This is a genomic window from Nocardioides sp. Z35_8 (assembly GCF_059621125.1).
The window spans coordinates 2,086,231-2,141,908 of record NZ_JCAQIE010000001.1 but is presented as its reverse complement, the minus strand read 5'-3'; the positions used below and the strand labels follow the sequence as shown (position 1 = coordinate 2,141,908).

Sequence of the window (55,678 nt, the reverse complement as noted above, 5' to 3'; positions counted from 1 at the left end):
CTGCTTCTTCCTGCCACCCGAGGCCCCCTACGCGCCCCCGTTCGAGGACGAGGCCGTGCGTGGGCTGCCCCGTTCCCAGCGGCCGCGGCCGCGCCGCATCACGGTGCGCGCATGGGACGGCGCGCGTCGCGAGCTCACGCTCGACATCGCCGCCCACGGCGACGTCGGGCACGCGGGCCGGTGGGCGACCCACGCCCGGCCCGGCAACCGGCTGCAGCTGCGCGGCCCGGCGGGCGGCTACCACCCCCATCCCGACGCCGGCTCCTACCTGCTGGTGGGCGACGAGAGCGCCCTGCCGGCGATCGCCGCGTGCGCCGAGGCCGTGCCCGAGGGTCGGCCCGTGACGGCCGTGCTCGAGGTCGAGGACGCCGCCGGTGAGGTGCCGCTCCACTCCCCCGGTGTGCTCCACGTCCGGTGGGTCCACCGCACCGGTCACGCCGACCCCGAGGGCCTGCTCGCCGACGCGGTGCGCGCCCTGCCTCCAGCACCGGGGCCGGTGAGCGCCTTCGTGCACGGCGAGGCGGGCGCGACGCGGGCCGTGCGGCGGGTGCTCCTGGGCGAGGGCGTCGTCGACGAGCAGATGCTCTCCTGCTCGCCCTACTGGCGGCGCGGGCTCGACGACGAGCAGTGGCGCGCGGTCAAGGCAGACTGGGTGCGGGCGCTCGCCGCGGAGGACGTCACCGCCTGAGCGGTGGCCGGAGGCCCGCCCGCCGCACGCAGGGCGTACGCCCGCCCTCAGGCGAGCGACAGGAAGAGCTTCTCCATCTTCTTCACGTCGATGTCGTCGGCGCCGCCGTCGCCGTTGAGCAGGCACTGCTGCAGGCCGTTGGCCACGATGGCGAAGCCCGCGCGGTCCAGCGCCTTGGAGACCGCAGCGAGCTGGGTGACGACGTCCTCGCAGTCGCGCCCCTCCTCGAGGAGGCGGAGGACGCCCGCGAGCTGGCCCTGTGCGCGCTTGATCCGGTTGATGACCGGCTTCATCGAGGTGGGGTCGAGCTCCATCGGTTCTCCTGGGTGCGAGGGTCGGGGCGCTGGGTGCGGCAGCGCCGCCCGGCGTCGGCCGCGATACCCCCCATCGTATGCCGGGGCGCGGGCACCTCCACGGCGCCCGTCGCGCACGTAGCGTCGATCGTCTCGACCGTCGGCTCGTCCCGGCAGCGACGCCGTATGGTGATGGTGAACGCATCAGGCGAGAACGGCCGCGAGGGAGCGAGCGTATGAGCCAGGTAGAGCCGCCGCGGATCGCGGCGCTGCTGGCCCAGGCGGCCACGAGCATCACAGCCGCCCGCACCACCCACGACATGGTCGAGGCGATCGTCGCCGCCGCACCGGACGCCGTGCCGGGCTTCGACCACGCCAGCGTGACCATCCGGGGCAAGGACGGGCAGAACGAGACCTACGCCGCCTCCAGCAACGTGGTGGAGAAGCTCGACCTCATCCAGTACGACTGCGGTGAAGGACCGTGCCTGGACGCCCTGGTCGACGGGGGCACGGTCATCTCGGACCACATGCGACATGAGCACCGTTGGCCCAGCTTCGTACCCCGCGCCCTCGAGGCCGGGGTCACGGCCCAGATGGGGATCGGGCTGCACGAGGTCGACAGCGCCGGCGGCGCCGTGCTCAACCTCTGCAGCACCACCGGTGATGGCATCGGCCCCGAGTCGCGAGACCTCGCCCAGCTCTTCGCGCTCTATGCCGCCACCGCCCTGGGAGGGCGACACAACGAGGAGCACCTCACCACCGCCCTGTCCAGCCGGAAGGTGATCGGACAGGCCGTCGGCATCCTCATGGAGCGCTACCGGATCAACGAGTCGAATGCCTTCGACTACCTGGTACGCGTCTCCTCCACCGCCAACGTCAAGCTCCGCGACGTCGCCGCGGAGGTCGTGACGCAGAGCGACACCCGCTACACGACCGACCCACCGCACTGAGCGGGGCCAGCGCGGCCCAGGCGCGAGTCGAGTGCTGGAGGCGTCGTCGTCCGCGCGAGGGCCGGCACTCGACGCCGGCAGCGGCCGGCCGGGACGCCCGCTCGGGACCTCCCCCGCACGACTCGTGACCCGGATGCGTTGACACCGTGCCGTTCGGAGCGGACCGTGGGCACACATGGAGGTCGTCGTCCTCGGCGCGGGTCCGGCCGGGCTGCTGGCCGGCGCTGCGCTCGCGGAGCGCAGGCACGTGGTCACCGCGGTGGACCGCGACCCCGGTCCGCCGCGGACGGCACGTGGCGGCGCCGAGGCGTCATGCAGTTCGAGCGCGCTCACGGCTTCCGCCCGCAGGTGGCCGAGACACCGGAAGGGCGCACCGTCACCATCGGCAGCCGTTCCCGTCGTTCAGTCCTCGAACGCGCCCTGCGCATCGCCGCCGCGGACACGCCCGCGTTGCGCCTGCGCCTCGGGCACGTCGACCGGCTCCTGGTCGAGGACGGGCGCGTCACCGGTGCGGTCGTGGACCGGGTGCCGCTGACAGCCGACCTGGTGGTGGACGCCCCCGCCCGCTCGAGCCGGATCGACAGGACGACCGATCCCGAGCTGGAGGGTCTCTGCGGCCTGGCGTACGTCGACCGCACCTACCAGCTGCTGCCGGGGGGCCGAGCCAGGTCCGATGGACAACCCGCTCGGCGCCTTCAGCGGGTATGACGGCTACCAGGTCCTGCTGTTCCTGCACGAGGCCGGACACTTCTCGGTGCTCTTCGGCTGCCCGATGGCCGACGACGGGCTGAAGCCACTCCGGCTCGACGCCGTCTTCGACGCTGCCTGTCGCGCCGTCCCCGCACTCGCCCGCTGGACCGACCCGGAGCGGGCGCGACCGATCAGCCCGGTGATGGTGGGCGGCGCCCTGCGCAACGTGTACCGGCCCCAGCGGCGGATCGCCGGGCTCGCATCGGTGGGTGACGTCGTGGCCACCACGACACCCACCCGCGGCCGCGGCATCGCGATGGCGTTCACCCAGATCGACAACCTCCTCCGCCTGCTCGACGACGGCGCGGATCCGGCGTCGCTCGCCGACCCGTTCGGTGCCTGGTGCGACGAGCAGATCCGCCCCTGGGTCGAGGACCACATCGCCATCGACACCGATGCCGTGGCGCGCTGGCAGGGCGCCGAGCTCGACCTGGCCCGGCCGTTGACGACCGAGCGGATCCGCGAGGCCGCCCAGGCGGACCCCCGGATCGGCGAGTACGCCGGACCGTACTTCTCGATGACCGCGCTCCCCAGCTGCCCCACGCCGGCCGAGCCCCTGGCGCGGGCGGTCTACGAGACCGGCTGGCGGGCGCCGTACGCCGCCGGCCCCAGCCGGGACGAGCTGGTCGCCATGATCGAGGAGACCCGAGCGCGCCTGGACCGAGGGAAGTGAGCGGGGGGATCCGGATCCCCGGGGAAGCGACAAGGCCTGATCCGCATCGCTGCAGATCAGGCCTCGTCCTTTGTAGCGGGGGCAGGATTTGAACCTGCGACCTCTGGGTTATGAGCCCAGCGAGCTACCGAGCTGCTCCACCCCGCGTCGGTGAACAGAACCTTACAGGGGTGGTCGGGCGGAGCCCAAATCGGGGTCAGCGTGCCGCTCGGACCGCCTCCTCGATGAGCGCGCGACCCTCGTCCATGAGGCGTGCCCAGCGCACGGTGTCGCCGTTGCGCTGCGCCTCGTCGGCCCGGGAGAACTTGTCCTCGGCCTGCTCCAGCAGCTCGCGGACCGTGGACGGGGTGCCGGGCTCCGTGGTCGGCTGCTCACCCGGCGACTCCGACGGCTCCTCGGTCGGCTCCTCCGTGGGGTCCTCCGTGGGGTCCTCCGTCGGGTCGGTCGTCTCGTCCTCCGAGGCGTCGGAGGTCAGGGCGTCCTCGATCGCGTCGACGAGCGTGGTGCCGATGCCGACCCTGTTCTCGTAGGAGACGAGCACGAACCGCAGGATCGGGAAGTTGGACTCACCGTCACGGCGCGTGTAGACCGGCTGCACGTACATGAACGTGTCGTCGATCGGCAGCGTGAGCAGGTTGCCCGGCACCCGGTCGGCGTCACCGGTCGTGTAGGGCAGCAGCGCCTGGCTGATGTCCTCGTTGGTGGCGAACGTGTTGGCGATCTGCAGCGGCCCGCCCGTGGGCTCGTTGGGCAGCTGCAGCACCCTGACCTTGCCGTAGTCGTCGCTCGTCGCGTCGCTGTTGACCGACAGGTAGGCGGCGAGGTTGTTCTCCTTGCGCCGCGGCACGTAGACCGAGGTCAGCGACCAGGTCTCGCCGTCGCCGGTGTCGGCGAAGAGGCGGTAGGGCGGCTGCAGCCGGGTGGTGCGCTGCGGGTCGCTCGGCACCTCCCAACGGCTGGAGCCCTCGAACCACGCCGACGCGGACGTCTCGTGGTAGCGCTGGAACTGGAAGCGCTGGGCCTTGAACAGGTCCTCGGGGTAGCGCAGGTGCTCGCGCAGCGAGTCGGGGATGTCGTCCTTGGGCTGCACGACGTCGGGGAAGACCGCCTCCCACGCCTGCAGGATCGGGTCCGCCTCGTCCCACTCGTAGAGCGACACGGTGCCGTCGTAGGCGTCGACGGTGGCCTTGACCGAGTTGCGCAGGTAGTTGATCTCGTCGGTCGGCAGGGTCTGGAACCCGGTGTTCTCCTGCAGCGAGTCGTCGGTCATCTCCTCGAGCGACTCCCGCTGCGACAGCGGGTACTTGTCGGTGACCGTGTAGCCGTCGAGGATCCACAGGATCCGCCCGTCGACCACCGCCGGGTAGGGGTCGGAGTCGACGGTCAGCCACGGCGCGACCTTCTCCACCATGCGGCGCGGGTTGCGGTCGTAGAGGATCTTGGAGTTCTCGTGCACGCGGCTCGACAGCAGCAGGTTGGGCTCGCTGAAGCGCACCGCGTAGAGCAGCTGGTTGACGATGTTGCCGATCGGCACGCCCGCCTTGCCGTCATAGGTCGTCGCGACGTCCTCGTCGGTGCGCTCGCCGCGCGGCAGGTCGAACTCCACCGGCTTCCCGTCGGGGTTGAGCCCGACGATGCTGTAGGTCGGGCTCTGCTCGCCGAAGTAGACGCGGGTCTCGTAGCCCTCGTCGCCGGCGAGCCTGGTGAGTGCGTCCTCGTCGGCCTCCTGGCCCTCGGCCCACTGGATGCCGGTCTGCTGGACCGAGTCATCCTCCGGGCGCTGGTTGGCGTACGCGGCGATCACGCCGTTGCCGTGGGTGTAGGCGGTGTGCAGGTTGGACCAGTTCTGGTCGCCCTCGGCGAGGCCGCTCTGGTCGAGCTCGCGCACGCCGAGCACGACGGCGCGGTCCTTGCCGTCGATCTCGTAGCGGTCGACGTCGAGCACGTTGGGCACCGAGTAGTAGGCGCGCACCTGCTGCTGCTGCTCGAAGATCTCGCTGACGATCTGGGGGTCGACCAGCGGGATGCCGGCGGTCATGCCGTCGAGCTCCTCGAGCCGGCCGTCGGTGGCCACACCGGTGCCGGCGACGTTGCGGACCTCGATCTGGTCGAGCTGGTAGGCGGCGCGGGTCGCGTCGATGTTGGCCTTGATGTAGGGGCCCTCGCGGTCCGGCACGTTGGGGTTGACGCGGATCGCCTGGACCACCGTCGGCACGATCAGGCCGAGGATGATCGCGGACAGGGCGAACAACGCGACACCGACCGACGGCAGCAGCCAGGTGCGTCGCCAGATGTTGGCGAGGAACAGCAGCGCGCAGACGATCGCGATGCCGGCGAGGATCTCCTTGGCCGGCAGGACTGCCTTGTCGTCGGTGTAGCCCATGCCGGTGAAGATCGAGCCCGAGTTGGTGACGAGGTCGAAGCGGTCGAGCCAGTAGTCCACGGCCTTGGCGAGCACGAACAGCGCGAGAAGCGCGGAGACCTGGATCTGCGCGGCACTGGTCAGCCGCTCACCGGGGCGGGCGGAGAGCCGGATGCCGCCGAAGAGGTAGTTGGTCAGCAGCGAGGCGATCAGGCCGACGACGGCAGCGGCCATCACGAAGTCGACGAGGTAGTGCCAGAACGGCAGCTGGAAGACGTAGAACCCGACGTCCTTGTTGAAGTAGGGGTCGGTGGTGCCGAACTGCTCGCCGTGGCGCCACAGCGAGAAGCTGCGCCACTGGCCGGAGGCCGACGCGCCCGCGAAGAGCCCCATCACGCCGGCGGCGACCGCGATCACCAGGCCCATCCGCGGGGCGAGGAGCGCGCGGTAGCGGTCCATGCCGTCATCGGGCGTCCCGGGCATCCCCGGCCACAGCAGCGGGCGGAAGCGGTAGGCCATCGCCATGGCGATGGCCACCGCGGCCGCCATCAGCCCGGCGAAGACGAAGAACAGCCCGACGCGGGTCAGCAGCAGGGTGTTGAAGACCTCCTGGTAGCCGACCGAGCCGAACCACAGTCGCTCGGTCCAGAAGGAGGCGAACGCGCTCAGCAGCATGAACCCCACGACCAGGACGATCGCGGTGATGACCAGCGCTCCCGGACGGCGTGACGCGGCTGCGGGCCGTGCGCCTCCTGTGCCGCCGGGTCCGCCAGGCCGCTGGGGGCCGTCGGGTCCGGAGGGTCCTGTGGGTCGGTCGAACGGATTGCTCATCTTGACTAGGCCTGCTCAGGGTTCTCGTCGGGGCGGGGAGGGGTGTCGTGCAGTGTCTCGTGGAGCAGCTGGAGGAGTCCGGGCACCAGCTCGGTGCCGTTGACCACCGACTGCTCGTCGTCGTGGGCCCGCAGCCGCAGGGCGCAGTAGGACGCACCGGCGCGGGTCACGCCCGCGACCATGCGCACCTCCTGGCGGTCGGGGTGCTCGCGCGCGAACAGCTCGGCCGCGGCGGGGTCGTCGGGGATGTCGTCGTCGACGCCGGGCGGCAGCACCAGTCGCTCGATGACGGCGGCGCAGCCGGCCACGCTGTCGGGCCAGGCGATGCCGTGCAGCACGTCCTCGAGGACCTGGCCGGGGGGCAGCCCGTCCTGCTCGATCGGCGTGAGCGAGCCGTCCTCGGCGGGACCGTCGATCTCCATCACCGCGGCGAGCGCCGGCTCCTGCGCGACCAGCTCGGCGGTGTCGACCAGGGCGTAGAGGCGGGCCGGCTGGTCCCAGCCGTCCTGGGCGACGTGCGCCTCGATCTCGAGGACGGCAGTGGCCAGGGCGGGGTCCTCCGGCAGCGCGTCGGGTGCGGCCGCGTCGGCGGGACCGGCGTCGGGCGCCGGTGGGGTGGGGTCGGTCATGAAGCGGTGTCCTCGCAGGTCGGCAGGTCGGTGTCGGGGTCGGCCACCCAGTCGGACAGGGTCTCGACGGCGGCGTGCATCGTGGTGGCCTTCGCCAGGCGCATGTCGCCGGGGTCCACTCCCCCGATGCCGCCGCAGTTGGCGGCCGGCACGAAGAACAGGTCGGCTCCGGCGTCGCGGGCGGCGGCGATCTTCTGCTGGATGCCGCCGATGGGGCCGACCTCCCCGGTGGGGGTGATCGTCCCGGTGCCGGCGATCTCGGCGCCGCCGGTGAGCGAGCCCGGCGTCAGGGTGTCGTAGATGGCGAGCGCCATCATCAGCCCGGCGCTGGGGCCCCCGATCCGTTCGGAGATGTCGACGCTCACGTCGAAGGGGAAGTCGAAGCCGAGGCCGGGCGCGATGCCGATGCGGAGGTCGCCCTCGACCTCCTCGGGGGTGACGTCGACGCTGACCTCCTTCTCGCCGCGGCGCACGAGGAAGGTGAGGGGCTCGCCGGGGGACGCCTCGTCGACGGCATCCACCACGTCCTGGGCCTCCCGGATCGGCGTGTCGCCGACGCGCAGCAGCACGTCGCGCACCTCGAGCTTGCCGTCGGCGGGCAGCCCGGGGGTCACGTCGAGGATCTTCACGACGGGGTCGACCTCCTCGCCGAGCTCGGTGAGGGCCGCCGCCACGGCTGTGTCCTGGGAGGACGCCATCGCCGCCTCCGACTCGCGGTCGGTGGACTCGTCGGTCTCGTCGGGAGCGTAGATCGAGGACCGCGGCCACACGGCGGCGTCGGGGTCGAAGTAGGCCTGCAGCAGCTCGGGCAGGGAGACGTCCTCCTGCGGCGTGCTGACGTAGACGGTGGTCATCCGCAGCTCGCCGTCGTCGTGGTAGGCCTTGCGGCCCGCGACCTGGACGATCTCCTTGCCGTCGTCGTCGGCGAGTATGTCGACGGTCGGTCCTGGGTAGTAGGTGACGTAGGGCAACGGCACGAACGCCGCCGCCGCCCACAGCGCTGCGAGCAGGCAGAGCGCGAGCAATCCCGCACCTGTCCGCTCCTTCATGTCCCCAACTCTCTCAAATGGCGGCAACCGGCCGACGACGAGCCACCCCGGGCGGACTCCTCAGGAGGCGCGCCGGCCCGCGTCGTCGCGGGGCGCGGCGCCGTGGCTGGGGCGGACGGCGATGCCGGTGCTGCGGTCGCGCCCGGGCGCCGGCGTACGCCGGGGGGGCGCCGGCAGGTCCTTCGACAGTGCCCTGCCGAGGCGCTCGGCGGCCACGTCACGGTCGACCTCGCCGCGGCCGTCGCGCCCGGCCCACGACACCCACGCCATGACGGCGACAGTGACGACGGCCGACGGCACGAGCCACAGGAGGATCTCCACCCGACGAGCGTAGGCGCAGGGACCTCCCGGGACCGGGAGGCCTACGGCGTGCCGACCCACTCCTCGCTCTGGTCGTCGAAGACCTGGTGCTTCCAGATCGGCACCTCGGCCTTGAGGGTGTCGATGAGTGCCCGGGACGCCGCGAAGGCATCACCGCGGTGGGCCGCGGTGGTGGCGACGACGACGGCGAGGTCGCCGATGCGCAGCTCGCCGACCCGGTGCACGGCCACCACTCCCCTGACGTCGTGGTCCCGCGCCACCTGCCGGCAGACGTCCTCGAGCCGGGCCAGTGCGGACGGGTGGGCGGAGTAGTCGAGCGCCACCACGCCCTTGCCCCCGTCGTGGTCGCGGACCTGGCCGACGAAGAGGACGAGGCCGCCGGCCCCGTCGTCGCCGAGGGCGTCGAGCACCTCGACGACGTCGAGCGGGGTGTCGCGGATGTCGACGAGGCGCAGCGGATCACGGACGGGGTCACGAAGCGGGTCACGACGCGGGTCGCGGAGGGGGTCGCTCACCCGGGCGAGTCTAGGTCCGGCGCGCCCGTGGGGGCAGGCGTGGCGCAGGCGCGGGGGCTGCTGGGCCGGGTGGGTAACGTTGGCCCCATGAGTGACACCCCCGGCGGACCCGGGTCGTCCGGTCAGGGTCCCGATGACAACAACCCCTTCAAGGGCACGCCCTTCGAGCAGATCTTCTCCCAGATGGGCGGGTTCGGCGCGGGAGGCGGGATGCCCGACCTCAACTCGCTGATGGCGCAGATGCAGTCCCTGTTCGCGCCCCACGACGGGGCGGTCAACTGGGACACGGTCACCGACCTGGCCCGCCGCACGGCCGCGCAGGAGCCCGACCCGACCGTCAGCGCGGCGCAGTCCGCCGCGGTCGACGACGCGGTGCGCCTGGCCGACCACTGGCTCGACACCACCACCGAGTTCCCGTCCGGGGTGAGCACCACCGCCGCGTGGTCGCGGGCCGAGTGGATCGTGGAGACCATCCCCGTGTGGAAGGTGCTCGTCGAGCCGATCGCCGGCTCCGCCACCCAGGCGCTCGGCCAGGCCATGCCCGAGGAGATGAAGCAGCTGGCCGGCCCGTTGATGGCCATGATCGGCAGGGCCAGCGGTGCGATGGTCGCCACCCAGGTCGGCAGCGGCCTCGGCGCGCTGGCCGGTGACGTGCTCAGCGCCTCCGACATCGGCCTGCCCCTCGGCCCCATCGGCAAGGCGGCCCTGCTGCCGACCAACGTCGCGGTCTTCGCCGAGGAGCTCCCCGACGTCTCGGCCGACGACGTGCTGCTCTACCTCGCGCTGCGCGAGGCGGCGCACCAGCGGCTGTTCGCCGGGGTGCCGTGGCTGCGCGACCACCTCATCGGGGCGGTCGCCGAGTACGGCGCCGGCATGGACTTCGACACCTCCGGCATGGAGGCCAAGCTCCGCGAGGTCGACATCGCCAACCCGCAGGCGATGCAGGACGCCCTCACCGGTGGCCTGTTCGACCCCGAGCCGTCGGCCGCCCAGAAGGCGGCGCTGGAGAAGCTCGAGGTGACGCTCGCGCTGGTGGAGGGCTGGGTGGACGAGGTGGTCGGCCAGGCCACCGCCGAGCGGATGCCCGCCGCGGCCAAGCTGCAGGAGACCGTACGCCGCCGGCGCGCCGCCGGCGGTCCCGCCGAGCACACCTTCGCCACCCTCGTCGGACTCGAGCTGCGGCCCCGGCGCCTGCGCGACGCCTCCACCCTGTGGGGCTCGCTGCGCACCCGGCAGGGCACCGAGGCCCGCGACGGCGTCTGGATGTCGCCGCACCTGCTGCCCACCGCCGCCGACCTCGACGACCCGCTGGGCTTCCGGGAGGACTCGGTGACGCCCGACGAGCTGTCGGAGGAGGAGTTCGACGCCGGCCTGCGCGACCTGCTCGGCGGCGGCCAGGACGACCCCGACGACGGCCCCGACAAGGGCCCGGAGGACGGCCCGGAGGACGGCGGGTCCCGCCCCACCGGGTGAGCGCTCAGCTCCACGCGGCCGCGGTCGCCACGCTGACGGGCTGGGTCGCCCCGACCCCCGGCCAGGACGCCCTGCGCCGGCGCTTCCTCGCCCACCTCGCCGCGCACCCCGACGGGCTGGCCAAGGCCTGCTTCCCCGACCACCTCACCGCCGGGGCGATCGTCGTGTCGCCCGACGGCGGCCGGGTGCTGCTCAACCACCACCGCAAGGCCGACGCGTGGCTGGCCTTCGGCGGTCACCTCGAGCCGGGCGACGCCTCGCTCGCCGACGGCGCACGACGCGAGCTCGTGGAGGAGTCGGGGCTGGCGTCGTTCGACCTCGACGAGGAGCCGTTGTCGGTCGACGAGCACGCCGTGGAGTTCTGCTCCGAGCGGGGCACCGTGCACCACCTCGACGTGCGCTTCCTCGCCACGGCGGAGCCCACGGCCGCCCACGCCACGAGCGAGGAGTCGATCGACGTGCGGTGGTGGCCCGTCGACGCGCTGCCGGCGACGTTCGACGACATGTACGTCCTCGTCGACGCCGCCGTGGCGCGCGTGCGGTCGCGTCAGTCGACGTCGTCGCCCGGCGGCGGCTCGAGCCGCGCGGCCGCGGAGTAGCCCTCGAGGTAGCCCTTCGCCTTCTCCGCGCGGGGGTAGCGGTCGACCCACGCCCAGAACGCGGGCGTGTGGCCCGACTCCAGCAGGTGGGCCAGCTCGTGGACCAGGACGTAGTCGACCACCCAGGCGGGCACCTTCTGGAGCCTGTCGCTGAGCCGGATGGTGCGCTCGCCCGGGGTGCACGAGCCCCAGCGCGCGTTCTGGTTGCTCACCCACCGCACCGAGGCGGGGATGGCGAGGCCACCGAAGTAGAGGTCGTTGAGCTTGGCCGCCCGCACCACCAGGTCGCCGTCGGAGCGCAGCCGCCGCTTCTCCTGCCGCTCGATGCGGGCGACCATGTCGGCGACCCAGGTCGCCTCGTCGCGCTTGCTCATCGAGGCCGGGATGAGCACCACGATGCGGTCGCCGTCGCGGTAGGCCGAGACCGTGCGCCGCCGGCGGCGCGAGCGGCGCACCTCCACCTCGGGCGGGCTGGCCGGCGTGCTCATGTGCCGAACCTAGCCTCCTGCACCCACATCGGCAGGCGAACGCGCTGGCCGCCTGCCGGGGCGGCCAGCGCTCAGGACCGCGAGCCGGCCCACTCCAGCAGGCGGTCGCGATCCCACGTGTTGACGATGCGCTCGGGGTCGATCCCGGCCTCGGTGGCCCGGGCGGCGCCGTGGTCGAGCATGTCGAGCTGGCCCGGGGCATGGGCGTCGGAGTCGATGGAGAACAGGCAGCCGAGGTCGCGCGCCAGCTCGAGCAGCCGGGTGGGCGGGTCGCGCCGCTCGGGCCGGGAGTTGATCTCGACGGCCACCCCCTCCTCCGCGCAGGCGGTGAAGACGGCCGTCGCGTCGAACCTGCTCGGCGGACGCACGCCCCGGTTGCCGGTCACCAGGCGGCCCGTGCAGTGGCCCAGCACGTTGGTGTGCCGGTTGCGCACCGCGGCGACCATCCGCCTCGTCATCGGCTCGGGGTCCATCTTGAGCTTGGAGTGCACCGATGCGACCCGCACGTCGAGCCGGTCGAGCATCTCCGGTGTCTGGTCGAGCGAGCCGTCGTCGAGGATGTCCACCTCGATCCCCTTCAGCAGGGTGAACGACCCGCCGAGGTGCTCGTTGACCGCGTCGACGACCCCGAGCTGGCGGGTCAGCCGCTCCGCGCTGAGCCCGTTGGCGACCCGCAGCCGCGGGCTGTGGTCGGTGAGCACGAGGTAGTCGTGGCCCAGCTCCATGGCCGTCATCGCCATCTCCTCCAGCGGCGAGCCGCCGTCGGACCAGTCGGAGTGGGAGTGCAGGTCGCCGCGCAGCCTGGCGCGCAGCTCCTCCCCACCCCGGGCGAGCGGTCCCGCGGTGGTCTCCAGCCGGGCCAGGCGCTCGGGGACGACGCCGTTGCAGGCGTCGGTGATCACGGCGGCGGTGCTCGGCCCGATGCCCGGCAGGTCGGTGAGCGTGCCGTCGGCGGCGCGGCGGCGTACCTCCTCGTCGGGCAGCGGCAGGATCGTGCGGGCGGCCTTGCGGAACGCCTCGATCCGCCGGCTCTCCTCGCGCTGGCGCTCCATCAGGAACGCGATGCGCCGCAGGGTCGCGACCGGCCCGCGCGCGCCGCCCTGCTCCGTCTGGTCCACTACTTCTCCTCCACAGCCCCCGCACCGGCTCGTGCGCTGGTCAGGGGCACAGTACGGCGCGCGGGCCGGGCGTGTCGCGCACAGGCCCGTCCCCATGTGGGAGGCCGTCGTCCACGGCCCGCGGGCCACGGTGCACACGGTCTCCACAGGGCTGTCCACAGGCGTGGACATCGCGCTGTTGACCGCCCGGGGGGTCGGCCCTAGCGTTGCGGCCAGAAGGGCCCCGCGGCTCCTCGACGCCAGCAGGGGAAGGCAGGCGCCAAGGGCCGTGGGGCCCTCCTACGTGCAGCGTGCCTCAGCGGCCGCGGAACTCCGGCGCCCGCTTCTCCCGCGCTGCCGCGATGCCCTCCTGGAGGTCGGCGGTGGCGAGGGTCACCGGCTGGGCGAGCGCCTCCCACTGGAGCGCCGACTCGACGTCGGCGGGTCCGCCGCCCGCCAGCGCGACCTTGGTCAGCCGCGACGCGATGGGAGCCGTGGCCGCGATGCCGGCCGCCGTCTCGAGCACGTCGTCGAGGAAGGTCGCGCGGTCCACGACCCGGGAGACGAGCCCGAGGCGCAGCGCCTCGTCGGCCTCCACGACCCGGCCGGTGAGCAGCAGGTCGCGTGCGTGCGCCGCCCCCACGACGTCGGGCAGCAGTCGGGTGGCGGCCATGCCGGCGTGCATGCCCAGCTTGGTGAAGGGCACGCCGAGCTTGGCACCCTCGGCGGCGTAGCGGATGTCGCAGGCAAGTGCGAGGCAGAGCCCGGCGCCGATCGCGTGCCCGTTGACCGCCGCGATCGTGGGCACCTCCAGGCGCCGGATCGAGAGCCACGAGCGGTAGAACGGCAGCATCCGCGAGCGGAGCCGGTCGACGCCGGCGTCGGGCTCGCTCGCGATCCACGAGGTGTCGCCGCCGGAGCAGAAGGCACTGCCCTCCCCCGTGACGACGACTGCCCGCACCGACGGGTCCGCCGCGATCGCGTCGGTGGCCGCGACCCAGGACGAGGTCATCTGCTCGCTCATCGCGTTGCGCATGGCGGGGTTGTCGAGGGTCAGCAGGACGACCCCCTCTGACGGGCGCTCGAGGCGCAGGTGCGTGAGGTCTGGGGACTTCGCTGGCATGGGCCGAGGGTACTGATCCGGCCGGGGCGCGGCCGGGCCGGGCGGGCGCCCGACGGCGGTCCGGCGACGGTCGGGCGGTGGTCGGGCGGTGGTCGGGAGGGAGCCGGGAGGGGGCCAAACGGCGGCCGAACGGGTGCCGGTCCCGGAAGCGGGTTTCCACGCGTGGCGCGTGTGGTGCGTGAGCGTGGCCCGAGCGTGGCGTAGGGTCGTCCGCGGAGCGCTGGCAACCGCCAGTTATCCCCGGCGGGCTTCCCCTACGACAACCCCGTCGCGACGACCACGAAGAAACAAGCAAGGAGGCCGTCATGGCGGAGACCTGGAGCGGTGAGTTCTACTGCGTCAAGTGCAAGGAGAAGCGCGAGGCGGAGGGCGAGATCAAGGTCAACGACAAGGGCACCAAGATGGCCAAGGGCGTCTGCCCGGTCTGCGGCACCAACCTGAACCGCATCCTCGGCAAGGCGTGAGCCTCACCTCTTGAGCTCACTGCGGCGGCGTCACCCCTGGGGTGGCGCCGCCGCTGTCGTTCCCGGGCACGGATCCGCCTGTGGAGGACGCCCCGACCGGGGCCCCGAGGTGGCACGGTCGAGGGGTGACCGCGCGTCCTAGTCCGCCGTACGCCCACCTGCTGCGGGCGCAGCTCGACTGCCCTGACGCGTGGACCCCGCCCGTGGTCGCGGCGCTGACCGCCGCCGGCGTCCTCCTCGACCGCGAGGCGCCCGTGGGCGTCGCGGTGACGCCGGGGCGGACCGTGTCGAGCACCGTCGATGCGTGGTCGGTCGACTCGCTGCCGCACGTCCTGCTCGCGGTGCACCCGTGGGCGGTGGAGGTGGGGCCGTGGGTGGCCCCGGGCCTGGGCCCGTGCGCGAGGTGCGTCGCCGCGGCGGTCCTCGAGGAGGGCGGCGCGCCGGGCGCCGACGACGTGCCGCGCCCGCTGCTCGCCCTCGGGGTGGGCACGGCCGCGCGCGACCTCGCCGCCTGGTCGCGCGGCGAGCTGCCGCACACGTGGCTGACATCGTGGCGCCTCGACCACGAGCCGCTGCCGGCCGTGCGGCGCTGGCGGCGCCACCCCTATTGCGGGTGCGGGTGGTTCGAGGCCCCGTGAGGCGGGGTCGCGGTCACCACCACTCGCTGTCGAGCTTGCTCTCCATGGCCCGCAGGTGCGTGCGTGAGCACGTGTCGCAGAAGGCGCGGCGGCGGCCGTTCTCGACGGCGACGGTCCAGGTGAGGGTCTGCTCCTGCGGGGCGCTGGCGCCACAGAAGTCGCACGTGACGGGCTCGCTCACGCCCCGAGGCTACTCCGCACGGGCCGCACGGGCCGCTCGGAGACGCCGGTGAGCCGGTGCGGCGTCACCGTGACGACGCACCGGCTCACCGGGTGTCGGCTCACCCGCGATCAGGGCGAGGGGGTCCGGGGCCGAGGGGCCCCGGAGCATCAGAGCGCGCGGGCGAGGGCGAGGCGCGCCTGCTGCGCGGCCTGCTCGGCCTTGCGGCTCATCCGACGGGCCAGGGCCAGCTGGTGGCCGCGTCGCAGCTCGTGCGCCTCTCCCAGGCGCGCGGTCATTTGCGCGCGTGCGAGTTCTTCGTGCATGAGATTCATGTCGTGTCGTCCGTTTCGGTAGGTCTTCATGGGATGTGTGTCCTGTGGTTCCTCGGAGGTGGGTGAGCGGGTGGCGCCTACGCGGCGGCCCCGTCCTTCTGGTTCTGGCCGGCCTGGGTGGCGACCTGCTCGGACTTGCGGGGCCGGCCTCGCGGCCGCTTGCGCGGGATCACCACGCCCTGGAGGAAGAGCTCGCCTCCCCAGACGCCCCACGGCTCGCGCCGTTGGAGGGCTCCGTCGAGGCACAGCGCCTGCACGGGGCAGTCGATGCAGAGGGCCTTGGCCTGCTCCACGTCCGCGGGGGACTCGGCAAACCACAGCTCTGCGTCGTTGACGCGGCAGGGCAGCAACTCCTCATCCACTCCGGCAGCTGCGTCGTGCAGGGCTCCGAGCGGGGCCTGGGGCTCCCTCCCGGTCGCGTCGGCAGCTCGGTTGCGGTCGAGAACGCTGATGGTCATGTGTTCACCTCCTCTTCGTTGACCTGATCGCGGGTGGTTAGGACAAACAGAAAGGCCGCGGATCCCGGGTGTCGGGTTCCGCGGCCTGGAGGCTGCCGATGTAGGTGGATGACCTATGTCGACGGACTCCAGGCGGGAGGACCCGGGAAATCGCCCTTGATGCGCACGATCGCGGCGGCGTCGCCCTGGACAGCCTCCACGCCGGCACCGACAACGCGCGTGTGCGCACAGGGGCGGCCGAGGGCGGACATGCCGAAGGACGGCGACCACGCCGTCATCGTCTTCGTGTAGTTCTCCACGGGGGGCACCTCCTTCGGGGCGTCAGGCGCGGATCGTCGTCAGCGATCCCATGCGCGGGTTGTCGTGAGAGGAAACGTTAGACCCCTCACATCGTGAGGGGCAAACCATTTAATGGGTATTACCGTGATTTCTTCTGCGGAGGCGTCTCGGACCCCGCAGCGGCACCCTCGACGGGCCTCTCGACGGCCCTCTCGGCGGGCCTCTCGACGGCCCCGCCGGCGACGAGCGCGAGCACCTCGTCGCCGTACTTGGCGATCTTGCCGGGCCCGACGCCGCTGATGGCGCGCAGCCCTTGCTCGTCGGTCGGGACGTGCTCGGCGATGAGCTGCAAGGTGGCGTCGGTGAACACGACGAACGCCGGGACGCTGTCGTCGGCCGAGCGCGCCAGGCGCCACTCGCGCAGCCGCTCGAAGAGCGCCTCGTCGTAGGAGGCCGGGCAGTCGGCGCACCGCCCGGTCTTCTTCTCCACCGAGGTCGACAACGCGCCGCCGCACTCGCGGCAGTGCATCGCCGCCCGGTTGCGCCGGGTGCGCTCGCGCCGCTGCCCGGTCAGGCCGGGGACGCCGTCGAGCAGGGGCGCGAGGAACGGCGAGCTCCGCCGGTGGGAACGTCCGCCCGGCTCGCGCGCGGTGGCCCACGAGACGGTGAGCTCGTCGCGGGCGCGGGTCATCGCGACGTAGAGGAGGCGGCGCTCCTCCTCGACCTCCGCCGGCGTCTGAGCCTGGGAGATCGGCATCATCTTGTCGTGCATGCCGGCCACGAAGACGGCGTCCCACTCCAGGCCCTTGGCGGAGTGGATCGTGGCGACGGTGACCGCGTCGGCGACGGGTGCGTGCTGCTCGCTGGCGCGCCGGTCGAGGTCGTCGACGAAGTCGCCGACCCCGGCGTCGGGACGATCGCGGCTGAAGTCGGCGGCCAGGTCGACGAGCGCCTGCAGCGACTCCCACCGGTTGCGCACCTCTCCCCTGCCCTCGGGCGGCTCGGTGGAGTGGCCCATCTGCGACAGCACGGCCAGGACCGCCTCGGACACGGGTCCGGAGGCCTCGCCGGAGCGCGCCGCGCCCCGCACGAGGGTGATCGCCTGGCGCACCTCGGGACGGTCGAAGAAGCGGGCCGCGCCGCGCACGACGTAGGGGATGCCGCGGGCGGCGAGCGCCTCCTCGAAGCGCTCCGACTGGGCGTTGATCCGCAGCAGCACCGCCATCCGGCTGGCGGGCGTGCCGGAGGCACGGAGCGCGGCCACGCGGTCGGCCACGCCGTCGGCCTCCGCGACCTCGTCGGCGGCCTCGCGCCAGGTGATGCGGGCCCCCGAGGGTCGCTGGGCGCGGAGGTCGACGCCCTTGCTGGGCGTGCCGTCGAGCAGCCGGTTGGCCGCGGAGACGATCTCGGGGGTGGAGCGGTAGTTGCGGACCAGCTCGACGCTCGTGGCCGAGGGGAAGCGCTGGGTGAACTCGCGCAGGTAGCGGGCGTCGGCGCCGGCGAAGGAGTAGATCGTCTGGGCGGGGTCGCCGACGACGCACAGCTCGTCGCGGCCGCCGAGCCACAGGTCGAGGAGGGCGTACTGGAGGGGCGAGACGTCCTGGAACTCGTCGACGACGAACCACTTGTACTGGCGGCGCACCTGGGCGGCGACGGCGTCGTTGTCGGCGAGCAGCCCGGCGCCGAAGAGGAGCACGTCCTCCATGTCCATCCGGCCCTGGCCGCGCTTGACCTCCTCGTAGGCGTCGAAGGCGCGCGCCACGACCTCCGGGTCGAGGCCGGACACCGCCCGGCCGCGGCTGCGCGCGACCGCGGCGTAGGTGTCGGGGCTGACGTTGGAGACCTTGGCCCACTCGATCTCGCTGGCGAGGTCGCGCAGCGTGGCCTGGTCGACGCCGAGGCGCTGGCGACGGGCCGCCAACGCGATCATGCCGAGCTTGGACTCGACCAGCTCGGGCAGCTCGCGCTGGTGCACCCGGGGCCAGAAGAACCGCAGCTGGCGCAGGGCCGCGGAGTGGAAGGTGCGCGCCTGCACCCCCGGCGCGCCCAGCGCCCGCAGCCGCTCGCGCATCTCGCCCGCAGCGCGCGTGGTGAACGACAGGGCCAGCACCTCGGTGGGGGCATAGACCCCCTGCGCGACCCCGTGGGCGATGCGGTGGGTGATGGCCCGGGTCTTGCCGGTGCCGGCGCCGGCCAGGACGCGCACCGGCCCGCGGAGTGCCTCGGCGACCTGTCGCTGCTCGGGGTCGAGCGCTTCGAGCAACGGAACAACTCCTGCGAGGTGGTGGTTGGAACTGGTGGCGGGTGGAGCGCACCCGCCTTCCTCACCCTAGACGCCGGAGGGGACACTCCATCCATGACCTTCACCATGTTCACCACACCGTGGTGCGGCTACTGCCACCGCCTCAAGAGCCAGCTCGACCGCGAGGGCATCGAGTTCTCGATCGTCGACATCGAGCAGCAGCCCGACGCGGCGGTCACCGTCGAGCAGGCCAACGGCGGCAACCAGACCGTGCCGACGCTGCTGTTCTCCGACGGCAGCACGCTCACCAACCCGTCGGTGGCGCAGGTCAAGGAGAAGCTGGCCTCGCTCTCGTGAGGCTGGCCTTCGTGTCCGTGAGCGGTCCGCGTTAGCCTGAGCCCGTGTCACTGCTGAACTCGATCGACCGCGACCACGTGCTCACCGCGATGGAGACCTGGGACGCGGCGGGCGGGCACAACTACATGCTCGTGCGCGGCGGCGTCTCGACCCACGTGGTGCTCCACCACGGCAAGGAGTACGACGCCGCGGCCATCGCGGGCATCGCCCACGGGCTCGCGACCGGGCGCACCCTCACCCCGGCGGACATCCCCGGTGGCTCCGAGGGCGCGAGCAAGGCGCTGAGGCGCCTCGGCTTCGAGATCCGCGACGACTCGCCCCCCGGCGAGCGGGTGCCGGGCACCCGCGCGCGCACACCGCGTACGCCGCGGGCGGCCACCACGCGGGCGACCACCACGCGGGCGACGACCTCGCGCCCACGGGTCGCCGCCAGCGACCGGGTCGACAAATTGTGCCCGACCTGCTTCCTCGCACTGCCCGCCACGGGCATCTGCGACAACTGCGCCTGACCGGCGTCTGACCGGCGCCTGGGGCTCAGCCCCAGCCGGGACCGTCGAGCGGGCGGCCGAACCAGCTCTCGATGAGCGACGACGAGATCGAGATGCCGCGCGGCACGACCAGCTCGCCCGCACGGCCGGCCGCCTCGAAGTCGGGGCGCGTCCACCAGCGCGCCTCCTCGATCTCCGCCCCGTCGACATCGATGTCGGTGGTGAGGGCGCGGCCGGTGAACCCGAGCATCAGGCTCGCCGGGAGCGGCCACGGCTGGCTGCCGAAGTAGGCCACCTCGCCGACGGTGACGCCGACCTCCTCGTGCACCTCGCGGCGAACCGCGTCCTCGAGGGTCTCCCCCGGCTCGCAGAACCCCGCCAGCGTCGACCACCGGCCGGCGGGCCAGGCGGTGTTGCGTCCCAGCAGGATCGCCTCGTCGTCGCCCTCGCCGTGGGTGATCGCCATGATCACCGCCGGATCGGTGCGGGGGAACTGCGCGCGGTCGCACTGGGTGCAGCGCAGCTCGTGGCCCGCGGCGCGGCTGGCCAGGGTGCCGCCGCAGCGCGGGCAGAAGCGGGTGGCGTGGTGCCACTCGGCCAGTCCGACGGCGTGCATGACCAGGGGCGCCTCCCGCGGGCTGCCGTCGGCGAGGAGCGTCAGCACCGAGCGCAGCGGGACCCACTCCTCCGGCGGGCCCGGCGCGCGGTCGGGGGGCACGATCACGGCGAGGTGCACGACGTCGTCGCTGGCACCCAGCAGCACCAGGGTGCCGTCGGGAGCCTCGTCGGGACCGACCCAGTGGACGGCGCCGTCCACCGGCCGCAGCCGGTTGCCCGCCACCACCAGGACGCGCGTGGCCGGGTCGGCCATCTGCTCGGCGAGCCACGCCTCGTCGGTCCGGCGCAGGCCCATCCGGTTGTGGGCGTGGGCGGAGAGGGCGACGTGCGGGAGCAGGCGTTCGTGAGGCACGTCGTTCAGGCTAGCGACCGACGTCGCGGGCCTACGCTGTGCGCCATGAGCACGCACATCGGCGCCCAGCCCGGGGACATCGCACCCACCGTCCTGCTGCCGGGCGATCCGCTCCGGGCGAGGTGGATCGCGGAGGCCTTCCTCGACGACGCCCGCTGCTACAGCGAGGTGCGCGGGATGTACGGCTACACCGGCACGTGGAACGGCACGCCCGTGTCGGTGCAGGGCTCCGGGATGGGCCAGCCGTCGATGGCGATCTACGTCCACGAGCTCTTCACCGACTACGACGTGCAGTCGATCGTCCGGGTCGGCTCCTGCGGTGCGCTCACCGAGCGCGTCGGCGTGCGCGACCTGGTCATCGCCTCGGGCGCGTGCACCGACTCAGGGATCAACCGCATCGCGTTCCACGGCCTCGACTACGCGCCGGTCGCCGACTTCGGCCTGCTGCGCGGTGCCGTCGAGGCGGCCGAGGCGCGCGAGGGTGGCTCGCCGTTCCACGTGGGGCTGATCTTCTCCAGCGACTCGTTCTACCCCGCGCGGCCCGAGCTGCTCGAGCGGATGGTCGCCTGCGGCGTCCTCGCGGTGGAGATGGAGGCGAGCGCGCTCTACACGCTGGCCGCTCGCCACGGCCGTCGCGCGCTGGCGATCTGCACGGTCTCCGACCACATCGTCACCGGTGAGGAGACCACCGCGCAGGAGCGCGAGCAGACGTTCGGCGAGATGGTCGAGATCGCCCTCACGGCCGCCCTGGCCGACGACCGCTGACCGGCCCCAGCCGTCGTACGACCCGCGGTGGCCGAGCCGCGTGCGTCAGAGGGCGAGCAGCTCCTCGAGGCCGGCGCGGTCGGGCAGGTCGTCGAGGTGGACCGTGCGACCGGTGCGGACGTAGTGGAAGGCGGCCCGGACCTGCGTCAGGGGCGTGCCGGTGAGCTCCGACCAGGCGAGACGGTAGAACGCCAGCTGGAGGGGGTCGGCGGTCTCGTGGCGTCCGGTCTTCCAGTCGACGACGAGGTAGCCGCCGTCGGGCTCGCGGTAGACCGCGTCGATGCGGCCGCGGACCACCTGTCCGGCGAGCACGAGGGCGAACGGCGCCTCCACGGCGTGGGGTGCGCGGTCGCCGAACGGACCGTCCTCGAAGCGCTTGACCACCTCGCCCAGGTCGGCCTCGTCGTCGATGCCGGCGTCGGCGCGACCGGGGAGCTCGTCGGGCTCGATCAGCGCCTGCTGGCCGAAGCGGTGCTCGATCCACGCGTGGAACGCCGTGCCGAAGCGCGCCGCCGGGGCGGGCGGGCGCGGCATCGGGCGGGCCAGCTCGCGCGCGAACGCCTCGGGGTCCTCGCGCAGCCGGGCCAGCGCCGTCACCGACAGGCTCTCGGGCAGCGGCAGGTCGACGGTGGTCGCGCGCTCGGCGCGCGCCTCGGTGAGCAGCTGGGCGAGGTCGTCGTCCCACTCCGCGACCCGGGCCGCCTCGACCATGTCGAGGCCCTCGTCGGGAGCGGTGCGGTCGACGGTGCGGACGAGCTCGGCCGCGGCGAGGCGACGGCGCGCCTCCTCCCCCGTGCCGGGCACCGGCCAGGGCCGGGAGGTGTCGATGTCGTCGTTGGGGTTGGGCGACTTGGGCGGCGGCTTCTCCAGCCACCGCTCGACGGGCTGGCCCCACTCCTCGAGCTGCTCGCGCACCACCCGCTGGTAGTCGGAGGGACCGAACGGCGTGGACCGCTGGCCCCAGACGTAGGACGTGACACTCAGGTGGTGGGCGGCGCGGGTGTAGGCGACGTAGCCCAGGCGCAGCTCCTCCTCGGCGTCGTGCGCCTTGGTGGCGGCCCGGTAGGCGTCGAGCGCGGCCTTGTCGTGCCCGACCAGCTGGGGCTGGTCGGCGCGATCGCCGCGCAGCGGCGCGGGCAGCACCGCGGGCGACGACGTCCAGAGCGTGCGGGACCGGTTGCTGGGGAAGCGGGTCTCCCCCACCCCGACGCAGAACACCGACGACCACTCCAGGCCCTTGGCCCGGTGGACGGTGAGCAGCTTGACCGAGTCGGCGGCCGTGGGGGTGGCGACGTCGAGCCCGTTGCCCTGGTCGTCCTCGGCGGTGAGGTAGGCCAGCAGCGCCGGCAGCGTGACGTCGCCGTCGACGGACTGGAACTCCGCGACCGCCTTGACGAACAGGTCGAGGTTGTCGCGGCGGGCCGCGGCGGCCGGCGACGTGGCCGAGGCGAGCTCGACGTCGACGCCGGTGGTGTCGATGATGCGGCGCACGACGTCGAGCAGCGGGTCGCCGACGTGGCTGCGGAGCCGCCGCAGCTCGGCCGACAGCAGGGCGAGGCGATCGCGCGCCTCGGCGGAGTAGGCCGCGTCGCCGGGCGACTCGACCGCGTCGCTGAGGGCGGGCAGCTCGGAGACGTCGATGCCGTCGGCGATCTGCAGGAGCTGGTCGGCGATCGTGGCGGTCTCGGCGCGCCCCCGCACGCCGGCGATCTCGGCGGCCCGCTCGGCGAGCAGCCGCAGGTCGCGCGGACCGATCGCCCACCGGGGGCCGGTGAGGAGCGTGAGCATGGAGGGATTGGCCGTGACGTCGTGCATGAGCGTGAGGGTGGCGACGACCTCGGCGACCTCGGGCAGGCGGATCAACCCCGACAGCCCGACGATCTCGACCGGGATGCCGGCCGAGGTCAGGGCGTCGTAGACGTCCTCGGCCTGGGCGTTGTCGCGGCTGAGCACGCCGATCTCCGCCCATGGGGTGCCGGAGGCGTGCACCCGCTGGACCTCCGTCGTGAGCCACGCCAGCTCGTCGACCGCCCGCTCGAACACGTGGGTCTCGACGTGGCCGTCGGCGGCGCGGTCGGCCGCCCGCAGGCGCGCGACCTTGTCACCGTAGGCGGACAGCAGGGGCTCGGCGAGCCGGTTGGCGACGTCGAGGATGCGCCGGTCGGAGCGCCGGTTGACGGTGAGCGGCAGCCGCCCGGGCTCGCCGTCGACCGCCGGGAACGTGTCGGCGAAGTTGAGGATGTTGGACACCGAGGCGCCACGCCAGCCGTAGATGGCCTGGTTGGGGTCGCCCACCGCCATCACCGGGTGGCCGAGGCCGCGCTCGGGGTCAGGCCCGGAGAAGAGCCGCGCGAGCATCGTCGCCTGCGCCACGGAGGTGTCCTGGTATTCGTCGAGGAGGACGACCTTGAAGCGGGCCCGCTCGAGCTCGCCCACCTCCGGCTGCTCCTCGACCAGCCGGGCGGCCAGCGCGATCTGGTCGCCGAAGTCCATCAGCCCGAGGTCGGCCTTGAGCCTGCGGTAGCCGGTGACGAGCTGGAGCAGCTCGGCGCGGCGGTCGATGGCGTTGATCGCCTTGGCCGGCGGGTCGAGGTAGGTCTTGCGGGCCTTGCCGGCCAGCTCCTCCTCGACGGCCCGCTCGAACCCCCGGCGCGCCTCCTGGTCGACGCGGCGGACGTCGTCGGCGTCGACGAGGTGCTCGCTCATCGCGCCGTCGAGGGCGAGGAGGTTCTGGATGGCGGTCGCGGGGTGGTCGGTGAGCAGCTCGATGTGGCCGGTGAACCGCTCGATGACCCGGGCGCCGAGCTGGTAGCGCGAGGCGTCGGACACGACGCGGGTGTCGGGCTCGTGGCCGATGCGCAGCCCGTGGTCGGTGAGCAGGTTGGCGGCGTAGGCGTGGTAGGTCGCGACCGTCGGCTCGAGCACGTCCTCGCCCTCGACGACCACCGACCGGTCGAGCAGGCCGGCGGCGCCGAGGGCGGCGGTGACCCGCTGGCGCAGCTCGGCGGCGGCCTTGGTGGTGAAGGTGAGGCCCAGCACCTCCTCGGGACGCACCTTGCCGGTGGCGACGAGCCACACGACGCGCTGCGCCATCAGGGTGGTCTTGCCGCTCCCGGCGCCGGCCACGACGACCGTGGGCCGCAGCGGTGCGGTGATGGCGGCCCACTGCTCGTCGCTGGCGGCGTGCTCGGCGCCCATGAGGGCCCGCAGGTCCTCGGGCGAGTCGAGCCGGACCGGCGGACGGTGACCGGCGGGCAGGACACCAGATGGTGCGGTGAGGTCGCTCACTGGACGGTCACGCTCCCGGCGCCCCGGGCGGGGCAGATGGCCGTGAACGGGCAGTCACGGCAGTGGGGTCCCGCCGTGGCGGGGAAGGTCTCGGCCCGGACCAGGTCGGCGGCGCGGGCCAGGCCGGCGCGCAGCAGCAGGCGCTCGGGACCCGTGTCGGCGTGGGCGGGCTGGGCCTGCACCTTGGCCGTGGCGGAGTCGTCGTCGATGCCGAGCTGCACCAGCTCGGCGCCGCCGGAGGCCATCGGGCGCCCGGCGGCCTCGTCGAGGGCACCGGAGTCGACGGCGTACTGGTAGAGGGCGAGCTGGAGGTTGCCGGCGACCGCGGGGCCGCTGGGGGCGGTGCGCGCGCTCTTGAAGTCGACGACGACGACCCGGCCGTCGTCGTCGATCTCGAGACGGTCGGCGAACCCCGTCAGCCGCACGGGCCGGCCGTCGACGTCGACGACGCTGTGGAAGCGCTGCTCGGCGCCGAGGAACTCGCGCGGGTTGTCGAGGTGCCACCGGACGAACCGCGCGACGGCCTTGCGGATCCGGGCGAGCTCACGCTGGCGCGACCACGGGGTGCGGAACGCGAGCCGGTCCCACACCGCCTCGACCTCGGCCATCAGCGGCTCGACCTCGGCGGGCAGCTCGCCCACCGCGACCCGCTCGGCGAGCGCGTGGAGCACCTGCCCGAGGTTGGCCGACTGGTGGACGGCGGAGACCCCGCCCGCCTCGCGCTCGAAGAACCACTGGGCCGGGCAGACGAGGATCGACTCGAGCATGCTCGCCGAGACCGGCACCGGCCGCTCGGGGTCGCGGATCGGCTGGATCGAGCGGGTCGCGCTGCGGGTGCCCCACCAGGTGGACGGGTCGGCGGTCGGCACGAGCTGGCGGCCGTCGACCTCCTCCGCCGCCAGCGCGGCGAGCCGTCGAGCGGCCGCCTCGCGCAGCGGCGGGCTGACCTCCGGGTCGGCGGCGGTGCGGCGCAGCTCGGCGACGAGCCCGCCCAGTGACAGCGGCCGCGGCGGCCGGCCGTCCTGGTGGTGGACGGTGACGCCGAGCTCCTCGAGGAAGCGGGAGGGCTGCTCGCCGTCGTCGTCGGGTGAGCGCACCGCGGTCACGACGAGCCGTCGCCGGGCGCGGGTGCAGGCGACGTAGAAGAGCCGCCGCTCCTCCATCAGCAGGGCCCGGCTGGTCACGGGCGGGACGAGGTCGGGGTGGCCCGCGGCGTCGACGCCGATGCGGTCGGCGCCGAGCAGGGTGGTGCGGCGACGCAGGTCGGGCCAGCCCTCCTGCTGCACGTGGGCGACGACGACGAGGTCCCACTCGAGGCCCTTGGAGCGGTGGGCGGTGAGGAGGCGGACCGCCGAGCCACGCACCCCCTGCTCGGCGAGGGTGTCGGCCGGCAGCTGCTGGGCGACGACGCTGGCGAAGAACGCCGCGACGCCGACGTGGTCGCGCTGGTCGACGGCGCGGGCCGCGAGGTCGAAGAGCGCGACCACCGCGTCGAGGTCACGGTGGGCGCGGCGTGCGCTCGCCCCTCCGGCGTCCACCTGGCGCCGCAGCCGCTGGGGCCAGGAGGTGCCGGACCACAGGTGCCACAGCACGTCCTCGACGCCGGCGCGGTCGGCCAGCATGACTGCCGCCTCGCGCACCAGCCGGGCGAGCGCGGCCGCGCGCTCCACGTCGGGACCCGCCAGGCCGTCGAGGAAGCCGGGCTCGACGACCGAGAGGCGGAGCAGCTCGCGCGAGGTGCGGCGCACGGCGGGGTCGGAGACGGTCTTCTCGCGCGCCCGCAGGCGCCGGACGAGGGCGCGCAGGTCGGAGGCGTCGAGGCCGCCGAGCGGCGAGAGCAGCAGCGACTCGATGCGGCCGGGGTCGAGGTGGTCGGGCGAGTCGGGGTCGTCGTTGTCGAGGTTGACCACGGCGCGCAGGCCGTCGAGGAGCGGGACGACGGCGGGGTCGCGCACCAGCGGCAGGTCGTCGGAGGCCACCTCGACGGGGACGCCGGCCGCGGCCAGGGCGCGGCGCAGCGGCGGGATGCTGGTGCGGCCGGACCGCACGAGGACCGCCATCCGGTCCCACGCGATGCCGTCCTCGAGGTGGGCGCGGCGCAGCAGGTCGGCCAGCCGCTCGGCCTCGGCGCGCTCGGTGTCGTAGGTGACGACCTCGACGCGCCCGTCGCCGTGCGGGCCCGGGACCGCCTCCGGGGACAGGAAGTCGCGGCGGGCGTCGGCGGTGATGCTGCCGGTGAGGGTGAGCCGGTCGGCCACCCGCCCGGCGGCGAGCAGGATGCGCGGACCGAACCGCCGCGTGCGCCGCAGCACCACGACGGGCGCGGGCTCGCCGATCGCGGTGGGGAAGCTGGCGGGGAAGTCGAGGATGCCGCGGACGTCGGCGCCGCGGAAGCCGTAGATCGACTGGTGCGGGTCGCCCACGACCGTGAGGTTGCGGCCGTCGCCGGCGAGCGCCCGGAGCAGGGCGACCTGCCCGGGGTCGGTGTCCTGGTATTCGTCGACGAACACGTGCTGCCAGCGTGCGCGCAGCTCGTCGCGGTGGGTCTCGGCCTCGATCACGGCCCGGCGGATGAGGTCGGAGTAGTCGGTGGCGCCCAGGCTGTCGAGGACGGTGAGGTATTGCTCGAGGAAGAGCCCGGCCGCCACCAGCTCGGGCAGGTCGTGCTCGATGCCGAGCGCGCGGAGGCCGGCGGGGTCGAGGCCCTTCTCACGGGCCCGCGCCAGGACCGCCTGCACCTCCCGCACGAAGCCGCGCGTGCCGGCGGCGCGGCGCAGCGGCTCGGGCCACACGACCGACTCGGGGTTGTCGCGGAGCAGCTCGCGCAGCACGACGTCGGCCTCGGGCGCCGACAGCAGCCGGATGGCGCCCTCGTAGAGCTCGGCGGGCGCGTAGGCCCGGACGAGGGCGTAGGCGAAGGAGTGGAACGTCGAGCAGGAGGCCGCCCCGGTCGTGCGCGCGACCCGCGCCGTCACCCGGTCGCGGAGCTGCTCGGCGGCCTTGCGGGAGAACGTCAGCGCGAGCACGGCGTCGGGTGAGGCGCCCCGGTGCTCGACGCGGTCGACGATCGCCTCCACGAGGGTCGTGGTCTTGCCCGTGCCGGGGCCGGCCAGCACGAGGAGGGGGCCGCCCTCGTGGTCGACCACGCGCTGCTGGTGCTCGTCGAGCTGCGGGACCACGACCTCGCGCTCGGGCCGCACCAGCCGGTAGCGGGTGGACGTGTCGTTCATGGGAACACCTCATCACGCGGGACCGACAGCGCGCTGCCGGCCCCGCGGACGGATGTGGGACGACGCCGGCGGGCCTCAGCCCAGGTCGACGATGGCGGCGACCGGGCCGCCGCCCTCGGGGCCCTGGTGGGCCGCGGAGACCGAGACGAAGACGGCCGGGTCGCCCGTCACGGCCGCGGTGACGCCGCCGACGCACGCCTTGATCTGGCGGTGCCAGTGCACGTCGGAGTCGTCGAGCATGGCGTTGCGGCGCCCGCGGACCATGCCGTCCTGGCTGGCCTCGCACTTGAGGAACACGTTGACCAGCCGGCCGTCGAGGTCCTCGGTGCGGGGACGCTCGGGCAGGTCGAGGCCGGCGGAGCGGATGGCCTCCCAGATGCCGTCGGCGTCGAGGGCGTCCTCCATCACCGAGTGGCCGATGCGGTAGCGCCCACCCACGCCCGTGGCGTTGCCGACGACGACGATCTGGGCCTGGTCGAGCTCGACGCCCGACGAGCACGAGGCCACCGAGGAGTAGAGCTCGCGGTTGTGCATGACGTCGGCGTCGGTGGGCATGTCGATCTCGCCGAGCGCGACGGCGATGCCGAGGCCGGTGGTGCCGTTGGAGAGGTCCATCGACTCGTGGGTGTGCTCGGTCCACACCGTCCTGCCGCGCGACTTGGCGTCGCGGATGGTGTGGATGGTCAGCAGCGGCGTCTTGGTCTGCACGTAGTGCACGTCGGCCGGGTCGGTGATGCCGGCGCGCTCCATGGCGACCTTCACGCCCGCGGCGACCTTCTCGATCATCGCGGTGTAGCCGATCTCCTCCGGCAGGAGCGGCTCGCTCATCGCGAAGCCGGCTGTCAGCCGCAGCTCCTCGCGCGACGGGTCGCCCTCGGGCACGTCGGTGGTGGCGAAGATCGTGGCATGCGGGCTGATCACCCCGTCGGTGCCGCCGGACCACACGATCGGGATGCCCTTGACCTCCTCGGCGTCGGCGCCCGCGGCGACCAGCGCCTCGCGGAACGCGCGGTCGGCGATGATCCGGGTGTAGTCGTTGACGCCGCCGTTGCCCTCGGTCTTGCCGATGATCGCGAACACGCGGTCGGCGGCGATGACGCCCTCGTCGATGAGCCGGGTCAGCTCGGAGGCGTCGGCGACGGAGTGGATGGGGACCTTGCGGACCTCGATGGCGGAGGGCATGGGCAGGCTTCCTTTCGTTGCGGTCAGGTGGGTACGACGACGGTGCCGACCTTGCCGGCGACGGCCGCGGTGATCTGGTCGAGGCTGGTGATGACCCCGGTGCCGCCGGTGGCCTCGACGAAGCGGCACACGGCGTCGACCTTGGGGCCCATCGAGCCGGACGCGAAGTGCCCGTCGGCGGCGTGGGCGCGCAGCTCCTCGACGGTGACCCGGCCGAGGGGCTCGGCGTCGGGGCGCCCCCAGCGGATCACGGCGTGCGGGACGTCGGTGGCCACCACGAGCACGTCCGCGCCGGTGGTGCGGGCCAGCAGCGCGGCGCCGAGGTCCTTGTCGATGACCGCCTCGACCCCGGCCAACGAGCCGTCGGGTCGGCGTACGTGCGGGATGCCGCCGCCTCCGTTGGCGACCACGACGAAGCCGGCCTCGATCAGGGCGAGGACGGCAGGGGCGTCGACGATCTCGCGCGGCTCGGGCGAGGCGACGACCCGGCGCCAGCCCTTCTCGCCGCGGTCCTCCCACGTCTCGCCGTGGCCGATCAGCACCCGGGCCTCGGCCTCGGGCAGGTGGCGCCCGATGGGCTTGGTCGGGCGCGTGAATCCGTCGTCGTCGGCGTCCACGACCGTACGGGTCACGAGCGTGGCACTGCGCCGGTCGATGCCGCGGGCGCCGAGCTCGCGGTCGAGCGCGTCCATCAGCACGAAGCCGAGGGTCGCCTGCGTCTGCGCCCCGCACCAGTCGAGCGGGACGGGCGGCACGACGCTGGCGGCGAGCTCGTTCTTGACCAGCAGGTTGCCGACCTGGGGGCCGTTGCCGTGGGTGACGACGACCTCGTGGTCGTGCTCGACCAGCCCGGCGACCGCGGCCATCGCGACCCCGGCCGCCTCGATCTGGGCCTCGGGTCGGGCCCCGCCGTCCGCGCTGGTCATGGCGTTGCCACCGAGTGCGAGCAGGACCCTCATGCGGCAACCGTAGTGATCCGCACCGCCCGCACCCACCGTCAGGAACGGCCAACCGATCGCGGCATCGTTGGCAAGGTGTGCCAACGGTCCGGCGTCAGCGGCCCCCCGCGACGCGCAGCGTCGTCCCGGTGACGTAGGACGCCTCGTCCGACATCAGCCAGCCGACCGCGTCGGCCACCTCCTCGACCCGACCGGCCCGGCCGAGCGGCACCCGGGGCCCGACGCGCCCGACCCGGCCGGGGTCGCCGGCGTCGGCGTGGATGGTGGTGTCGATGATGCCCGGGGCGACGCCGACGACGCGGATCCCGTCGTCGGCCACCTCCTGGGCCAGGCCGAGGGTGAGGGCGTCGACCCCCGCCTTGGCGGCGGCGTAGTGGACGTACTCCCCCGGCGAGCCGAGCGTGGCCGCGCCCGAGCTGACGTTGACCAGCACGCCCCCGGAGCCGCCGCGCGAGCGACCCATCGCCAGGACGGCGGACCGGGCCACGAGCAGCGCGGAGGTGAGGTTGAGGTCGACCGTGGCGCGCACCACCTCGGGCGGGGTGTCGGCGAGCGCCCCGAGGTGGAGCGTCGCGCCCGCGTTGTTGACCACACCCGTCAGCGCCCCGGCTGCCGCGAACACCTCCTCGACACCGGCCGCGGTGGTGAGGTCGGCGCGCACGGTGGTGCACTCCACCCCGAGCGCCCGGCACTCCGCGGCCGTGCGCCCGGCGGCCGCGTCGTCGCGGGCGTAGCCGAGCACGAGGTCGTGACCGTCGGCAGCCAGTCGGCGGGCGACGGCGGCGCCGATCCCGCGGGTGCCGCCGGTGACCAGGGTGCGCATGCGCCCTGTCTACCGGATGTGGCTAACGGATGTGGCCACGGATGTGCCCACCGGACGCTCACGCCCAGGCGAAGTAGCGCAGGTAGACGTAGACCCAGGCGACCAGCAGCGTCATCACGGTCACCACGACGCCGTACTTGGTGAAGCCCCAGAAGCTGATCGGCTCGCCCGCCTTGGCCGCGATGCCGAGCACGACGACGTTGGCGCCCGCCGCCACCGCGGTCGCGTTGCCGCCGAGGTCGGCGCCGAACACGAAGGCCCACCACAGCGGGCTGTCCGCTCCGGCGGTCGCGGTGCCGGACACCATCTCCTCGACGACGGGCACGGTCGCGGTGGTGTAGGGGATGTTGTCGACGAACGCCCCCACGACGCCGGAGCCGAAGAGCAGGGCGGTCGCGCCGAGCAGCTCCCGCTCGCCCATCGCCTCGGCGGCCCACTCACTGATCGCGCCGATGACGCCGACCTGCACAAGCGCGCCGACGAGGACGAAGAGCGCCATGAAGAACGCGAGGGTGGCCCACTCGACCTCCTCGAGGAACTCCTCGGGCTCGGTGCGCGAGACCAGCACCATCGCCCCCGCGCCCATCATCGCGACCACCGACGGGTCGAGGTGCATGACCGAGTGCAGGCTGAAGGCGACCATCACCAGCAGGAGCACGACGAGCGAGCGGCGCAGCATCCGCACGTTGGTGATGGCGTCGACCGGACGCAGGTCGTCGAGGCCGTGCACGTTGCCCATCCGCGTCATGTCCTTGCGGAAGAGCCAGCGCGCCATCACCACGAACAGCACCAGCAGGATGATCGTCAGCGGCAGCGAGTGGACCAGGAAGTCGGTGAACGTCAGGCCGGCCCGGCTCGCGATGATGATGTTGGGCGGGTCGCCGATCAGGGTCGACATGCCGCCGATGTTGGAGGCGAGGATCAGCGAGATCAGGTAGGGCGCCGACGGTAGCCCGAGGCGCCGGCAGACCGACAGGGTGACCGGGGCGACGAGGAGCACGCAGGTGACGTTGTCGAGGATCGGCGCGACCGCCGCGCCGACGAGGACCAGCAGCACGAGCAGCTTGTAGGGGTGGCCGCCCGACTTCTTGGCCGCCCAGAGCGCGAGGAACTCGAAGAGCCCGGTCTGCTTGAGCACGCCGACGATGATCATCATCCCGAAGAGCAGGAAGATGACGTTCCAGTCGACGCCGGTGTGGTGGTCGAAGAACGCCGTCTCGGCGTCGACGAGGCCGATGACGACCATGCCGGCGACACCGCCGAGGGCGGCGGCGACGCGGTGGACGCGCTCGGTCGCGATGAGGGCGTAGGCGATGATGAAGATCGCCAGCGCCGCGGAGGTCAGGATCACGCGATCCGCCTGCGCACGCCGAACGCGCGTGCCGAGCCGGAGCCGTCGTCCATGTCCTCGGCCCAGCTCGCGAGGCGGCCGTAGCGACTGACCGAGCGGAGCCGGTCCTCTACCCGCGCGACCTGGCCGAGCGCCGCGACGACGAGGACCTGGTCGCCGGTGCGCAGCACGGTGCGCGAGTCGGGGACGATGACCTCCTTGCCGCGGGCGAGGATGGCGACCCCCGATCCGACGGGGAGCCGCAGCTCGCCCACCTCCACGCCCGACAGCCGCGAGGACGGCTCCACCTCGAAGCGCAGCAGCACCGCGTCGAGCCGGTCGAGGGTCGCGAAGCCGATCGAGACCTTGTGGACGAAGCTGCCCTTCTCCTGCCAGCGGGGCTGGCGACCGCGACCGACGGCGAGCCCGATCGCGAAGCCGATCGCCGAGGCGATCAGCGCCACCGACACCGCGACCTCCAGGAGGTACTCCGTCCCGGTGCTCACACCGCACCCCCCGTCAGCCGGGCCTCGACCTCGGTGACCGACAGGGCCGTGGCCTCGGTGCCCAGCGGCAGCAGGCGGGTGAGCTCGGCGGGCCAGCGGTCCTGCAGTTCGTCGAGGTCGTCGACCAGCGTGCCCACCTCGAGCTGCTCGACCGCGCGCGCGACGACGTCCTCGGCCGACCGGGCGGCGTGCGCCGAGGGGGCGTACGCCGTGCCCGGCTCGACGTCGTGCACCAGGAGCGTCAGGTCGGCGAGCGCGACGACGTCGACGCCGTCGCAGGTGCGGGAGCGGACCACCAGCGGCAGGACCCGCGGGTCGGTCGGCACGGCCTCGAAGCGCTCGAGCCCCGGCCACCGCGCGACGAGCCCGTTGCGCCGCACGCGGACCACGGTCCCGCCGCGAACCACGAGGACCAGCTCGCCGGGCGCCACCCGGCGCAGGCAGAGGAGGGTCACGAACAGCAGCCCCGGTCCGACGATGACCAGCCACACCACCCAGGCGGCCCCCGTCGGGTCGACAGTGGCGTTCTCGTCCGGCGGGGGCATGCGAGGAGTGTCGAGGTGGCGCACGGTCGGCGACCATGGGTGCCGGACCCCATCTGCGGGATGGGAGGGTTGCCGCATGCGCCTGCCCAGCCACCTCCCGCTGTTCTGGACGATCTGTCTGATCAACGGTGTGGTGCTCGTGGCCGCGGCCCTGCTGCTGGTCCTCTCCCCCGCCCGCGTCTCCGCCGACGCGGTGCCCTCGGAGATCCTCGTCATCGGCCTGGGACTGGTCGTGATCATCCTGACCAACGCCCTGCTCATCCGCTGGGCGCTCGCACCGCTGCACCGGCTGATCTCCCGCCTGGAGGGCATCGAGCACCTCGAGCCGACGGAGCTCCCCGAGGAGGGGTCCGGCCCCGTGCTCGGCATCGCCCGCAGCGTCAACGGCCTGCTCGACCGCCTGGGCGAGGAGCGCCGCACCGGCGATGCCCGGGCGCTCGCCGCGCAGGAGGCGGAGCGGCACCGCATCGCCCAGGAGCTGCACGACGAGGTCGGCCAGAGCCTGACGGTCGTGCTGCTGGGACTCAAGCAGCTGGAGTCGCAGGCCCCGCCCGGGCTGGTGCCCGAGCTCGCGGCGGTCCGCGAGAGCGCCCGCGCCGGCCTCGACGACGTACGACGGGTGGCGCGACGGCTGCGTCCCGGGGTGCTGGAGGACCTCGGGCTCGCGAGCGCGCTGGCCGCCCTGGCCACCGAGTTCGCCGACCACAGCTCGGCGTCGGTGCGCCGCTCGTTCGCGCCCGGCCTCCCGCCGCTGAGCCCGGAGGCGGAGGTCGTCGTCTACCGGGTGGCCCAGGAGGCGCTCACCAACGCCGCCCGGCACGCCGACGCCGGCGAGGTCGAGCTGTCGCTGCACCGGCTCGGGTCCCACGTGGTCCTCGAGGTCCGCGACGACGGCCGCGGCTTCACCGGGCTCTCCGAGGGGTCCGGGCTGATGGGGATGCGCGAGCGCGCCGCGCTGGTGCGCGCCGAGCTGTCGGTGATCAGCCAGCCGCGGCACGGTACGACCGTGCGGCTCAAGGTCCCCGTCGACGCGATCGAGGAGGTGCCCGCGTGATCCGGATCCTGCTGGCCGACGACCACACCCTCGTGCGCCGCGGCGTACGCCTCATCCTCGAGCAGGAGCCCGACCTGACGGTCGTCGCGGAGGCCGCCGACGGGACGGAGGCCGTCGAGCGGGTGCGCGACACCGAGGTCGACCTGGTCGTGCTCGACATCGCGATGCCCCGGATGACCGGGCTGCAGGCGGCCGCCGAGATCGCGCAGCGCCGCGACCCGCCGAAGATCCTGATGCTGTCGATGCACGACAACGAGCAGTACTTCTTCGGCGCCCTCAAGGCCGGCGCGAGCGGCTACGTCCTCAAGTCGGTCGCCGACGAGGACCTCGTCGGCGCCTGCCGCGCGGCGATGCGGGGCGAGACGTTCCTCTACCCGGGCGCCGAGAGCACGCTCGTGCGCGACTACCTCGACCGGCTGCGCCGCGGCGAGCGGGTGCCCGCCTCGGTGCTGACCGCCCGCGAGGACCAGGTGATCAAGCTGATCGCCGAGGGACGCTCCTCGCGCGAGATCGCCAAGGAGCTGCACATCGCACTGAAGACCGTGGAGGGCCACCGCGCCAACATCCTCGCCAAGCTCGGGATGCGCGACCGGGTCGAGCTGACCCGCTACGCGATCCGCGCGGGGCTCATCGAGCCCTGACCCGCCTCCTGCGAGGGTGGACCCACACCCGGACCCCACAGCCGGACCCCACAGCTGGACCCACAGCTGACCCACGAGGAGGACCCGTTGATCATGCGCACCTGGCGCGGTGCCGTCCGACCCGAGGACGCCGACCGCTACCTCGACCACCAGTCCGGCACCGGGGTGCGGGAGTACCGCGCGACCCCGGGCAACCTGGGCGTGCTGGTGCTCAGGCGACCGGCCGGCGACCTGGTCGAGGTCACGACGGTCTCGCTGTGGGAGTCGATGGAGGCCATCCGGGCCTTCGCCGGCGACGACCCCGCGGTCGCCCGCTTCTACCCCGGCGACGACGAGCTGCTGGCCGAGAAGGACCTGCACGCCGACCACTTCGAGGTCGTCAGCACCGACCTCGACCCCGACGTGCTGGCTCAGACCCGGTCGACCTCGGCGAAGGCGGCGCCCCCGGCCAGCGAGGCGTAGCCGGGGCCGCGGTCGAAGAACGCGTCGTCGTCGCGGCTCCATGCCGCCCGCGACGACCGCTCGGCGGCGGTGGCTGACTCGTCGAAGCCCAGCGTCCCGTCGCCGGTCGAGCCGGTCAGCACCACGCCGTAGTCGCGCAGCGCGGCCTCGGCCGACACCTTGCGCCAGACCACGTCGCGGACGACGGACTCCGGGTCGCGGGCGAGCGGGTCGCCCCAGCCGCCGCCGCCCGTCGTCCGGATCCGGACGAGCTGGCCGGCCTTGATCTCCTCGGCGTCGGCGAGGGCGTCGACCTCGCGCTCGTCGGGGCCGCCGGGGTCGATGACGACCTGGAACGGCGCGCCCGCCTTGCCGCCCCGTACGCCCCAGCAGGCCAGGATCGAGCGGTCGGCGATGGACATGAAGCGGGCGTCCTCGAGCATCCGCAGGTGCTTCTCGTAGCCCAGGCCCCCGCGGTGCTCCCCCGCGCCGCCCGAGTCCATCGCGAGGCCCAGGCGCTCGACGATGAACGGGAAGCGCGACTCGGTGAACTCGGTGGGCAGGTTGCGGGAGTCGGGGACGACGTGGATGGTGTCCTCGCCGTCGGCGTAGTAGCGCCCGCCCGAGCCGCCGCCGAGCACCTCGCGCATGAGGTAGTCGTTGCCGTCGCGGTCCTTGCCGTAGACGCCGGTGTAGCGGATCGTCTCCTGGTCGGCGGGCATCCTGCCGTCGACCGCCTTGGCCACGACGCCGGCGAGCACGCCGAGCAGCCGCAGGATCACGAAGGTGCGGGCGTTGGTCGGGGCGGGGTGGATCGGCGTGAGCAGCGTGCCCTTCTCGGGGAATCGCATCTCGATCAGCGGCACGATGCCCTCGTTGACGTCGAGCTCGGCCATCCGCTCGGGGGTGTCGGCGAGGTTGCGCAGGATCGGCGCGAGCCACTTCTTGAGGAAGTTGCCGCCGACGTAGTCGCCGCAGTGGTTGATCGGGCCCTTCGCCTGGGCGCTGGTGCCGGTGAAGTCGATGATCAGGCGGGGCCCGGCAGGACGGCCGTGGTCCGGGTCGGCGGGGGCGTCGCTGACCTTGGTGAGGGTGATCCGCTGGGTGTGCAGCTGCGGCTCGTCGATGCCGTCGTGCTCGGCGTAGTCCTCCCAGACGTAGGTGCCGTCGGGGATCTGGGACAGGATCTCGCGGCGGTAGGTCTCGGTCGTCGCGTCGAGGATGGCGTCGAACGACGCCTCGATCGCGTCGCGGCCGTAGCGCTCGAACAGCTCGCCGAGGCGCCGCGCGCCCATCAGGCAGGCCGAGCACTCGGCGTCGAGGTCGGCGGCGAGGCTGTCGGGCATGCGCGAGTTGCGGGTCATGATCCGCAGCGCCGCCTTGTTGGGCACCCCGGCGTCCCACAGCTTGATCGGTGGGACGGCCAGCCCTTCCTCGAAGACGCTGGTCGCGTTGCTCGGCATCGACCCGGGGACGGCGCCCCCGATGTCGTCGTGGTGGCCGAAGGCCTGCACGAAGGCGACGACCTCGCCGTCGTGGAAGACCGGCACGGTGACGCACAGGTCGGGCAGGTGGCCGATCCCGCCCTCGGACTCGTAGACGTCGTTGTGGAAGAAGACGTCGCCCTCGCGCATCTCCTCGATCGGGTGGTCGCGCACGACCGGGTGGACCAGCGCGCTGTAGGAGCGCCCGGTCAGCTTGCGCAGCTGGCGGTCGTGGATGCCGGCGCGGAAGTCGTGGGCGTCGCGGATCATCGGCGAGCGGCTGGTGCGCCCGATGGCGGTCTCCACCTCCATCTCGACGCTGGCGAGCGTGCCCTGCACGATCTCGACGAGGATCGGGTCGACGGTGGTGCCCTCGGCGGTCAGCCGATGGCCGTGCTCGTACGCCGTGGGCAGGCCGGCCGGGTTGACGGGCGTCGCGGTGACGTAGGCCGGGTCGACGGGACGGGTGCTGAGGTCGGTCATCGGGCCGACTCCTTCCGGATCACGAGGTTGGCCCAGTCGTCGACCACGACCTCGAAGCCGGGGTGGACCGGGATGGTGGAGCCGAACTCCTCCACGATGGCCGGGCCGCCGAACGTGTCGCCGGCACCGAGGTCGGCGCGCCAGAGCACGGGCGTGTCGACGTAGCCCTGCTCGGCGTCGAAGCAGACGGCGCGGCGGCCGCGGACAGCCCGCTCCTCCACGGTGCCCGCGGCCTTGTCGAGGGTGGGGATCTCCGGGCGGGTGATCGGGCCGATGCCGCTCACGCGCAGGTTGACCCACTCGACCTGCTGGTCCGGGTCGCCGCGGAAGTCGTAGCCGTAGAGCTGGCGGTGCTCGGTGTGGAACGCGTCGGCCACCTGCTCGACGTACGCCGCGTCGACGCCCCGCCCGTCGCCGGCCTCCGGCGCGGCGACGCGGACCTCGAAGGCCTGCCCGACGTAGCGCACGTCGATGGTGTGCTGGAAGCGGTGCTCGTCCGGGGCGAAGCCCTCCTTGGCCAGCGCCGCGCGGGCCCGGTCGGTCAGGTCGTCGAGGATCGCCTGCACGGTCGCGTGGTCGAGCGCCGACTCCTTCGCGACGTGGGTCTGCACGTAGTCGTTCTTCACGTCGACGGTCAGCAGCCCGAACGCGCTCACGTTGCCCGGGTTGGGCGGCACGACGACGCCGGCGAGGTCGAGGATGTCGACGAGCCGGCAGGCCAGCAGGGAGCCGGAGCCGCCGAAGGTGGTGAGCATGAAGTCGCGCACGTCGAGGCCGCGCTTGACGCTGACCTGGCGCAGGGCGTTGGCCTGGTTCCACGCGGAGATCTCGAGGATGCCGGTCGCGCAGCGCTCGAAGTCGAGGCCGAGCCGCTCGGCGAGGTCGGCGATGCCCCCGCGGGCGGCCTCCACGTCGAGCGGGATCTCGCCGCCGAGCAGGTGCGGAGGGATGCGGCCGAGGGTGACGTGGGCGTCGGTGATGGTCGGCTGGGTGCCGCCGTTGCCGTAGCAGAGGGGGCCGGGATCGGCGCCGGCCGAGTGCGGGCCGACCTTGAGGGTCCCCTCCGGCGAGAGCCAGGCGATCGAGCCACCGCCGGCACCGACGGTGACGACGTCGATCATCGGGATCTTGCTCGGGTAGGCGCCGACCGTGCCCTCGGTCGTCAGCGTCGGCTCGCCGTCGAGGACGACCGACACGTCGGTCGACGTGCCGCCCCCGTCGCAGGTGAGGATCCGTGGGAAGCCCGCGACCTCGGCGATCAGCGCGGCGCCCAGCGCGCCCGCCGCGGGGCCGGACAGCACGGTGGTGATCGGCTGGTGCACGACCTCGTCGGCCGACAGCACGCCACCGTTGGACTTCATCACGTAGAACGGGATCGGCTGGGTGTCCCGGCCGGCGCCGGTGAAGTCGCGCAGCCGCTCGGAGATGTTGGAGACGTAGCGGCTGACGTTGGGCTTGACCGCCGCGTCGACGAGCGTGGTCATCGAGCGCTCGTACTCGCGGTACTCGCGCAGCACCTCGCTCGAGATCGACACGACGGCGTCGGGGTGCTCGCGGCGCAGGACGTCGCGCATCCGCAGCTCGTGGGTGTCGTCGGCGTAGGCGTGGAGGAAGCAGACGCCGATCGTGGTGATGCCCTGGGCCTTGAACCACCGGGCCGCGGCCACGGCCTGGTCCTCGTCGAACGGACGGACCTCGGCGCCGGTGAAGTCGAGGCGGCCACCGACCGTGCGGACCCGGTCGGCCGGGACGATCCGGTCGGGCTTGACCCAGAAGTAGGAGTTGCCGTAGCCGTCGGGCACCGACTGGCGCGCGATCTCGAGCATGAACTCGTAGCCCTCGGTGGTGATGAAGCCGAGCGCCTCGACCTTGCCCTCGAGGAGCTTGTTGGTGGCCACGGTGGTGCCGTGCGAGACGGCGGTGATGTCGCTGCCCTCGCCATCCACGAGGGCGAGGATCTTCTCGATGCCGGCGATGAAGCCGTCGGCGGGGTTGCCCGGGGTGCTCGGGGTCTTGGTGGTGACCAGCTCGCCCGAGTCCTCGTCGAGGGCCACCACGTCGGTGAAGGTGCCGCCGGTGTCGATGCCGATCCTGATCCGCCGCGAGCTCATGGGCTCGATTCAACCGAGGCAGCCGCCGCGGCGGCCACGGCAGACCTTGCCGACGGAACGCACGTCCAGCGTCAAGAGTTGCGGCGCCGCCCGAGGACCTGCGACACAAAGGTGAAGGGCCCTCGGCGGTATGAGCGCCAAGGGCCCTTCGGGTGGCCGGTCGAGTGATGCTCGCGGCCGACAGCCCCGTCCTTCCGGTCCCAGCCACCGCATCACCCGGTGTCTGCGACTCGTCCCCAGCGGACTGGTTCGGAGTCGGGTGGACCATCTCTCTGGAGCCATCCCGCGGCCCCTTGCGGGGCTGCGTAAGGAGAGTTCTATGCCGTGGACCACGCTCGCCGCAAGAGCTGGAGGCCACGATCGTCGACATACTTCGGGTTCCGGCGAGTCGTCCCCAGGAGAACGTCGGTCATCCCCAGCGGTCGGTCAGTTGTCCACACCGTCATGCACAGCTCAGTCCCCGCCCACGAGCTCCTCCAGCGCGGCCGCCACCTGCAGCAGCTGACGATCCGTGCCGTGCCGCGCGACGAGCTGGACGCCGACGGGCAGACCGTCGGCGGTGCGTCCGGCGGGCACGGAGATCGCGGGGCAGCCGGTGACGGTGATGAAGTAGGCCGAGCGCATCCAGGCGAGGTAGTCGGGCATCTGCTCGCCGTTGATCGTCTCGGGATACTCCTGCTCCACCGGGAACGGCGGCACCTGCGAGGTGGGAAGCAGCAGCACGTCGTGGTCGCCGAAGAAGAGCCGCATCGTCTCCGACAGCGAGGTGCGCTGGGTGTAGGCCCGCGCGACGTCGGCGCCGGTGAGCGGCTCGCCGGCGCGGATGTTGGCCTCCAGGGTGGGCTTGAACGACGTCGGGTGCTCGGCGAGCAGCTCGGCGAACCTCGCGTGGAAGTGCCAGGCCCGCAGCGTGCGGAAGGTGTCATCGGCCAGCGACAGGTCGGGGTGTGCCTCGGCCACCGACGCACCGGCGTCGGACAGCCGCCGCGCGGTGGTGCGTACGACGTCGGCGACCTCGTGGTCGACCACCAGCGCGCCGCCGAGGTCGACCGAGCACGCCACCCGCAGGCCGGCGAGCGGCGCGGGCGTGAGTGGCGGGGCCAACGACGACCCGGGGTCGCCGAGCGCGAGCGGGGCGCGGGGGTCGGGCCCCGCGATGACCGACAGCAGCAGGGCCAGGTCGCCGACGTTGCGGGCCAACGGGCCGCCGACCGACGTGCTCTCCCACTGGTTGTAGAGCGGCCACTCCGGCACGCGTCCCAGCGAGGGGCGCATGCCGACGACGCCGCAGAACGACGCCGGGTTGCGCAGCGAGCCGCCCATGTCGGAGCCGTCGGCGAGAGGCACCATGCCAGAGGCGAGCGCGGACGCGGCGCCCCCGCTCGACCCGCCGGCCGAGCGCGAGGGGTCGACGGGGTTGCGGGTGACGCCGAAGACCGTGTTGAAGGTGTGGGAGCCGGCCGCGAACTCCGGCACGTTGGTCTTGCCGATGAAGACCGCCCCCGCCGCGCGGATGCGCTCGACGAGCAGGTCGTCGTGGTCGGCGACGGCGTCGGCGAAGATCGGCGAGCCGTAGGTCGTGCGCCAGCCCCGGAGGGCGTGGGTGTCCTTCACCGCGAAGGGCAGCCCGTGCAGGGGGCCCACCTCCTCGCCGGAGGCCTGCGCCTGGTCGGCGACCGCGGCCCACGCCCGCGCGCGCTCGGCGTCGAGGGACACGATCGCGTTGAGCTCGGGGTTGCGCTCCTCGATCCGGTCGAGGTGCAGCTCGAGCAGCTCGGCCGCCGAGATCTCGCCCGAGCGGACCGCTGCGGCCTGCTCGCGCGCGGTGGACTCGACGGTGAGGCCGCTCACCGGCGACGCCCGACGATGCCGCCCACGATGACTCCCGCGAGCACCAGGCCGGCGCCGACGGCGACGCCGGTGAGGAAGTCCTGCCGCGACCCGGCGGCGGAGGGGGCCGGCGCGTCGAAGACCTGGCCGACGGCGGCGGGCTCGGCAGCCACCGGTGCGACGCCGTCGGCCGTGGGACCAGGGTCCGGACCACCCGCGAGGGCCGCGTCGACGTTGCCGAAGAACTCCCCCGCCATCCGCTTGGAGACCGAGGTGAGCATCCGCTGACCGACGCCGCCGATCATCCCACCGACGACGGCGTCGGCGTCGTACGAGACGCGCGTCGCGGAGCCCTCCGGCGCGAAGCGGACGTTGACCGTCGCGCCGATCGTGCCGGGGGCGCCGGCGCCGTCGAGCCTCATCACCAGCGACTCGTGCTCGACGAGGTCGCGCAGCTCGCACGAGCCGGCGTAGGTCCCCTTGATCGACGCGACGCCCGCGGTAACGGTCATCGCGTAGGCGTTCTCCCCGGTGGCCTCGAGCCGCTCGCAGCCTGGGATCGTCCGGACCAGGACCCCCGGGTCGAGCAGCGCGTCCCACGCCCGCGCGACGTCCGCGGCCAGGACGTTCTCTCCGGTGAACTTCATCTCGGGACTCCTCGGGTGGGCTGGGTAGTGAGGGACGGGGTGGCGGGGGTGGCGGGGGCGTGCGCGAGGCGCAGGTCGAAGAGCTCGGACGGCGAGATCGGCATCGACGTGATCCTCAGCCCCGGGCTGGAGGGCAGCTCGGCGTCCTCGATGGCAGCCGCGAAGACGGCGGCCGACGGGATCACGCCGGCCTCTCCGGCGCCCTTGATGCCGAGGGGGTTGAGCGGCGACGGCGTCTCGAGGTGGTCGATGTCGATCGAGGTCGGGACCTCGGTCGCGTAGGGCATCAGGAAGTCCATGAACGACGCGTTGAGCAGCTGGCCCGACTCGTCGTAGGCCATCCGCTCGTAGAGCGCGCCGCCCACGCCCTGCGCGACGCCGCCGTGGATCTGGCCCTCCACGATCATCGGGTTGATCAGGTTGCCACAGTCGTGGACCACGGCGTACTTGAGGATCGTGATCTCGGCGGTGTCGGGGTCGGTCTCCACGATGACGGCGTGCATGCCGCTGGCGAACGTCGAGCGCGGCGGGGAGAAGAAGTCCTTGCCCTCCAGGCCCGGCTCGTCGCCCTCGGCCACCGGCGGCTTGCCCGGGTCGCCGACGGAGAACTGGGTGGCGGCCTTCGACGCCTCGTCGAAGGCGTAGCGCAGCGGGTTGGACAGCACCGCCACGGTGCCGAGGTCGATGCGCGTCTGCGGGGACGCGTCGGTGCCGCGCACCGACACCACGCCGTCGGTGATCTCGAGGTCGTCCTCGGCCGCCTCGAGCGCCTCGGCCGCGATGCGCAGCGCCTTCTCCCGCGCGCGGAGGGCGGCGAGGTGGATCGCCGAGCCGCTCATCACCGCCGCCCGGGAGGCGAAGGTGCCCACGGCGTAGGGCATCTTGCGGGTGTCGCCGGTCGTGACCTCGACGTCCTCGAAGCGTACGCCGAGCGTGTCGGCCACGATCTGGGCGAACGCCGTCTGGTGGCCCTGCCCCTGGGTGGTGAGGCCCGTGGCGACCTTGACCTTCCCGGACGTCTCCACGTGCACGTGGGCGCCCTCGTAGGGCCCGACCCCGGTGCCCTCGACGTAGCAGGCCAGGCCGATGCCGACCCGGCGCCCCTGGGCGGCCATCTCGGCGCGGAACTCCTCGAACTCGTCCCACCCGACGAGCTCCTTGAGCCTGGTCAACGACTCCGGGTAGTCGCCCGAGTCGTAGGTCAGCTCGCGGCCGTCCTGGAAGACCAGGCCGTGCTCGAACGGGAATTCGTCGGGCTGGATGAAGTTGGTCGCCCGCACCTCGGTGCGGTCCTTGCCGAGGTAGGCCGCGATCGCGTCCATGGTGCGCTCCATGACGAAGCATCCCTGCGGACGTCCCGCGCCGCGGTAGGGCGTGACGATGACGGTGTTGGTGTAGAGCGACTCGAAGACGACGCGGTAGTTGGCCGGCTTGTAGGGCCCGAGCAGCTGCGTGGAGGTGATGATCGGGACGATCAGCCCGTAGGGCGTGTAGGCACCGTGGTCGTGCCAGAACTCGACGTCGAGCCCCAGCAGCCGCCCCTCGTCGTCGAAGCCGACCTCGACGTGGTGGTGCTGGGCGCGCTCGTGGGCCGACGAGATGAAGTGCTCGCGCCGGTCCTCGGTGAACTTGACCGGGCGTCCGAGCGTCATCGCCGCGAGCGGCACCAGCAGCTCCTCGGGCCAGGGGTGGTTGATCTTCACGCCGAAGCCGCCGCCCACGTCGGGCGTGATCACGTCGACCTTGGCCAGGTCGAGGCCGAGCTTGGCGGCCACGCAGCCGCGCACGCCGGTCGAGGTCTGCGTCGAGGACCACACCGTCAGCCGGGACGTGTCGGGGTCCCACCGCGCCACGGTGCCGCGGCCCTCCATGGGCGTGCACGCCGAGCGCTCGACGTCGAGCTCGAGGGTCAGGGTGTGGGGCGCGCGGGCGATGGCCGCGCGGGCGTCGCCGTTCTCCTGCTCCATGCGCGCACCGACGTTGTCGGGCACGTCGTCGTGCACGGCGGTGCGTGCCGCCCGCGCGGCCTCGATGCCGACCACGGGCGGGAGCACGTCGTAGTCGACGCGGATCCGCCCCACGGCGTCCTCGGCGACGTAGCGGTCGACCGCGACGACGAACGCGACGGCCTCGCCGGCGTAGTTGACCTCGTCCTTGGCCAGGGCGTACTGGGTGCGGCCGTGGGTGAGGCTCGGGTGGGGGATGAGCAACGGCAGCGGCTCGGCCATCGGGCCCTCGAGGTCGTCGTGGGTCCACACGGCCACCACGCCCTCGACGTCGAGCACGTCGGCGACGTCGATGTCGACGATGCGGGCGTGGGCGTGCGGCGAGCGCAGCACCGCCGCGTGCAGCAGCCGCGGGTCGTCGGTGAGCAGGTCGTCGACGTAACGGCCCTGGCCGCGCAGGAAGCGCTGGTCCTCCACCCGCGGCACCTTGGCGCCGAACATCTTGGTGGTCATGCCTCACCCCGCGTGATCTCGGCCGCCCGGAGCACCGAGCGCACGATGTTCTGGTAGCCCGTGCAGCGGCACAGGTTGCCGGCGATCATCTCCCGCGCCTCGTCCTCGGAGGGGTCGGGCGTCTCGCGCAGCCCGGCGGTGATGGTGGTGAGGAAGCCCGGGGTGCAGAAGCCGCACTGCAGGCCGTGGCAGTCGGAGAACGCCTGCTGCACCGGCGAGAGCGACCCGTCGTCCTCCGTGAGCCCCTCGACGGTGGTGATCTCGGCGTCGACCGCCGACACGGCCAGCATCAGGCACGAACGCATCGGGGCGCCGTCGACCAGCACCGTGCACGCCCCGCACACGCCGTGCTCGCACCCGACGTGGGTGCCGGTGAGGCCGCAGTCGTGGCGCAGCGCGTCGGAGAGCAGCCGGCGCGCCGGCACGCGTACCTCGTGGACGGAGCCGTTGACGTGCAGGCGCACCTCGTGGAGCTGTTCGGTGGTCACGGGTGGGACGCCTCTCCTGCCCGCGAGCGGGCGTGGTCGGTGGCAGCCGCCAGGACGCGCGGTGCCAGCACCGTCACGAGGTGGGCGCGGTAGGCGGCCGTGGCGTGGATGTCGCCGGCCGGGTCGAGCTCGGCCAGCGCGGCGCCGGCGGGGTCGCCGGCCGGGTCGCGCACGGCGTCGGTGACGTCGACGACGACGGGCACGTCGCTCACCGACACGAAGCCGACCCGGGCCCGGGTGACGGCATCGCCGTCGGTCTCGACGTGGGCGGCCACCCCGACGAGGGCGTAGTCGCCGTGGCGGCGGGCGATCTCCTGGAAGGCGACGCCGGCGCCGGGCGCGAGCCCCGGGAAGAACGCCTCGACGGCCACCTCGTCCTGGGCGAGGGTGCTCTCGAGCGGCCCGGCGAACAGCTCGGCCGCCGGCACCGTACGGCGACCGCGCACCGACGCGACGTCCACCGATCCCTCCAGCAGTCGCAGCACCATCGGCATCTCGGCCGCCGCGTCGGCGTGCACGATCGAGCCGACGGTGGTGCCGCGGTTGCGGATGGTCGGGTGGGCGACGTGGCTCAGTGCCATCGCGAGCAGCGGCTGCGCCTCGCCGGCCTCGGCGGACCCGAGCACGTGGGCGTGGCGGGCCAGGGCCCCGACCCGGACCCCGTCCTCGTCCACGCGCACGTGGTCGAGGCCGGGGATGGCGTTGATGTCGACGAGCATCGACGGCGCGGCCAGCCGCATCGACAGCAGCGGGACGAGCGACTGGCCGCCGGCCAGCACCTTCGCCCCCTGCTCCCCCGCGAGCGCCGCGAGGGCTTCCTCGAGGGTGGAGGGTCGCAGGTAGGCGAAGGGTGCCGGCTTCATCGCTGGTGCGTGCCTCCGGAGGCTGCGTCGTCGACGCCCTCGTCGTAGTCGGGGTGGCTGAGGTTGCGGGTCGCGCCGCCCGGTCCCCCGGTGCCACCGCGGCCACGGACCATGTGGAAGAACACGATGACCAGGATCGTGCCGAGGGCGATGCCGCCGAGCTCGAAGTCGTCGCCGAAGGTGAGGGTGACGCCGCCGATGCCGGCGATGATGCCCGCGGAGAGGCCGACCAGGTTGACGGGGTTGCCGAAGTCGATGTTGTTCTCCACCCAGATCTTGGCCCCCACCAGCCCGATCATCCCGTAGAGGACGACGGTGATGCCGCCGAGCACTCCGCCGGGCGTCGCGTTGACGATCGCGCCGAACTTGGGGCACAGCCCGAGCAGGATCGCCACGAGGGCGGCGACGTAGTAGGCCGCCGAGGAGTAGACGCGGGTGGCGCCCATGACACCGATGTTCTCGGCGTACGTCGTGGTCGGGGAGCCGCCGAACGCGCTGGCGAACGCGGTGGCCAGGCCGTCGGCGCCGATCGCGCGACCCATGTAGGGGTCGAGGTCCTCGCCGGTCATCTCGGCGACCGCCTTGACGTGGCCGGTGTTCTCCGCGACGAGCGCGATCACGCCGGGCAGCACGAGCAGGATGGCGGTGAGCGAGAACGACGGCCCGTGGACGACCGAGACGCCGTCGGCGAGGGTGCCGCTCGGCAGGCCGATCCAGTCGGCCGCCTGCACGCCGGCCCACGACACCCGGTCGTGCTCGGTGGCCTCGGTCGCACCGCCGAGCACGGACGTGATGGGGCCGAAGACGCCGTCGAAGATCCAGGACAGCACGTAGCCGAAGATGAGTGCGAGGAAGACCGCGATCCGCGACCAGAAGCCCGGCAGGGCGACCGCCGCGAAGACCATGAAGGCCGCCGTCAGCAGCGCGACCCACTGGTCCTGCGGCCAGTAGGTGCCGGCCACGACGGGCGCGAGGTTGAAGCCGATGAGCATGACCACCGCGCCGGTCACGGCGGGCGGGAGGATGCGGTGGATGAGCCCGGCGCCGGCGAAGTGCACGAGCACGCCGATCGCGGCCAGCACGAGGCCGCCGACCAGGATCGCGCCGGTGACGTAGGACGAGTCGTTGCCCTCGTCGAGCGCGCGGATCGCGGCGACCGACGCCACGAACGAGGCGCTGGTGCCGAGGTAGCTGGGCACCCGGTTCTGCACGATCAGCAGGAACAGGATGGTGCAGAGGCCCGAGAACATGATGGCGAGGTTGGCGTCGAGCCCCATCACCAGCGGGAAGACGAAGGTGGCGCCGAACATGGCGACCACGTGCTGGGCGCCGAGCCCGATCGTCTTGCCCCACGGCAGGCGTTGGAGCGGGAGCACCGGCTGGCCGGGGGCGGGATCGACCACGTCCCACTTGAACATCGACATGCGCTGGCCTCCAGATTCGCAGGGGTGTGGTGCCCGAGGAGCCACAAACTAGTGCGGCTCATCTCACACCCTCACTGGCGACATCTGCCGAAGGAACGCCGCGCCGGCTGACAAGTTCTCGGCTGCAATGCCCGCACTCCCTACCCTTCGAGCATGGCCCTGGCCCTCACCGACGACGCCTGGCCGGCCGGGTCGTTGCGCACCGAGCGGCTGCTGCTGCGCGCGCCCGAGGCGCGCGATCGCGAGGCGTTCCTCGACCTCGGCTCAGACCCGGTCGCCAACCAGCACCTCGGCGGCGGCCAGGACCGCGCCACCCTCGACGCCAGCCTCCCCGAGGTGCCCGCCGACCGCCCGGCCCAGTACGTCCTGGAGCACGAGGGCCGCTTCGTGGGCTGGATCGGGCTGAGCCGCCGGGAGGCGGAGCGCCCCGGCCGGCTGGTCGCCACGGACGGGTCCGAGCCCGCCGTCGCGGGGCCGGGCGTCGTCGAGCTGAGCTACGTGCTCCCGGTCGACGCGTGGGGCCGCGGCTACGCCGCCGAGGGGTGCGCGGCGCTGCTCGACCTGGCCGACGAGCGCCTCGGCGAGGACGTCGTGCTGTGCACGCAGGTCGCCAACGCCCGCTCCCGCGCGCTGGCCGATCGCCTCGGCTTCGACGAGGCGGACCGGTTCGAGGAGCACGGCGCGGAGCAGTGGTTCGGTGTCCGGCACCCGGCGCTGCGCCGCGCGGTCGCGACGGACGCCGAGGCGGTGCGGCGCGTCGCCGAGGCGGCGTACTCCCCCTACCTCGCCCGGATGGGCGGCCTGCGCCCCGGCCCCCTCGAGACCGACTACGCCGCTGCGATCGATGACACGGAGGCCTGGGTGGCCCTCGACGGCTCCTCGGTCGTCGGCCTCCTGCTCCTGGTGCCCGAGGACGACGGCGTCCTCCTGGACAACGTCGCCGTCCTCCCCACCCACCACGGACGCGGGGTCGGGCGGCGCCTCCTCCGGCTCGCCGAGTCGCGCGCCCGCGCACTCGAGCTCCCCCGCGTCCGCCTCTGCACCCACCACACGATGGTGGAGAACCAGGCGCTCTACGCACGGGTGGGCTACGTCGAGACCCACCGCGCCGATGAGGCCGGTCTCGTCCGGGTGTTCTACGAGAAGCTGCTCTGAACCCGGCCCGTCAGTCGACGATCTCGAGCGCCCGCAGCGCCACCGCCACGTCGAGGCGCAGGTGCGGGTCGGTGGCGACCGGGCCGAGGATCCGCTGCAGCTTGCCCACGCGGTAGCGCATCGTGTTGTAGTGGAAGAACTGCGCGCGGGCGGCCTCCGCGACGTTGAAGTTGGTGTCGATCAGCACCTGCAGCGTCTCGCGCAGGTCGGCGGCCTCCGGGGTGCGCGCGGCGAGCGGCCCGAGGACGTCGGCGGCGAACGCGCTCAGCTCGGCGCCGTCGGGCACCAGGGCGAGCAGCCGGTGCAGGCCGAGCTGGTCGAAGCGGATCACCGAGCCCCCGCCGTGCACGCGCCGCCCGATCTCGACCGCGCGCTGGGCCTGCCGGAACGCCTCGGGCAGGTCACCGAGACCCTCGGCGACGCGGCTCACCCCGGCCGAGAACGCGACGCGCCCACCGCCGCGGTCGCCGCGCACCGCGGCGATGATGCGATCCACAGTGAGCTGCGCGCCCTCCGGCCCGGTCGACGGGTCGACGGGCACGAGCGTGACCACCTCGCGGCTGAACGCGACCGAGGCGATGGTCTCGTCGACGGTGGCGGAGACCTGGCGCCAGGCGTGGGCGAAGCGGTCGTGCCACGCGCGCCGGTCGTCGGGCTCGGGGGCCAGGACGGCGATGGCGTCGGGGTCGAGCACGGCCACCACCACCATCACCGGACGGTCGAGGTGCCAGCCGAACGCCTGGGCGTGCTCGGCGACGTACTCCTCCTCACCGGCCCGGCCGAGGAACACGTCGCGCAGGAAGTCGCCGCGGTACTTGTTCTCCACCGCGGTGATGGCCTCGACGCGGGTGACGAGCAGCGCGGCCACGATCGCTGCCCGCTCGAGCGCGTGCACGTCGGAGGCGTGGATCGTGCCGTCGGGCTGCAGCGCCACGAGTCGGGCCAGGTCGACGCCGGCCGCGACGACGCGGCGTACGAGCGCCTCCCCCTGGCCCACGGCGGTGCCCGCGGGGTCGATGCGCTCGACGCGCACCCGGCCGGTGGGGTCGACCAGGTCGGCCCGGGCCAGCGCCTCGCGCTGCGCCTGGTCGAGGTGGGCGGCGCGCTCGCGGCCGTCGGTGGAGGTGAACACGACGCCGTAGCCGAGCGCGTCGCCGACCGCCTCAGCGATGGCGTCGAGGTCGCCACCCTCGAGCACGATGTGGGTCAGGGCGGTGTGGAGCGCGTCGGCGCGCTCGAGGGCTGCGACGGCCTCCGGGTCGCTTATCAAGTCTTGGCGCACATCCACCTCGCGGTCCGACAAGTTCTCACATTCGCGAGTGTCCCACGAGCCGTTAGCGTCTGTGGCGTGACGACCGGACCGATCCCCGTGGCGGCACCACACCGGGTCCATGAGCGGCTGCGGGCGGCGTCCGACGGTCCGCGCGAGGTGGTCCACGCGAGCGGAACGGCGATCTACGTCGACCTCGACGGCTGGTGCCTCGGCCTGGTGTCGGGAGCCGCGACGCGCGTGCCGTGCGCGCTGTGGTCGACGCTGCCCAGCCTCGACGTCCTCACCGGCGGCCTCCCCCGTCCGGCGGTGCGGGTGCGGGGCGGCGAGCTGGTGGTGGGCGAGCGGGCGGTGCGGGTCGCCCGGGTCGTCGACGTCACCGCCCCCGCCCCCGGACGCCATGAGGATCCGCGGTCCGCACCGGAGGTCCTGATGACGTCCGGGCTGGACCTGGCACCGGGCCACCTCGACCGGCTCGTCGGCCGCGGCCCCGGCCTCACGCCGCTCGGCGACGACGTGCTCGCCGGGTGGCTCACCACCCGGGCCGCACTGGGGCGCCCCGACGACGCTCTCGCCGGGGCCGTGCGCGACCGGGTGGGAGCGACGACCCTCCTCTCGGCCACACTGCTCGAGTGCGCGGTGCGCGGCGAGGCGCTCCCCGAGCTGTCCGCCTGGCTCGCCGACCCGACCGACGCCGCCGAGCGCGCCCTGCTGGCCGTCGGCGCCACCTCGGGCGCCGGCCTCCTCGCCGGGGCCGCGCTGGCCCTGGCGTCCACCACGTCCAGCACGCCTCACCCCACTCCCCGGAGGGCAGCATGAAGGACCACGTCGAGCTCCGCAGCGGCGCCTACGCCGACTCCGTGACCCTGCTCCAGGTCAGCCGGGCGGTGCAGGCCACGCCCGGCGTGGTGGCCGCCCAGGTCGCGATGGCCACCGGGCTCAACCTCGAGGTGATCGAGGGGATGGGCTTCGACGTCCCCGCGTCGTCGCCCAACGACATGGTCGTGGCCGTGCGCCTCGACGACGCCGGCGACCTGTCCGCCGCCCTCGCCGCGGTCGACGCCGCCCTCGCGCCGACCCGGCCCGGCGACGGCGGCACCACGCTCGCCCCGCCCCGCACCACGGCCAGCGCGCTGCGGCGCGCGGACGCCGGCGCCGTCGCGCTCGTCTCGGTGCCCGGCGCCAGCGCCACCGTCGAGGCGATGGACGCCCTGGAGGCCGGCCACGACGTGATGGTCTTCAGCGACAACGTGCCCGTGGCCGAGGAGGTCGCCCTCAAGGCGTACGCCGCCGCGCGCGGCGCGCTCGTCATGGGGCCGGACTGCGGGACGGCCGTTCTCGACGGCGTCGGGCTGGGCTTCGCCAACACCGTGCGCCCCGGGCGGATCGGGCTGGTCGCCGCGTCGGGCACCGGCTGCCAGCAGCTGCTCGCCCTGCTCCACCACGCCGGCGAGCGGCTCGCCGCCGACGGCCACGACGGCGTCGGGGTGCGGCACGCGCTGGGGGTGGGCGGGCGCGACCTGTCCGCCGCGGTCGGCGGTGCCTCCACCCGCGAGGCGCTGCGCCGCCTCGACGCGGACGCGGACGTCGACCTGGTGGTGGTCGTGTCCAAGCCGCCCGCCCCCGAGGTGGCCGAGGCGCTGGCCCGCGAGGCCGGTGCCCTCGCCACGCCCGTCGAGCTCGGGCTGCTCGGCCGCGGACAGCGCGACCTCACCACCGTCGCGGACGACGTGCTCGCGCGGCTCGGCCACCCTGCGCCCGAGTGGCCGGTGCACGGCGCCGACAACACCGGCCCCGCGACGGGCCCCCTGCTGCGCGGACTCTTCGTCGGCGGCACCCTCTGCGACGAGTCGATGCTCCTGGCCACCGAGGCGCTCGGCCCGGTGCGCAGCAACATCCCGCTCTCCGACGACCTCGCGCTGGACCCGGGCGAGACGGGTGACCTGCTCGCCGACGACCACACGATGGTCGACTTCGGGGACGACGCGCTCACGCAGGGCCGGGCGCACCCGATGATCGACCCCACCCTGCGCACCGAGCAGCTCGCCCGGGCGGCCGCCGACCCGGCGACCGGCGTCATCCTGCTCGACGTCGTGCTCGGCCACGGCGCCGAGCCCGACCCGGCGGCGCGCCTCGCGCCCGCCATCGAGGCCGCGCGCAGCGACCGCCCGATCCCGGTCGTGGTGAGCCTCGTGGGCACCGACCTCGACCCCCAGGGCCTCGCCGCCCAGCGCGATGCCCTCGTCGCCGCCGGCGCCGAGGTGCACCTGTCCAACGCGGGCGCGACGCGCCGCGCCATCGCCCTGCTGGGCGCACCCGAGGGGAAGGACGCCCGATGAGCCAGCCCACCGTCGTCACGGTCGGAGCCGACATGCTCGCCGACGCCGTCGCCGACCAGGCCGTCGAGGTCGAGCGCGTCGACTGGCGCCCGCCGATGCCCGGCACCGAGGCCGACCTCGCGACCGTCGCCACCGACCCCCGCCGCCCCGGGGCCAACCGCCGGGCGGTCGAGGCGATGCTCGGCGTCACCGCCCACCTCGTCGACGTCGCGCCGGCCTCGGAGGTGCTGGGCCTCGAGCCGGGCCAGTTCCTCCACGCCGGTCCCCCGATCGGCTGGGACCGGGCGTCCGGACCGCTGCGGGGCGCGCTGATGGGCGGCGCCGCGCTCGAGGGGCTCGTCGACGACCCCGAGGACGCGGTCGCCCTCTTCGAGTCCGGCGGCAGCGTCAGCCTCGAGCCCTGCCACCACCGCAGCGCGGTGGGACCGATGGCCGGCGTCGTCACTCCGTCGATGTGGATGTGGGTGCTCGAGGACCGCGAGACCGGGCGGCGCACCTACTGCTCGCTCAACGAGGGCCTCGGCAAGGTGCTGCGCTACGGCGCCTACTCCCCCGAGGTGCTGACCCGGCTCCGCTGGATGGGCGACGTGCTCGGCCCGCTCCTGCAGGCCGCGGTGCGCGGCACCGAGGAGGCCACCGACGTCACCGGCATCCTCACCCAGATGCTGCAGATGGGCGACGAGGCCCACAACCGCAACCGCGCCGGCACGCTGATGCTGCTGCGCGACCTCGCGCCGGCGATGGTCACCGCCGGCTTCTCCGGCAAGGACGTCGCCGACGCGCTGCGCTTCATCGGCGGCAACGACCACTTCTTCCTCAACCTCGCCATGCCCGCCTGCAAGCTCGCGCTCGACGCGGGCCGCGACGTCCCCCGCTCGACGATGGTCGTCGCGATGGCCCGCAACGGCACCGACTTCGGCATCCAGGTCTCCGGCACGGGCGACGAGTGGTTCACCGGGCCGGCGCAGGTGGCCGAGGGCCTCTTCCTCGGCGACTACGGCCCCGACGACGCCAACCCCGACATCGGCGACTCCGCGATCACCGAGACGGCCGGCATCGGCGGCTTCGCGATGGCCACGGCCCCGGCGATCGTCCGGCTGGTCGGTGGCTCGGTGCCCGACGCGCTCGCCACCACCCGCCGGATGCACGAGATCACGCTGGCGGAGAACCCGCGCTGGACCGTCCCGGTCCTGGAGTTCCAGGGCACGCCCACGGGCATCGACGTCACCCGCGTCTGTCGCACCGGCATCCTGCCCCAGATCAACACCGGCATGGCCGGCAAGGTCGCGGGGGTCGGCCAGGTCGGCGCCGGGCTGGTCACCCCGCCGGCCGAGATCTTCCCCCGGGCGCTGGCCGCGCTGGCGGCTCAGGCCGACGCGGGCCGCTCGTTGTAGATCCCGGCCTGCTCCTGGCCGGTCAGGTCGGCGATCGCGTCCATGATGCGGTCGGTGAGGTCGCGGCGCGCCCGGCCGGTCGGGACGCCGTCGTACTCCCCCGCGACCGTGATCGGCTCGCCGAAGCGCACCGTCACGGCGACCTTGCCCAGCCGCGGCCGGCTCGCGCCCACCGGCTGGATGTCCGGGGTGCCGACGAGGCCGACCGGGACGACGGGGCACCCGGCGGTCAGGGCGAGGTGCGCCACCCCGGTGCGGCCGCGGTAGAGCCGGCCGTCGCGCGAGCGGGTGCCCTCGGGATAGATGCCGAACGCCTCGCCGCGACGCAGCACGTCGAGCGCGGTGTCGAGGCTCGCGATCGCGGCCCGGGTGTCGTCGCGGTCGACGGGAAGCATCCCCAGCCCCTCGAACCACGCCCGCGTCAGCGTGCCCCGCACGCCGGTGCCGGTGAAGTAGTCGGACTTGGCGAGGAAGACCACCTTGCGCGGCACGACGACCGGGATGACGACGCTGTCGAAGAACGAGAGGTGGTTGCTCGCCACGATCACCGGACCCGTCGCCGGCACCCGCTCGAGGCCCTCGACGCGCGGGCGCCACATGGCGCGGGCGAGCGGGGGGATGACGCCGTGCGCGACCGTGTAGAGCATGGCGGTCATTGTGCCCCGAGTCGCGGCGGGCAGAACGCCCGCGCCAGATCCACGGACCCGCCCGGGAGCAGCGGGGTGCCCTCCTCGAGGTAGGCCTGCCGCGCCTCCTCGCCGTGCGACGGCGGCAGCGAGCCGTCGGCGCGCACCACCCGCCACCACGGCACCCCGCCGCCGTGGGCGGCGAGCACCGAGCCGACCAGCCGCGGACCACCGCGGCCCAGGCGCTTGCCTACGACGTCGGCGATCGCCCCGTAGGTCGTGGCCCGCCCGCGCGGGACCGACTCGGCGCACTGCAGCACCAGCTCGGCGTAGAGCTCGCGCTCCTCCTCGGTCGTCACGGCACCTCCGCACGGGTCAACCGGCCCGTGACGAGCAGCAGCCCGACCGTCACCAGCCCCGTCGCCAGCCACACCCACGACGGCGCCAGCGCAGGGTCGAGGCCACGGACCGCCACCCAGGTGGGGAGCACCGGCACCAGCGCCAGAAGCCCTCGGCCCAGCCAGAGCCTGGCCAGTCGGCGGTCGAGCGCGAGGGTGGGCGGGCCGTACGACGCCAGGGTGGCCGCGACGTGCGCCGCGACCAGCAGCACGGCGACGACCAGGATCCGACCGTCCACCACCCCGTGGGCGGCCCACCACCCCCCGACCAGCACGAGCGGGACCACCCCGATCGCGTGGTCGGGCAGCAGCGCCCACCCGGCGGCGCTCAGCACCACCCCGCCGACCACCGCCCAGTGCGGCACCTCGGGCAGCGCCAGGGCCAGGGCGGCGCACGGCAGCACGAGGACGAGCACCCGCAGCCCGACGGCGGACGCGGCGGCACCGCGGGCGTACGGCCGCATCAGGCACGCACCTTCGGCACCCGCGCGCGCCGCGCGAGCTGCTGGAGCACGGTGTCGAGCGTGCCCGGCCCGCGCCACGGCACCACGGGCGTGCCCAGCGCCGCCAGCCGGCGGAGCCGGTCGTCGCGCTCGATCCGCTGCATCCGGGCGGCCAGCGCGGGCAGCGACAGCCGGTCGGCCTCCCGGCCCGCGAACGCCTCGCCGAGGGTGTCGATGACGACCACCGAGGTGCCGCCGCGCTGCAGGCCGGCGGTCGCGGTGACGAGCGGCGTGAAGAGCATCGGCGACAGCACGTGGACCACGCTGCCGGCACCCGCGCCGAGGTCGAGCCGCTCGGGCGGCACGCTCCGAGCCTCGGGCCGCACCCGGGCGAGCGTGCCGAGGAGGCGCTGCAGGTGCCGCGGCCCGGCGCCGAGCGGCACCCGGGCGCCGTCGGCGGCCACGACGAGCATCCCCACGCGGTCGCCGGTGCGGACGTGGTGCTCGGCCAGCGCGGCCGCCGCGCGGACGGTGAGGTCGAGGGTGCTCGCCGGGCCGTCGATGCCGCCGGAGGTCCCGATGTCGCGCAGGCCGTCGACGACGAGCCACACCCCCGCGTCCTGCTCGGCGCGGGTGGTGACGACGTGCAGCTCGCCGGTGCGCAGGGAGACCGGCCAGGTGATGCGCCGGAGCCGGTCGCCGGCGGCGAAGAGCCGGATGCCCTCGAACTCGGTGCCGCTGCCGAGCCGGCGCGAGCGGTGCCGCCCGACCAGGCCGTCGGGCTGCGGCACCTCCGCGCGACTGTCGTACGGCGCCGTCTGCGGCAGCACGGTCAGCCCGTTCTCCGGCAGGTCCACGGGTCCCCAGCGCCAGCCCGCCCACGCGCTGGTGAGGGCGACCCGCTCGGCCCCGATCGCGCGTCGTCCCCACCGGCGCGGGCTGAACCACAGGACCGGGAGGCCGTCGGCGACGAGCGACCCGGCCGCGCCCTGGGTCGGCGAGGCGGCCACGTGGGCGGTGGCGGCGGCGACGCGCGTGCAGTGCTCCACTCCGGTCAGGTCGTCGACGTCGACCCGCGACGTCGTCCCCTGGCCCTCGTGGAGCCGGTGGTGGTCGAGGCGTGTGCCGACGCGCACCGGGCCGCGGGGGCGCGACGCGAGCCCCATCGCGGCGAGCACGACGAACGGGGCGGCCAGCACCACCAGCACCTCCTGGCCGAGCGCCACGCCCCCGCATATGCCGCCGAGCGCGAGCAGGCACGCGCGGAC

Annotated in this window: 53 protein-coding genes, 1 tRNA gene and 1 pseudogene (2 of these 55 running past the window's edge); 18 read left to right on the top strand and 37 right to left on the bottom strand. The window is 73.7% G+C overall.

What is annotated here, in order from left to right; genetic code table 11:
• On the top strand, positions 1-688 hold the 3' portion of the coding sequence (locus tag AC54T2_RS10285) for a siderophore-interacting protein (RefSeq protein WP_496666111.1). The gene continues 116 nt to the left of window position 1, outside the view; the window shows 688 of its 804 coding nt (coding positions 117-804); its start codon lies off the left edge, out of view; the stop codon is at positions 686-688.
• A 47-nt stretch (positions 689-735) separates the two neighbouring features.
• Here the strand turns inward: AC54T2_RS10285 and AC54T2_RS10280 are convergent, their stop codons facing one another.
• A complete protein-coding gene (locus AC54T2_RS10280; RefSeq protein WP_186341535.1) occupies positions 736-1,002 on the bottom strand; it encodes a metal-sensitive transcriptional regulator in 267 nt (88 codons plus the stop codon).
• Positions 1,003-1,217: 215 nt separating this feature from the next.
• On the opposite strand from AC54T2_RS10280, the gene AC54T2_RS10275 reads away from it, so the two are divergent.
• The 3 genes from AC54T2_RS10275 to AC54T2_RS10265 all read left to right on the top strand — a co-directional run bounded on the left by AC54T2_RS10275 (position 1,218) and on the right by AC54T2_RS10265 (position 3,354).
• Positions 1,218-1,931, top strand: coding sequence for an ANTAR domain-containing protein (locus AC54T2_RS10275; RefSeq protein WP_496666110.1), 714 nt, complete (start codon positions 1,218-1,220; stop codon positions 1,929-1,931).
• A gap of 312 nt (positions 1,932-2,243) precedes the next feature.
• Positions 2,244-2,639 (top strand): hypothetical protein, encoded by a 396-nt coding sequence (locus tag AC54T2_RS10270; RefSeq protein ID WP_496666109.1) that lies wholly within the window; start codon positions 2,244-2,246, stop codon positions 2,637-2,639.
• On the top strand, positions 2,605-3,354 hold the full coding sequence (locus AC54T2_RS10265; RefSeq protein WP_496666108.1) for a hypothetical protein: 750 nt from the start codon (positions 2,605-2,607) through the stop codon (positions 3,352-3,354). Before AC54T2_RS10270 ends, AC54T2_RS10265 begins: the two co-directional genes overlap by 35 nt.
• Before the next feature lie 73 nt (positions 3,355-3,427).
• On the opposite strand, the gene AC54T2_RS10260 is transcribed toward AC54T2_RS10265, so the two are convergent.
• From AC54T2_RS10260 to AC54T2_RS10235, 6 genes are all read right to left on the bottom strand, one after another.
• Positions 3,428-3,501 (bottom strand) — tRNA-Met (locus tag AC54T2_RS10260).
• 49 nt (positions 3,502-3,550) lie between these two features.
• On the bottom strand, positions 3,551-6,547 hold the full coding sequence (locus tag AC54T2_RS10255) for a UPF0182 family membrane protein (protein ID WP_496666107.1): 2,997 nt from the start codon (positions 6,545-6,547) through the stop codon (positions 3,551-3,553).
• Between the two features lie 5 nt (positions 6,548-6,552).
• On the bottom strand, positions 6,553-7,176 hold the full coding sequence (locus AC54T2_RS10250) for a PPA1309 family protein (protein ID WP_241005354.1): 624 nt from the start codon (positions 7,174-7,176) through the stop codon (positions 6,553-6,555).
• Complete coding sequence (locus tag AC54T2_RS10245) at positions 7,173-8,225, bottom strand: S16 family serine protease (protein WP_489976550.1); 1,053 nt, start codon at positions 8,223-8,225, stop codon at positions 7,173-7,175. The genes AC54T2_RS10250 and AC54T2_RS10245 overlap by 4 nt, the downstream gene beginning before the upstream one ends.
• 60 nt (positions 8,226-8,285) lie before the next feature.
• Positions 8,286-8,546, bottom strand: a complete 261-nt coding sequence (locus AC54T2_RS10240; RefSeq protein WP_496666106.1) for a hypothetical protein — start codon at positions 8,544-8,546, stop codon at positions 8,286-8,288.
• Positions 8,547-8,587: 41 nt separating this feature from the next.
• The gene (locus AC54T2_RS10235; protein ID WP_496666105.1) at positions 8,588-9,061 is read right to left on the bottom strand and encodes a molybdenum cofactor biosynthesis protein MoaE; all 474 of its coding nucleotides are present in this window, start codon (positions 9,059-9,061) and stop codon (positions 8,588-8,590) included.
• Positions 9,062-9,148: 87 nt separating this feature from the next.
• Here AC54T2_RS10235 and AC54T2_RS10230 point away from each other — a divergent pair, with 87 nt between their 5' ends.
• Together AC54T2_RS10230 and AC54T2_RS10225 are read left to right on the top strand one after the other, a co-directional pair.
• Positions 9,149-10,534 (top strand): zinc-dependent metalloprotease, encoded by a 1,386-nt coding sequence (locus AC54T2_RS10230; RefSeq protein ID WP_496666104.1) that lies wholly within the window; start codon positions 9,149-9,151, stop codon positions 10,532-10,534.
• Positions 10,531-11,133, top strand: coding sequence for an NUDIX domain-containing protein (locus tag AC54T2_RS10225; RefSeq protein ID WP_489976546.1), 603 nt, complete (start codon positions 10,531-10,533; stop codon positions 11,131-11,133). Before AC54T2_RS10230 ends, AC54T2_RS10225 begins: the two co-directional genes overlap by 4 nt.
• On the opposite strand, the gene AC54T2_RS10220 is transcribed toward AC54T2_RS10225, so the two are convergent.
• The 3 genes from AC54T2_RS10220 to AC54T2_RS10210 all read right to left on the bottom strand — a co-directional run bounded on the left by AC54T2_RS10220 (position 11,082) and on the right by AC54T2_RS10210 (position 13,841).
• Positions 11,082-11,621, bottom strand: a complete 540-nt coding sequence (locus AC54T2_RS10220) for a M48 metallopeptidase family protein (RefSeq protein ID WP_186341525.1) — start codon at positions 11,619-11,621, stop codon at positions 11,082-11,084. The two genes, AC54T2_RS10225 and AC54T2_RS10220, sit on opposite strands and share 52 nt — an antisense overlap.
• 71 nt (positions 11,622-11,692) lie before the next feature.
• Positions 11,693-12,739, bottom strand: coding sequence for a PHP domain-containing protein (locus tag AC54T2_RS10215; protein WP_241005353.1), 1,047 nt, complete (start codon positions 12,737-12,739; stop codon positions 11,693-11,695).
• A 295-nt stretch (positions 12,740-13,034) separates the two neighbouring features.
• On the bottom strand, positions 13,035-13,841 hold the full coding sequence (locus AC54T2_RS10210) for an enoyl-CoA hydratase/isomerase family protein (protein WP_186341524.1): 807 nt from the start codon (positions 13,839-13,841) through the stop codon (positions 13,035-13,037).
• A 305-nt stretch (positions 13,842-14,146) separates the two neighbouring features.
• On the opposite strand from AC54T2_RS10210, the gene AC54T2_RS10205 reads away from it, so the two are divergent.
• Together AC54T2_RS10205 and AC54T2_RS10200 are read left to right on the top strand one after the other, a co-directional pair.
• Positions 14,147-14,305: a DUF5679 domain-containing protein gene (locus tag AC54T2_RS10205; RefSeq protein ID WP_090969683.1), complete on the top strand. Its 159-nt coding sequence runs from the start codon at positions 14,147-14,149 to the stop codon at positions 14,303-14,305.
• Positions 14,306-14,430: 125 nt separating this feature from the next.
• On the top strand, positions 14,431-14,943 hold the full coding sequence (locus tag AC54T2_RS10200) for a hypothetical protein (protein WP_186341523.1): 513 nt from the start codon (positions 14,431-14,433) through the stop codon (positions 14,941-14,943).
• 13 nt (positions 14,944-14,956) lie between these two features.
• On the opposite strand, the gene AC54T2_RS10195 is transcribed toward AC54T2_RS10200, so the two are convergent.
• The 5 genes and pseudogenes from AC54T2_RS10195 to AC54T2_RS10175 all read right to left on the bottom strand — a co-directional run bounded on the left by AC54T2_RS10195 (position 14,957) and on the right by AC54T2_RS10175 (position 18,438).
• The gene (locus AC54T2_RS10195; RefSeq protein WP_186341522.1) at positions 14,957-15,124 is read right to left on the bottom strand and encodes a hypothetical protein; all 168 of its coding nucleotides are present in this window, start codon (positions 15,122-15,124) and stop codon (positions 14,957-14,959) included.
• Positions 15,125-15,273: 149 nt separating this feature from the next.
• Positions 15,274-15,492 (bottom strand): annotated as a pseudogene (locus AC54T2_RS10190) (putative WhiB-interacting protein); the annotation flags it as partial.
• A gap of 23 nt (positions 15,493-15,515) precedes the next feature.
• Positions 15,516-15,896: a WhiB family transcriptional regulator gene (locus AC54T2_RS10185; RefSeq protein WP_496666103.1), complete on the bottom strand. Its 381-nt coding sequence runs from the start codon at positions 15,894-15,896 to the stop codon at positions 15,516-15,518.
• Positions 15,897-16,009: 113 nt separating this feature from the next.
• Positions 16,010-16,195, bottom strand: coding sequence for a hypothetical protein (locus AC54T2_RS10180; protein ID WP_186341520.1), 186 nt, complete (start codon positions 16,193-16,195; stop codon positions 16,010-16,012).
• 119 nt (positions 16,196-16,314) lie between these two features.
• On the bottom strand, positions 16,315-18,438 hold the full coding sequence (locus tag AC54T2_RS10175; RefSeq protein ID WP_496666102.1) for an ATP-dependent DNA helicase UvrD2: 2,124 nt from the start codon (positions 18,436-18,438) through the stop codon (positions 16,315-16,317).
• Positions 18,439-18,531: 93 nt separating this feature from the next.
• Between AC54T2_RS10175 and AC54T2_RS10170 the strand changes: the two genes are divergently transcribed.
• Both AC54T2_RS10170 and AC54T2_RS10165 read left to right on the top strand, forming a co-directional pair.
• Positions 18,532-18,774: a mycoredoxin gene (locus AC54T2_RS10170; RefSeq protein WP_186341518.1), complete on the top strand. Its 243-nt coding sequence runs from the start codon at positions 18,532-18,534 to the stop codon at positions 18,772-18,774.
• 44 nt (positions 18,775-18,818) lie between these two features.
• Complete coding sequence (locus AC54T2_RS10165; RefSeq protein WP_186341517.1) at positions 18,819-19,283, top strand: ScoMcrA-related endonuclease; 465 nt, start codon at positions 18,819-18,821, stop codon at positions 19,281-19,283.
• 25 nt (positions 19,284-19,308) lie between these two features.
• Here the strand turns inward: AC54T2_RS10165 and nudC are convergent, their stop codons facing one another.
• Positions 19,309-20,232 carry an NAD(+) diphosphatase gene (gene nudC / locus AC54T2_RS10160; RefSeq protein ID WP_496666101.1) on the bottom strand — a complete coding sequence of 308 codons (924 nt, stop codon included), beginning with the start codon at positions 20,230-20,232 and terminating at the stop codon, positions 19,309-19,311.
• 45 nt (positions 20,233-20,277) lie between these two features.
• On the opposite strand from nudC, the gene deoD reads away from it, so the two are divergent.
• On the top strand, positions 20,278-20,997 hold the full coding sequence (gene deoD, locus AC54T2_RS10155; protein WP_496666100.1) for a purine-nucleoside phosphorylase: 720 nt from the start codon (positions 20,278-20,280) through the stop codon (positions 20,995-20,997).
• A gap of 45 nt (positions 20,998-21,042) precedes the next feature.
• On the opposite strand, the gene AC54T2_RS10150 is transcribed toward deoD, so the two are convergent.
• The 8 genes from AC54T2_RS10150 to AC54T2_RS10115 all read right to left on the bottom strand — a co-directional run bounded on the left by AC54T2_RS10150 (position 21,043) and on the right by AC54T2_RS10115 (position 32,860).
• The gene (locus AC54T2_RS10150) at positions 21,043-24,285 is read right to left on the bottom strand and encodes an ATP-dependent helicase (protein WP_496666099.1); all 3,243 of its coding nucleotides are present in this window, start codon (positions 24,283-24,285) and stop codon (positions 21,043-21,045) included.
• Positions 24,282-27,515 (bottom strand): ATP-dependent helicase, encoded by a 3,234-nt coding sequence (locus tag AC54T2_RS10145; protein ID WP_496666098.1) that lies wholly within the window; start codon positions 27,513-27,515, stop codon positions 24,282-24,284. Before AC54T2_RS10145 ends, AC54T2_RS10150 begins: the two co-directional genes overlap by 4 nt.
• Before the next feature lie 75 nt (positions 27,516-27,590).
• Entirely contained in the window at positions 27,591-28,697 is a 1,107-nt protein-coding gene (bar, locus tag AC54T2_RS10140; RefSeq protein ID WP_496666097.1) for a barbiturase, read from the bottom strand.
• A gap of 23 nt (positions 28,698-28,720) precedes the next feature.
• Positions 28,721-29,656 (bottom strand): carbamate kinase, encoded by a 936-nt coding sequence (locus tag AC54T2_RS10135; protein ID WP_496666096.1) that lies wholly within the window; start codon positions 29,654-29,656, stop codon positions 28,721-28,723.
• Positions 29,657-29,750: 94 nt separating this feature from the next.
• Positions 29,751-30,479: an SDR family NAD(P)-dependent oxidoreductase gene (locus AC54T2_RS10130; protein WP_186341512.1), complete on the bottom strand. Its 729-nt coding sequence runs from the start codon at positions 30,477-30,479 to the stop codon at positions 29,751-29,753.
• A 58-nt stretch (positions 30,480-30,537) separates the two neighbouring features.
• Positions 30,538-31,830, bottom strand: coding sequence for an ArsB/NhaD family transporter (locus AC54T2_RS10125; protein ID WP_313960523.1), 1,293 nt, complete (start codon positions 31,828-31,830; stop codon positions 30,538-30,540).
• Positions 31,827-32,315, bottom strand: a complete 489-nt coding sequence (locus AC54T2_RS10120; protein ID WP_186341511.1) for a TrkA C-terminal domain-containing protein — start codon at positions 32,313-32,315, stop codon at positions 31,827-31,829. The genes AC54T2_RS10125 and AC54T2_RS10120 overlap by 4 nt, the downstream gene beginning before the upstream one ends.
• A complete protein-coding gene (locus AC54T2_RS10115; protein WP_496666095.1) occupies positions 32,312-32,860 on the bottom strand; it encodes an SPFH domain-containing protein in 549 nt (182 codons plus the stop codon). Before AC54T2_RS10115 ends, AC54T2_RS10120 begins: the two co-directional genes overlap by 4 nt.
• A 76-nt stretch (positions 32,861-32,936) precedes the next feature.
• Between AC54T2_RS10115 and AC54T2_RS10110 the strand changes: the two genes are divergently transcribed.
• The 3 genes from AC54T2_RS10110 to AC54T2_RS10100 all read left to right on the top strand — a co-directional run bounded on the left by AC54T2_RS10110 (position 32,937) and on the right by AC54T2_RS10100 (position 35,017).
• Positions 32,937-33,914 (top strand): sensor histidine kinase, encoded by a 978-nt coding sequence (locus AC54T2_RS10110; protein WP_496666094.1) that lies wholly within the window; start codon positions 32,937-32,939, stop codon positions 33,912-33,914.
• On the top strand, positions 33,911-34,555 hold the full coding sequence (locus AC54T2_RS10105) for a response regulator (protein WP_186341508.1): 645 nt from the start codon (positions 33,911-33,913) through the stop codon (positions 34,553-34,555). The genes AC54T2_RS10110 and AC54T2_RS10105 overlap by 4 nt, the downstream gene beginning before the upstream one ends.
• Positions 34,556-34,648: 93 nt before the next feature.
• Positions 34,649-35,017, top strand: coding sequence for an antibiotic biosynthesis monooxygenase (locus AC54T2_RS10100; protein WP_496666264.1), 369 nt, complete (start codon positions 34,649-34,651; stop codon positions 35,015-35,017).
• On the opposite strand, the gene AC54T2_RS10095 is transcribed toward AC54T2_RS10100, so the two are convergent.
• The 8 genes from AC54T2_RS10095 to AC54T2_RS10060 form a co-directional block, all read right to left on the bottom strand.
• Positions 34,966-36,963, bottom strand: coding sequence for a hydantoinase B/oxoprolinase family protein (locus AC54T2_RS10095; protein ID WP_489976530.1), 1,998 nt, complete (start codon positions 36,961-36,963; stop codon positions 34,966-34,968). The genes AC54T2_RS10100 and AC54T2_RS10095 overlap by 52 nt on opposite strands.
• Positions 36,960-39,074, bottom strand: a complete 2,115-nt coding sequence (locus AC54T2_RS10090) for a hydantoinase/oxoprolinase family protein (RefSeq protein WP_496666093.1) — start codon at positions 39,072-39,074, stop codon at positions 36,960-36,962. The genes AC54T2_RS10095 and AC54T2_RS10090 overlap by 4 nt, the downstream gene beginning before the upstream one ends.
• 453 nt (positions 39,075-39,527) lie before the next feature.
• Complete coding sequence (locus tag AC54T2_RS10085; protein WP_496666092.1) at positions 39,528-40,925, bottom strand: amidase; 1,398 nt, start codon at positions 40,923-40,925, stop codon at positions 39,528-39,530.
• Positions 40,922-41,551, bottom strand: a complete 630-nt coding sequence (locus AC54T2_RS10080) for an SRPBCC family protein (RefSeq protein WP_496666091.1) — start codon at positions 41,549-41,551, stop codon at positions 40,922-40,924. Before AC54T2_RS10080 ends, AC54T2_RS10085 begins: the two co-directional genes overlap by 4 nt.
• On the bottom strand, positions 41,548-44,010 hold the full coding sequence (cutA, locus tag AC54T2_RS10075) for an aerobic carbon-monoxide dehydrogenase large subunit (protein ID WP_496666090.1): 2,463 nt from the start codon (positions 44,008-44,010) through the stop codon (positions 41,548-41,550). The genes AC54T2_RS10080 and cutA overlap by 4 nt, the downstream gene beginning before the upstream one ends.
• Positions 44,007-44,498 (bottom strand): (2Fe-2S)-binding protein, encoded by a 492-nt coding sequence (locus tag AC54T2_RS10070; RefSeq protein WP_186341501.1) that lies wholly within the window; start codon positions 44,496-44,498, stop codon positions 44,007-44,009. Before AC54T2_RS10070 ends, cutA begins: the two co-directional genes overlap by 4 nt.
• Positions 44,495-45,361, bottom strand: coding sequence for an FAD binding domain-containing protein (locus AC54T2_RS10065; protein ID WP_489976525.1), 867 nt, complete (start codon positions 45,359-45,361; stop codon positions 44,495-44,497). The genes AC54T2_RS10070 and AC54T2_RS10065 overlap by 4 nt, the downstream gene beginning before the upstream one ends.
• Positions 45,358-46,785, bottom strand: coding sequence for a uracil-xanthine permease family protein (locus AC54T2_RS10060; RefSeq protein WP_206054533.1), 1,428 nt, complete (start codon positions 46,783-46,785; stop codon positions 45,358-45,360). The genes AC54T2_RS10065 and AC54T2_RS10060 overlap by 4 nt, the downstream gene beginning before the upstream one ends.
• A 153-nt stretch (positions 46,786-46,938) precedes the next feature.
• On the opposite strand from AC54T2_RS10060, the gene AC54T2_RS10055 reads away from it, so the two are divergent.
• Complete coding sequence (locus AC54T2_RS10055; protein WP_496666089.1) at positions 46,939-47,940, top strand: GNAT family N-acetyltransferase; 1,002 nt, start codon at positions 46,939-46,941, stop codon at positions 47,938-47,940.
• A 10-nt stretch (positions 47,941-47,950) separates the two neighbouring features.
• Here AC54T2_RS10055 and AC54T2_RS10050 read toward each other — a convergent pair whose 3' ends face one another.
• Positions 47,951-49,210: a PucR family transcriptional regulator gene (locus AC54T2_RS10050; RefSeq protein WP_186341499.1), complete on the bottom strand. Its 1,260-nt coding sequence runs from the start codon at positions 49,208-49,210 to the stop codon at positions 47,951-47,953.
• Positions 49,211-49,288: 78 nt separating this feature from the next.
• On the opposite strand from AC54T2_RS10050, the gene AC54T2_RS10045 reads away from it, so the two are divergent.
• From AC54T2_RS10045 to AC54T2_RS10035, 3 genes are read left to right on the top strand one after another with little or no spacing between them, the layout of a single operon-like run.
• Positions 49,289-50,029, top strand: coding sequence for an oxamate carbamoyltransferase subunit AllH family protein (locus AC54T2_RS10045; protein WP_496666088.1), 741 nt, complete (start codon positions 49,289-49,291; stop codon positions 50,027-50,029).
• A complete protein-coding gene (locus AC54T2_RS10040; protein ID WP_496666087.1) occupies positions 50,026-51,549 on the top strand; it encodes an AllF/FdrA family protein in 1,524 nt (507 codons plus the stop codon). The genes AC54T2_RS10045 and AC54T2_RS10040 overlap by 4 nt, the downstream gene beginning before the upstream one ends.
• Complete coding sequence (locus AC54T2_RS10035) at positions 51,546-52,943, top strand: YlbE family protein (RefSeq protein WP_496666086.1); 1,398 nt, start codon at positions 51,546-51,548, stop codon at positions 52,941-52,943. Before AC54T2_RS10040 ends, AC54T2_RS10035 begins: the two co-directional genes overlap by 4 nt.
• Here the strand turns inward: AC54T2_RS10035 and AC54T2_RS10030 are convergent.
• The 4 genes in view from AC54T2_RS10030 to AC54T2_RS10015 are tightly spaced (at most 5 nt apart) and all read right to left on the bottom strand, a layout consistent with a single transcriptional unit that may run on beyond the window.
• Positions 52,916-53,590: a lysophospholipid acyltransferase family protein gene (locus tag AC54T2_RS10030; protein ID WP_496666085.1), complete on the bottom strand. Its 675-nt coding sequence runs from the start codon at positions 53,588-53,590 to the stop codon at positions 52,916-52,918. The two genes, AC54T2_RS10035 and AC54T2_RS10030, sit on opposite strands and share 28 nt — an antisense overlap.
• Positions 53,591-53,595: 5 nt before the next feature.
• The gene (locus AC54T2_RS10025) at positions 53,596-53,928 is read right to left on the bottom strand and encodes an MGMT family protein (protein WP_496666084.1); all 333 of its coding nucleotides are present in this window, start codon (positions 53,926-53,928) and stop codon (positions 53,596-53,598) included.
• Positions 53,925-54,431 (bottom strand): hypothetical protein, encoded by a 507-nt coding sequence (locus AC54T2_RS10020; RefSeq protein WP_496666083.1) that lies wholly within the window; start codon positions 54,429-54,431, stop codon positions 53,925-53,927. The genes AC54T2_RS10025 and AC54T2_RS10020 overlap by 4 nt, the downstream gene beginning before the upstream one ends.
• Positions 54,431-55,678, bottom strand: the 3' portion of a protein-coding gene (locus AC54T2_RS10015; protein WP_496666082.1) for a DUF58 domain-containing protein. Its footprint extends 30 nt past the window's final position; only the last 1,248 of its 1,278 coding nucleotides appear in the window; the start codon falls outside the window, past its right edge; its stop codon occupies positions 54,431-54,433. Before AC54T2_RS10015 ends, AC54T2_RS10020 begins: the two co-directional genes overlap by 1 nt.

What these genes read in the sequence shown, in the direction of transcription:
- AC54T2_RS10245 (WP_489976550.1), bottom strand. Translation starts at nt 8,225, where the DNA reads ATGAAGGAGCGGACAGGTGCGGGATTGCTCGCGCTCTGCCTGCTCGCA.
- AC54T2_RS10040 (WP_496666087.1), top strand. Translation starts at nt 50,026, where the DNA reads ATGAAGGACCACGTCGAGCTCCGCAGCGGCGCCTACGCCGACTCCGTG.
- cutA (WP_496666090.1), bottom strand. Translation starts at nt 44,010, where the DNA reads ATGACCACCAAGATGTTCGGCGCCAAGGTGCCGCGGGTGGAGGACCAG.
- AC54T2_RS10100 (WP_496666264.1), top strand. Translation starts at nt 34,649, where the DNA reads ATGCGCACCTGGCGCGGTGCCGTCCGACCCGAGGACGCCGACCGCTAC.
- AC54T2_RS10280 (WP_186341535.1), bottom strand. Translation starts at nt 1,002, where the DNA reads ATGGAGCTCGACCCCACCTCGATGAAGCCGGTCATCAACCGGATCAAG.
- AC54T2_RS10135 (WP_496666096.1), bottom strand. Translation starts at nt 29,656, where the DNA reads ATGAGGGTCCTGCTCGCACTCGGTGGCAACGCCATGACCAGCGCGGAC.
- AC54T2_RS10055 (WP_496666089.1), top strand. Translation starts at nt 46,939, where the DNA reads ATGGCCCTGGCCCTCACCGACGACGCCTGGCCGGCCGGGTCGTTGCGC.
- AC54T2_RS10255 (WP_496666107.1), bottom strand. Translation starts at nt 6,547, where the DNA reads ATGAGCAATCCGTTCGACCGACCCACAGGACCCTCCGGACCCGACGGC.
- AC54T2_RS10080 (WP_496666091.1), bottom strand. Translation starts at nt 41,551, where the DNA reads ATGAAGTTCACCGGAGAGAACGTCCTGGCCGCGGACGTCGCGCGGGCG.
- deoD (WP_496666100.1), top strand. Translation starts at nt 20,278, where the DNA reads ATGAGCACGCACATCGGCGCCCAGCCCGGGGACATCGCACCCACCGTC.
- AC54T2_RS10145 (WP_496666098.1), bottom strand. Translation starts at nt 27,515, where the DNA reads ATGAACGACACGTCCACCCGCTACCGGCTGGTGCGGCCCGAGCGCGAG.
- AC54T2_RS10110 (WP_496666094.1), top strand. Translation starts at nt 32,937, where the DNA reads ATGCGCCTGCCCAGCCACCTCCCGCTGTTCTGGACGATCTGTCTGATC.
- AC54T2_RS10220 (WP_186341525.1), bottom strand. Translation starts at nt 11,621, where the DNA reads ATGAGCACGCCGGCCAGCCCGCCCGAGGTGGAGGTGCGCCGCTCGCGC.
- AC54T2_RS10230 (WP_496666104.1), top strand. Translation starts at nt 9,149, where the DNA reads ATGAGTGACACCCCCGGCGGACCCGGGTCGTCCGGTCAGGGTCCCGAT.
- AC54T2_RS10090 (WP_496666093.1), bottom strand. Translation starts at nt 39,074, where the DNA reads ATGAGCTCGCGGCGGATCAGGATCGGCATCGACACCGGCGGCACCTTC.
- AC54T2_RS10210 (WP_186341524.1), bottom strand. Translation starts at nt 13,841, where the DNA reads ATGCCAGCGAAGTCCCCAGACCTCACGCACCTGCGCCTCGAGCGCCCG.
- AC54T2_RS10065 (WP_489976525.1), bottom strand. Translation starts at nt 45,361, where the DNA reads ATGAAGCCGGCACCCTTCGCCTACCTGCGACCCTCCACCCTCGAGGAA.
- AC54T2_RS10030 (WP_496666085.1), bottom strand. Translation starts at nt 53,590, where the DNA reads ATGCTCTACACGGTCGCGCACGGCGTCATCCCCCCGCTCGCCCGCGCC.
- bar (WP_496666097.1), bottom strand. Translation starts at nt 28,697, where the DNA reads ATGCCCTCCGCCATCGAGGTCCGCAAGGTCCCCATCCACTCCGTCGCC.
- AC54T2_RS10060 (WP_206054533.1), bottom strand. Translation starts at nt 46,785, where the DNA reads ATGTCGATGTTCAAGTGGGACGTGGTCGATCCCGCCCCCGGCCAGCCG.
- AC54T2_RS10035 (WP_496666086.1), top strand. Translation starts at nt 51,546, where the DNA reads ATGAGCCAGCCCACCGTCGTCACGGTCGGAGCCGACATGCTCGCCGAC.
- AC54T2_RS10250 (WP_241005354.1), bottom strand. Translation starts at nt 7,176, where the DNA reads ATGACCGACCCCACCCCACCGGCGCCCGACGCCGGTCCCGCCGACGCG.
- AC54T2_RS10020 (WP_496666083.1), bottom strand. Translation starts at nt 54,431, where the DNA reads ATGCGGCCGTACGCCCGCGGTGCCGCCGCGTCCGCCGTCGGGCTGCGG.
- AC54T2_RS10275 (WP_496666110.1), top strand. Translation starts at nt 1,218, where the DNA reads ATGAGCCAGGTAGAGCCGCCGCGGATCGCGGCGCTGCTGGCCCAGGCG.
- AC54T2_RS10205 (WP_090969683.1), top strand. Translation starts at nt 14,147, where the DNA reads ATGGCGGAGACCTGGAGCGGTGAGTTCTACTGCGTCAAGTGCAAGGAG.
- AC54T2_RS10170 (WP_186341518.1), top strand. Translation starts at nt 18,532, where the DNA reads ATGACCTTCACCATGTTCACCACACCGTGGTGCGGCTACTGCCACCGC.
- AC54T2_RS10115 (WP_496666095.1), bottom strand. Translation starts at nt 32,860, where the DNA reads ATGCCCCCGCCGGACGAGAACGCCACTGTCGACCCGACGGGGGCCGCC.
- AC54T2_RS10185 (WP_496666103.1), bottom strand. Translation starts at nt 15,896, where the DNA reads ATGACCATCAGCGTTCTCGACCGCAACCGAGCTGCCGACGCGACCGGG.
- AC54T2_RS10095 (WP_489976530.1), bottom strand. Translation starts at nt 36,963, where the DNA reads ATGACCGACCTCAGCACCCGTCCCGTCGACCCGGCCTACGTCACCGCG.
- AC54T2_RS10265 (WP_496666108.1), top strand. Translation starts at nt 2,605, where the DNA reads ATGGACAACCCGCTCGGCGCCTTCAGCGGGTATGACGGCTACCAGGTC.
- AC54T2_RS10130 (WP_186341512.1), bottom strand. Translation starts at nt 30,479, where the DNA reads ATGCGCACCCTGGTCACCGGCGGCACCCGCGGGATCGGCGCCGCCGTC.
- AC54T2_RS10270 (WP_496666109.1), top strand. Translation starts at nt 2,244, where the DNA reads ATGCAGTTCGAGCGCGCTCACGGCTTCCGCCCGCAGGTGGCCGAGACA.